Below are 57,671 nucleotides of genomic sequence, written 5' to 3' on the forward strand. Positions count from 1 at the left end.
AGCAAGGCGGCAAGCGAAGGAAAGGAAGGAGCATACAGAAGTATGTGACTGAGTTTACGAGCGCAGGCAACGCCGCTGATGCGATAAAGAATTGCGTACAGAGCATAAAAGAATTTGCCTGGCGGCACTAGCGCGGTGGTCCCACCTGACCCCATGCCGAACTCAGAAGTGAAACGCCGTAGCGCCGATGGTAGTGTGGGGTCTCCCCATGCGAGAGTAGGGAACTGCCAGGCATCAAATTAGAAGTATGGCATTAACTTTCGGGGCAGTTCACTACTCGACAGAGAGTAGGACAAAAGCGAAAGCTTTTGAACGTTGCGAAGCAACGGCCCGAAGGGGGAATCACGAAGTGATTCATAAGCTGCCAGGCATCAAATTGCAGTAAACCGGGATGAAAATCCGGATTGTGACAAAGAAATTCGGTGGAGCGGTAGTTCAGTTGGTTAGAATACCTGCCTGTCACGCAGGGGGTCGCGGGTTCGAGTCCCGTCCGTTCCGCCACTTATTAAGAGCCCTGAGCATTAGCTCAGGGCTTTTTCTTTGCATGTCATTTAATTATTGCTCAATTCGCAAAAATCCTCTGCATTTCTCGCTCTTTTTCTGCAAAGCGCTGAAGGTCATAATCCCCTCAGTTAACGAACATAGTGATTAAAAAGAGGAATTCTATGACTATCCCTGCATTCGGTTTAGGTACTTTTCGCCTGAAAGACGACGTGGTTATCGCTTCTGTTAAAACGGCGCTTGAACTGGGCTACCGTGCTGTCGACACTGCACAGATCTATGATAATGAAGCGGCTGTTGGACAGGCGATTGCTGAAAGCGGCGTACCGCGTAATGAGCTGTACATCACCACCAAGATCTGGATTGAAAACCTTAGCAAAGACAAGCTAATCCCAAGCCTGAAAGAGAGCCTGAAAAAACTGCGTACCGATTATGTCGATCTGACGCTGATCCACTGGCCATCTCCGGGTGATGCTGTGTCTGTCGAAGAATTTATGCAGGCATTGCTGGAAGCTAAAAAACAAGGGCTGACTCGCGAAATTGGCATTTCAAACTTCACCATTCCGTTGATGAAAAAGGCTATTGCCGCGGTGGGCGCAGACCATATCGCCACCAACCAGATTGAGCTATCTCCGTATCTGCAGAATCGTAAGGTGGTTGACTGGGCGAAAGCGCACGGTATCCATATCACCTCTTACATGACGCTGGCATACGGTAAAGCGCTGAAAGATGAAGTGATTGCGCGCATTGCGGCTAAACATAATGCGACCCCGGCGCAGGTTATTCTGGCATGGGCTATGGGTGAAGGTTACTCCGTGATCCCTTCATCCACCAGGCGTGAAAACCTGGCAAGCAACCTGCTAGCACTGGAACTGCATCTGGATGCCGAAGATAGAGCAGCGATCGCGGCACTGGACTGCAACGACCGCCTGGTTAGTCCGGAAGGTTTGGCCCCTGAGTGGGATTAATTGCCTGACCCTTTGTACCCTTTACCCCTCTTTCACAGCTCCTGCGGGGGCTGTTCTTATATATTCGCTCAAAAAGTCGATAAATGCCCGAATGCGTGTGCTGACGGCGCGATCGCTGTAGTAAACGGCGCTGAAAGGCATTTCTACCGGCAGACGTTTATCGGCCAGCAGTTCCACCAGTTCTCCCCGCGCGATCTCTTTATCAATCATATAATCTGAAAGACATGCAATGCCGTTACCGTTCAGGCAAAGTTGTTTTAACGTTTCCCCGCTGTTGGAAGAAATCCCACATTCAACCTCATGGAGCTGCCCATCGCTACAGGCAATCGGCCAGGTATTGAGCGAAACAGGTTCTGAGAACCCCAGGCACAGATGCCGTTTTAACTCTTCAACGGTCTCTGGCTTGCCAAAACGGGCAATATAATCCGGTGAGGCGATAATCTTACGATAACTGGTAAATAACGGACGCGCGCGCAGACTTGAATCTGTCAACGTGCCTGCGCGTATCGCAACATCCACTTTTCGTTCAATAAGATTGATGAACGTTTCTGAGGAGACAAGAGACAACGTTATTTCCGGATACCGTTCACGAAAAGGTTTAATCAGCGGCATCAGGAAATGCAGCATTACCGGCGTTGCCGCATCGATACGCAGTAAGCCGCGCGGGGTATTACGCGACTCCATGATTTCCGTTTCTGCGGCGGCCATTTCTTGCAGTATCTGCTGCACGCGCCTGAAGTATCGCTCTCCTTCTTCAGTCAGGCTCAGCTGTCGGGTCGTACGATTAAGCAGACTGACGCCGAGCTTCATCTCCAGCTTTTTAACTGCCCGGCTGACAGCGGAATTGGCCTGTCCAAGCTGTTCTGCCGCCCGGCTGAAGCTGCCGCTTTCCACGACAGCGACAAAAATTGCGAGTTCTTCGGAGGTGGCTTTCATCTTTGCTCCTGAAGCAAAATTAAATTGATATTTTGGCTATTTTTGTCATTAAAACATCCAGGCATACTGCGTGTCATCTGATTACTGCTGTTATGGAGTTATGTATGCCTCTCGCTTTATTTGCACTGACAATAAGTGCTTTCGCTATCGGTACGACTGAGTTTGTGATTGTCGGCCTGGTGCCGACCATTGCTCAACAACTGGCTATCTCGTTACCTTCCGCCGGAATGCTGGTTTCAATCTATGCGCTGGGTGTGGCTATTGGCGCGCCGGTGCTAACCGCGCTGACCGGACGCCTGCCGCGTAAACAGTTACTGGTCGCGCTGATGGTCTTGTTTACGGCGGGGAATTTGCTGGCATGGCAGGCACCGGGCTATATGACATTAATCGTCGCCCGTCTGCTGACGGGCCTGGCGCACGGCGTGTTCTTCTCGATTGGATCTACCATCGCGACAAGTCTGGTGCCAAAAGAGAAAGCGGCTTCTGCGATCGCTATTATGTTTGGTGGTTTAACGGTAGCTCTGGTCACGGGCGTGCCGCTGGGAACATTTATCGGTCAGCATTTTGGCTGGCGTGAGACCTTCCTTGCGGTATCACTGTTAGGCGTGATTGCGCTGATGAGCAGTCAACTGCTGATCCCGGCCAACATTCCCGGTCGGGCGGCCGCCAGCATTCGTGACCAGGTGAAAGTACTGACTCATCCTCGTCTGTTGCTGATTTACGCCGTTACGGCGCTTGGCTACGGCGGGGTATTCACGGCATTCACCTTCCTGGCGCCGATGATGCAGGATCTGGCGGGATTCTCCCCGGCAGCAGTAAGCTGGATCCTACTGGGTTATGGCGTATCTGTGGCTATCGGCAATATCTGGGGCGGTAAACTGGCGGATAAGCATGGCGCCGTGCCGGCGCTGAAATTCATTTTCGCCGCGCTGTTTGTTCTGCTGATGGTCTTCCAGGTGACGGCCTCCACGCAGTATGCCGCGCTGGCTACCATTCTGGTGATGGGGATCTTTGCCTTCGGTAACGTACCGGGTTTGCAGGTCTACGTGGTACAGAAAGCGGAACAATTCACGCCTAATGCGGTAGATGTGGCGTCAGGTCTGAACATTGCGGCGTTTAACATTGGTATTGCGCTGGGCTCCGTGATTGGCGGGCAAACGGTGGAGCATTACGGTTTGGCGCAGACGCCGTGGATTGGCGCCCTCATTGTTCTGGTGGCTTTCCTGCTGGTGGGCGTCAGCGGACGTCTTGATAAACCTGTACGCATTGCTCTGGAGTAAATTATTGATGTAAGCGCCTACTTACAAAACAAACTGCAATTGTTCGTTGAAAGTGAGTGCTAAAATCCCTATAACAGAAGAACCAGTCCGGTTGAGGACTGGTTGACGTTACAGAGGTTTGAAAGTCAAAAGTGCGAAAAAACACCTATGCGATGCGCTATGTTGCCGGACAGCCCGCCGAGCGGATTTTGCCGCCAGGGTCGTTTGCGAGCATTGGCCAGGCATTGCCCGCCGGGGAACCGCTAAGCAGTGAAGAGCGGATCCGTATCCTCGTGTGGAATATATTCAAGCAGCAGCGAGCCGAATGGTTATCGGTGCTGAAGAACTATGGCAAAGATGCGCATCTGGTCCTGTTGCAGGAGGCCCAGACGACGCCTGAACTGGTACAGTTTGCCACCGCTAACTATCTTGCCGCCGATCAGGTTCCCGCTTTTGTATTACCTCAGCACCCGTCTGGCGTCATGACGCTTTCTGCCGCCCATCCTGTTTACTGCTGCCCTTTACGGGAAAGAGAACCAATTTTACGTTTGGCGAAATCAGCCCTGGTGACGGTATATCCCTTGCCGGATACCCGTTTATTAATGGTAGTAAATGTTCATGCGGTAAATTTTAGTCTGGGCGTGGACGTATACAGTAAGCAGTTACTTCCGATCGGCGACCAGATTGCGCACCATAGCGGCCCTGTCATTATGGCGGGTGATTTTAATGCCTGGAGCCGCCCACGTATGAATGCGTTGTACCGCTTTGCACGTGAGATGTCGCTGCGCCAGGTGCGTTTCACTGACGATCAACGCCGTCGTGCGTTTGGACGACCGCTGGATTTTGTTTTTTATCGTGGTTTAAACGTGAATGAAGCCTCCGTACTGGTGACGCGCGCTTCCGATCACAATCCGCTACTCGTTGAATTCAGTCCCGGCAAACCTGAGCAATAAAGGTGAGTCAGGTCTGCCGTGGGGCAGGCCTCTGCGGGTGCTGCCCTCTATTTTTCTCATAACAGAAGGGCACTACCATGACAACGCATTCCCACCATGACAATGTTGAAAAGCAGTTTGGTTCACAGGCGAACGCCTATTTACATAGCGCCGTTCACGCAGCGGGTCGTGACTTAGCGCGGCTGGCGCAAAGGTTGTCTGATTTTTCCCACGCGAGCGTACTGGATATGGGATGTGGGGCTGGACACGCGAGTTTTGTCGCTGCGCAACATGCCAACTCGGTCGTGGCATACGATTTATCCGCCAGCATGCTTGAGGTTGTCGCTGGAGCGGCGGAAGAAAGACATTTAAGTAATATTACTCTCCGCCAAGGCTATGCCGAAAAACTGCCCTTTGAAGATGCATCGTTTGAGGTGGTGATTAGCCGCTATTCCGCGCATCACTGGCACGACGTTGGTCAGGCATTGCGTGAGGTTTATCGTGTATTAAAACCCGGCGGCGTGCTGATTATCATGGATGTCATGTCGCCTGGACATCCTGTACGCGATATCTGGCTGCAAACGGTGGAGGCGTTACGCGACACGTCGCATGTCCGTAACTATTCCAGTGGCGAATGGCTGGCGATGGTCAATAACGCGATGCTGGTAACGAATACCGTGATAACCGATCGTTTATCGCTGGAGTTTCGCTCATGGGTAACGCGGATGCGTACGCCAGCGCCGTTGGTTGAGGCGATTCGATTATATCAGGCGAGCGCCCCGGTAGAGGTGAAGCGTTATTTTGAGTTGCAGGATGACGGCTCGTTTAGCAGCGATACTATCATGTTGGAAGCGCATAAAGCGGTATAGCAATTTAAAAGGCGCCGGGGGAAGCGGCGCCTTTTGGCTTTTTCGTTGGACAATATCAGGAGTCTGGCGTGCTATTGTCCTTCACAAACAACGTAAGCTGATCGCCCGGTTGTAGATTATCCGTATCATGGTTCCAGCGCATCACATCTTTGATATTCACCCCGTGACGTCTGGCGATACTGGAAAGCGAATCGCCTTTACGGACACGATAGGTAATGCTATCGCTATTGTTTGCCAGTCGTTGCGCGCTGCTGCCAGCGCCTACGGTCAGGCTTTGCCCGATTTTCAGGCGCGAACCACGCAGGTTGTTCCACTGCTGCAAGTCCTTCGTGCTTACGCCAAGCCGCGAAGCAATACCGGAAAGCGTATCGCCAGAGCGCACCTTATAGCTACGGCTATTCAACGGCGTATTGTCGGCGATCAGTTGGGACTGAACGGCGTCAATCTCACCGGAAGCTAGCGACTCACGCAACTGCTCGGCATGCTTTTTGGGCACCATAACATATTGCGGACCGCTTACGCCTAAGGTAGACCCTTTTACACCGGCATTAAACGTCTTCAGCTTGCTGATAGACATGCCCGCCATATCCGCAACCTGCGCCATTTCAACTGGACTGTTTAAACGAACTCGTGCCAGCGCTCGGCTTTCATCTGTTGTTGGCAGACGTACGCCGTAGCGTTTGCTGTTTTTGAGAATTTCACTCAATGCCAGCATCTTAGGTACGTAGAGTTTTGTTTCTCTGGGCAAAGAAAGCGACCAGAAATCCGTCGGTTTTCCACGCGCTTTGTTTGCTTTAATTGCCCGCATAACACGGCCTTCGCCGCTGTTATACGCTGCAACTGTTAACAGCCAGTCGCCGTCAAACATTTTGTTCAGACGCTGCATCATGTCTAACGCGGCGGTCGTAGAGGCTACAACATCGCGACGCGCGTCATAATTACGGGTCTGCTTTAAACCATAATTGCGCCCTGTGCTCGGTATGATCTGCCAGATGCCTGCGGCATTGGCGCCAGACGTTGCGTGAGGATCAAAAGCGCTCTCCACTATGGGTAGTAGTACCAGCTCCATAGGCATGTTACGTTTCTTAACCTGCCCCGCTATCCAGTACATATACGGCTCTGCCCGTAAAGTTACATCGTGGAGATAGCTCTTATTGCGTAAATACTTCTGTTTCTGTTCGCGAATCCGGCTGTTTTCCGGAATTCCCATCTTTAGCTCGTCGCCAATGAAAGCCCACAAGTCCTGATCTGGCGCGATAGACGTTCCGTCGTCCATCCATCGTGCCTGACTCGTAAACTTTCCTGCTTCCCCTTGACCAGCTGCAGAAAGGCTCTGTGCGTGCTGTTGGACGTTGCCAGTGTTCTGAGACGTCTGGCACCCCACAAGCAGGACAGAGGCGAGTAATATCGCTTTTGCCTTCATGTGTGTGTCAATAGTTGCTTAAAAGACGACCGATCATAACGGCGAAGTTAGCGAATGACAAGTAAGAATTATCAGAACGTGTCTTTCTTTGACCTTAACCATGCAAAACGCGCTTCTGGTTGTTGCAATATTGTTTCTTTGTTTATTTCGTTAATTAAATCAATATCTTCAGTTCTTAAAAAAAGATTAATCTTACGCTCATTTTTAAGAATAACGGGTAATGTCATTTGTTTTTTTACACGTAACTCTTTAACTTTACGATAATATTCATTTATGAACGAATCGTGCGGAAGTATGCTCAATGCGAACTTAATGTTAGCTAAAGTGTATTCGTGAGCGCAGCAAATGAGCGTGTCGTCAGGCAGAGAGTTAATTTTCATAAGTGACTGATACATCTGTGATGGCGTGCCTTCAAACAGTCGACCACAGCCGCCAGAAAACAGCGTGTCGCCGCAGAATAAGTAAGGGTGGCTAAAGTAACAGACGTGTCCTAACGTGTGACCCGGCGTGGCAAAAAGAGTAAATTTCTCGCCTAAAACGCGAATAGTATCGCCATCGCCCACAAGATGGGTTGCTCCCTTGTCTTGCGTTTCCGCCGGTCCATAAACCGTCATTTGCGGGAAGTGTTGCAACAGCTCTTTGACTCCGCCAACATGGTCGTGATGGTGATGCGTCAGAAAAATCGCCTCCGGCATCCACTTATGTTCAGCAATGGCCTTTAAGACGGGGGCCGCTTCGCCGGGATCAACAATCACACAGCGGCCTTCATCATTGGTCAGCACCCAGATGTAATTGTCCTGAAACGCGGGAATACTGTTAAGATTCATATATTACCTCTCAAATAATTAGCGGAAGGTTGCGATGAAACCGGCAAGGCTCTCTCAAACTGTCGTTGCGCCCGGATGTTGGGGTGAGTTGCCCTGGGGCAATTACTACCGTGAGGCGCTGGAACAGCAGCTAAATCCGTGGTTTGCAAAAATGTATGGTTTCCATTTGCTTAAAATCGGTAATTTAAGCGCAGAAATCAATTCCGAAGCGTGCGCGGTCTCCCATCAGGTGAATGTTTCGTCGCAGGGGTCGCCGATGCAAGTTCTGGCCGATCCGCTACACCTTCCTTTTGCAGATAAATCCGTCGATGTTTGTCTGCTGGCGCATACTTTGCCGTGGTGTACCGACCCGCACCGTTTATTGCGGGAAGCCGACCGCGTATTGATTGATGACGGTTGGCTGGTCATCAGTGGATTTAACCCGCTGAGTTTGATGGGGTTACGTAAACTGGTACCCGTTTTACGTAAAACACCGCCCTATAATAGTCGGATGTTTACCCTTATGCGGCAACTGGACTGGCTGTCTTTACTCAATTTTGAAGTGCTACATTATAGCCGTTTTCATGTCTTACCCTGGAAAAAGCAGGGGGGGCGGCTTTTAAATACGCATATCCCGGCGCTGGGCTGTTTACAGCTTATTGTGGCCCGTAAGCGGACCATCCCGCTTACGCTTAATCCGCTGCGACATAATAAAAGTAAAACCCCTATCCGCCAGACCGTTGGCGCCACCCGGCAATATCGCAAACCGGATGGCTAAGCCTCCGCCTGGTAGCCACTATCTTCCTGCGTGGGGTTCATTGCCGCGGCGCGCGCCAGTTCATCACAACGCTCGTTTTCGGGATGGCCTGCATGGCCTTTGACCCATACCCATTTGATCTGATGCTGACCTAACGCAGCATCGAGACGTTTCCAGAGATCGACATTTTTTACAGGTTTCTTTTCCGCTGTTTTCCAGCCGCGTTTCTTCCAGTTATGAATCCATTGGGTAATTCCTTGCCGCACATATTGGCTGTCGGTGCTCAATGTTACTTCGCAATGTTCTTTTAACGCTTCAAGCGCGACGATCGCCGCCATCAGTTCCATACGGTTATTGGTAGTGAGCGTGTAACCTTCACTAAACGTTTTTTCATGACCGCGATAGCGTAAGATAGCGCCATAACCACCAGGCCCTGGATTCCCCAGGCAAGAGCCATCGGTGAAAATTTCTACCTGTTTAAGCATCTCTGGTAGACTTCCTGTAATTGAAATCGATAACAAAACGCAAGTCTGACATAAATGACCGATATGAGCACTGCAATTACACGACAGATTGTCCTCGATACCGAAACCACCGGTATGAATCAGATAGGCGCGCACTATGAAGGTCACAAGATTATTGAGATCGGTGCGGTTGAGGTGATAAACCGTCGTCTGACCGGCAACAATTTTCATGTTTACCTGAAGCCCGATCGCCTTGTCGATCCAGAGGCTTTTGGCGTACACGGTATTGCCGATGAGTTTCTGCTGGATAAGCCGGTTTTTGCTGATGTGGTCGATGAGTTTCTTGATTATATCCGCGGCGCGGAGCTGGTCATCCATAACGCATCGTTCGATATCGGCTTTATGGATTATGAGTTTGGTCTGCTTAAACGCGATATTCCTAAAACCAATACTTTCTGCAAAGTTACCGACAGCCTGGCGTTGGCGCGGAAAATGTTCCCCGGCAAGCGTAACAGCCTTGATGCACTGTGTTCGCGTTATGAGATAGATAATAGCAAACGTACTTTGCACGGCGCATTGCTCGATGCCCAGATCCTTGCTGAAGTGTATCTGGCGATGACGGGCGGACAAACGTCCATGACGTTTGCGATGGAAGGAGAGACGCAACGGCAGCAAGGTGAGGCGACCATTCAGCGAATCGTTCGCCAGGCCAGCCGGTTACGGGTCGTTTTTGCCTCTGAGGAAGAGCTGGCTGCGCATGAATCGCGGCTTGATCTGGTGCAGAAAAAGGGCGGAAGTTGCCTTTGGCGGGCGTAATTTATTCCTTTTTAGGCTATAAAAATCATCCTTCGGGCGATTTTTGCAGCAACTGATTCAAAAGGTGAGAAAAAGCGTTGACGGGCGACACCGCAAACCGTAATATTCGCCTCGTTCCCAGCGGGAACATCACGGAGCGGTAGTTCAGTTGGTTAGAATACCTGCCTGTCACGCAGGGGGTCGCGGGTTCGAGTCCCGTCCGTTCCGCCAGATACAAATCTCAGGGTGTTTTTATACATCCTGTGAAGTAAAAAAAACCGTATCACTGTAAAAGGGATACGGTTTTTTTTCGTCTTCAAGAAGTTCCACCGTCTATCGTGGAATCTGGCGCAAATGGGCCTACGCCTGGATGACGAACAGGATATTACCGCCACTTCTTTCACTGTCATGGTTATTTTGTCCCACTGACATTTAAGGCGCGGCCTCATGGCGGTGCTTAACCGGGATCGGGACATGTTCAGCGCAGAAGCAGACTGCGTAATGTTGATGTCACTCAGATAATCACGGAGAACCGCCAGACATGCGCATCATCACTCCAGGGCATCCCACTTCTCCAGCAACTCCACCGGGATCTCATTGATCACCTCCGAGAACCGTTTTCCCACCAGTCTTTCAGCCTGGCGTAACAGTGGGATGGTCGGGCTACTGGGTTCACTGCTCTCAAACCAGCGACGAATGCACCGCAGGCGCTCCAGCGCATCATTACGATCGCGAATTGGCCCCGGTTCAGCATTGTGTGGGAGGGATATACCGGGTGGCGCGTTGACAGGCGGCACATCCTCTGCCCGTGCCGGAACGGCATTATCCATAACCGTGCCTGCGGGGTCTGGCACTGGCGCTGGCGACGGAGGGATTTCCGGTGTGGTTGTCTGTACCACGTCAGGCAGCAGCGCTAACAACTGCCGCAGGCGTGAAAAATCTGGAGCCAGATCGCCTAATGTCTCACGCGCCCACACTTGCAGGCGTTCTGCGCTTTCCTGCGCTTCGCGAAACGCCGCCAGCGGTAATGCCCCACGGGCTTCGAGGTCGGCCAGTTGCTGGCGGACGGATTCGGGGGCCAGCGCATCAGCCGGGCGGGGAGCGGATAACGCGCGCTCCACATCCCGTACCTGTAGGCGCAGGGCGGCACTGTTTGACAGCGTAATACCGCGAATGTCCGCCATCACGCCTTCGTGATCCAGCAGCGCCGCCAGGGCATTACTGCGCGCCAGCGACGCATCTTCAATAGATTCTGCGGATGCGCCTTCGCCGGTAAGCAGCTGTGGATGGAGTGCATCAGACCAGATTACGCTCAGTTCTGCCAGTTGTGTGAGCATTTCCGCCAGTCCCTGTGCGCCAGCCTGCTGGATGCGACTGCGCAGCAGCAGGATCAACACCCGGATATCCTTACTGCGCGTGAGCAGACGGCGCGCATCACGCTCAATTTCCGGCCAGTTCACGGCTTCCGGCGTACTGACAAAATCACCATATTGCGCCTCCGCCTGAGGGGCGGCGCGGCTGAACAGCAGCAGGTATTCCGGGTCGTACTCCGGATCGGGGCCGCAGGGTTGTTCCGCGCTTACCGGTTTAGTCAGGGACATATCCATATCATTACTCTCAGTGGGTTAAGCCGTGTTCAGGTTCAAAAATCATGCCGGTCACCGGACGGTCATGCATGGCTTTACCTGCCCAGGCCGTCCAGCCAAGCCGCTGCGCGCCGCCGATCACCGCAGGCGGTGCGGCATGAGGCTTCAACTGCAGCTCAATTTCCCAGCAATATTCAAAACCAATGAACGTACGCACCAGTTCTGTCAGCACGGGCAGATTGTTGCCGCCGGGCAGAAAACGCAGGTAATCCTCCAGCGTGAGCGGGCCGATAATTAGCCGGAATTTGTACTGCATATCCGGTACGGCCTGGCCGATAAGCGCCCCGTTGCCCAGCACCGAAGACTGCGCGGGCGTGCCCAGACGGGTGATTTCATCGTTCGCCACCGTTATCCAGTGCAGGGCGAACTCTTTCACCGCAAAAGGTACGCTGAAATAGTGCGCCAGCGTGGCGGCCAGCCCGTCAGGATTGCGCGATTCGCGTACCAGATGGGCGGAGGCTGCCAGGCGAACATGATCTGACAGCGGGCTTTCGGCGCTTTCCCGTAGATCCTGCCCGCTGAGACTGGCGATATAAAACGCAAAACGGTCGTGTTCCGGTTTGTCCAGCCCGCCACCGGCGGACTGGGCGCTGCGCCATGCCTGCCAGAACTGCGTCAGCCAGCGGTGGTGAAAAATATTGGAAAAATGAACCAGCGTCGGATCGTGGCGACTCTCTGAGCGGTTCAGTGCCAGCTCGGTATAGTGCAGCGGCAACGGGCCGTTTGGCCCCCATAGTCCGAGGCTGTACAGGCTCAGGTGCAGGCGTCCATCCTGCCAGCTGACCTGGGCGATTTCCCGTGGCGCAAAGGTCATCGTCGGCGTCTGTCCCAGACGGAATTTTTCCATCCGTGGCTGCCAGATACTGCCTGCCGGAGTATCACAGAGCTGGGCATCCACGCGCCGCATCAGGTTCAGGAATCCGTAACGCCAGGGGGTTTTCTGCGCCTGGTCGAGAGCGCCGGTCATACGCTCCCCCGTTGCCCGGTTCTGACCGGCCAGGTCATGACATGCCCGCGTTGCATCGAGTGCAGCGTCATCTGCGAGAAGGTATTAATGGAAACATGGCGGGCAATATAGTGTTCCAGCACCAGACCGAACAGGTAAGGACTGATACCGGAAAATCCTTCTTCGTCCACGGTCAGTTCGCAACTGGCGCCCCGGCCATAGACCAACAGGCCGGAGCCGGGCAGTCGGCGGGTCACCGGGGTGGTTTTGCAGCCAATCAGGCTGCGCACCTGGCGCGACTGCGGGCTGTCGTGAGCCGGGATAAACAGATTCAGCAGATCGCGCAGCGCCTGGCCGCCGGTGCGGTGATCCAGATCGGCCAGCGGCAGATAATTAAACGACAACTGCCGGATCAGCCGCCAGGCCATTTCGCGTTCAGCCAGCGGCGGCTGCGGCGGGCGCGGCGGTCTGATAAGACCCACGCCCGCCACCGGAATCGCCGCATCTACGGTCAGATCATCCCGGCCATTACGTGGAATAAGGCAGGGCAGATCGCGGTTAGTCACCATTGCCGTGACGGTGATATGGCGCAGATTTTCCGGGTAGGGCGCTTCATGCTGATCAACCAGCGAGAGGAAGACTTCCGAGCCGGTATAGGGGGTTCGGGTGCCATAGCGGCGGGCGCTTTCTGACGATCGGCGCGGCTCACGACGCAGTGAAAAATAACGCCCGTGGTTGCCTTCGTCATTATTACGGGTGTGATACAGCGGACGAAAAATCATCTTCCGTGTGGTTTCCGCTTCCAGGCCTTCGACTTCCTGGACAGAAAACACCTCGTAATCCAGCGGACGGGTACGATCCACCACCAGATGCTGTTCCGTCACGCTGTGTGTGACTTCAATCCGGGTGGTGGTGCGGGGAAACAGGTTGATCACCGGCGTACAGAACAGGCTGAACTGTGCGGCGTCCGTCTGATGAATCAGCCAGTCCGGCGGCAGGCGGTTAAGCAGTATAACAATTTCCGCCACATTGCCCTGCACCTTTTGTAACCCGGCAGACAATCCGGTCGGGGTGAAGAAGTAAAACCGTTCCGGACAGGCGAAAAATTCATGCAGCAGATTATGGCCGTGAAACACGTTCCAGGCGAGCGGCAGCAGCCCCTGCCCTGGCTCCAGCCCTTCGTGCGCCACCGGGTGTTGAAGATTCACATTCAGTTCGCCGTCAAAGTGACCGGGTTCACCGGCCAGTGTGGCGACGGCGCTGGTATGTAGCAGCTCAAACAGGTGTGACGCAATGCGTTCTTCGCCGCAGAGGTAAAAGGGCAGCCGTGCCGGACCGGCCAGCTCGCTGAAAGTCAGTTCCCCGAAGGTTCGCAGGGTGATGCGCAATGCCCCGGCGACATGAATATTAGGCGGCAGATAGCGGTGCAGGGCGGGCATATCCGGCGGCGCGGCGGTCAGGCGTACCTCCTCGATGGACAGCGGCCACAGCGTGACGTCCTGGCTGCTGCGAAACTGGCAGGCGGTATTTTCGCCTTCCGGGATGGGGGAAACGAACGCGGTATCGCGCGGCACGGTGACCCCTTTCGCCAGGTCGCCTTCCTGCGTATCGGGATACAGCTTTACCACTGCTATCGATGGCGTGGGGGTGACGTAATTGGGGCTGACGACTTCCAGTAACCGCTGTGTGAAGCGGGGAAATTCGGCGTCAATTTTTAGCTGAGTGCGGGCGCTCAGAAAGCTGAACGCCTCGATCATGCGTTCCACATACGGGTCGGCAATATCGGTTCCCTGCATCCCCAGTCGGGCGGCAATTTTGGGATGGAGGGTGGCGAACTCAGCACCGGTCTCCCGCAGGTAGCTCAGTTCGCGGTTGTAATACTCCAGTAGCCGTGGATCCATGAATAATGCCCTGTATTAAAAGAACGTAATGCGGCTCAGCTCCATATCCAGCGCGCTGCGTACCAGAAACTCCGTGGGATACGGCTGCGTCAGAATTTGTCCGCGAATTTCAAACTGTAGCGTGTTATAGCTACCCTGCCGGGTTTTATCGAGCAATGGCGTGACCCTGAGTGTGGCGGCGTTCAGCCGGGGTTCGAAACGGATAATGGCGCGCCGGATCGCCTCGCTGATATCGTCCCACTTATGCTCATACATAAAGCTGCCCGCCAGCGGCGGCAGGCCATAGTTGAGCACTGACGCCGCTGCCTGCGGATAGCGCCGGGCGTCGATGTCACCCTCGTGGCTAATGGTATTGAGCAAAAAGGAGAGATCCCGACGAATGATCTCCTTCAGTTGTACCGGCGTGACGCTGATATCCCGGTCAATTTTCTGATACGGAGCATTGTCACACAGCCGATCAAATAGGGTGGGCAGCAGGTGGTTAGCGGGTGTAAAACGAGACGTGCTCATGCGCCATCGTTTTCCTGAGCATGAAAGGTACAATGGGCCATGTCCAGCAGGCTGATATCGCCGTGGCTGGTCAGCCACACTTTCTGCCCCAGCGCCCGCACGGTGGTTTCGCCGGGGCCGTCCTGCCAGGCGGTTTCCCGGCACAGACGCAGGGCGTCAGATGCACTTTCCGAACCGCTGTAACGGGTAAAGAGCCAGGCACCGTGCGTATCGCCATTCATCAGGGTGATATTAATGGGTTTCCACAGCAGATCGGTCAGGCGCGTCGGTTGCGGCGATTCCAGCGAGCGTATTTGCGAAAACGGTAGCCAGATATACACGCCGCCGGTGACCAGCTCAAGTACCGGGCCAAGGCGGGAATCGCTGTCGCTCGCCCAGTCAAATGCGCCGCCGTTCCACTGCCCGCCCGTGTCTGTTATGGCTTCCAGTGCGGTATTACGGTGTTTATCAACCTCACCGGTATCGTCATGACAGGCGAGTGCCGCCAGCAGTGACTCCACCCAAACGGGCTGCGGCAGAAGAAAACCGGGTCGTTGTTCACCCTGAAAAACGGTGTGGCGGAACATTTCGCAGCGAACCAGCTCCCGGTACAGCCGGGCCTCCTGGGTATAATTGGCCTCTATCCTGGCGCATAGCTGAAGCTGGTGTAGCGCCCGCGACCAGTCTCCGGCCACACACAGCAACTGAAACAGGCTGTGGCGGCAGAGCGCTTTCGCCGGATTTTCCCGAACCTGCTGCTCCGCCATCTGAATCCCCTCCGCAATAGAGTATTCCTGTATCAGCGCGGACAGGGTAGCAGGAAGCGTGTCAGTTTTTTTCATGGGCGGTATTTCCATTTTTCTGTGTCGGAGTGATTCGGTAGTGGCTGTCGATGCCAATAATACGATGCTCGCGGCGGGTCAGATCGGGCAGTATCTCGCTATGTGCGGTTTTCCCCCCCAGTTCCGGCGAGAGCAGTTGTAGGATATCGGGCATTGATTCCATCGCCAGCCAGTGCATTTCACCCTCACCGGTCGTGTCCAGCGTATCCAGAATGGCATCAATACCGGGCGCGCCTGCCACCATATCCTGTAACGTGTCGGTGTCGCCCTTTTTATCGTATAACGACGTCAAATCCTGGGTGACAGCGTCTTCATTTCGGGGAAACGGTTTAGGACGGAGGGGCTTTTCCTGCCCGGAGGGCCGCAATGCCTGCTGATATTCCTGGTAAAGCTGGTGTAGCGTGCTATCCGCTTCATGGCCGGTGTAAGAGGACGCGGTTTCCCGGACGGGAATAATATCGAACGGGTTCTGCGGATTGAGCTGTTGTTGTTTAAACCAGTCCAGATCCAGGTACTCAGCAACGGATTCAGATGACTGAACCAACTGAGGAAACGAAACATCGGGACGGGACTCATCATTGGTGCGGGCAAGGCACCAGGATGACAGACCCCATTCAATCGTATCTCCATCATTCAGCCGCATACGGTGATGAGGTTCCATCACCTGCTCATTGACGGCACAGCACAGTTCATCAGAGTGATTAACAATCCACCACGCCTCTTCGTGGCGAACAAGACTGAGCGCGATATCGTCTTTCCCATGTTGCTCAAAAAGCGGAATGTAGGGGGAGGCGGCAGTAAATACGATGTATGTCCCTGCGGGATACTGTGCGTTATCCGTTATACCCTGCGACTGTATTTTCCGTAATTCCCACATGTCTTGTTTCATTATGTCCCTTAAATGTATTTATTTTTCTGGAGGAAACGTTTAGGGAGTTTTAATTCATAAATAATTTTAACTAAATTCATAGGGAGTCATTATTGATGACACCCTTTTTATTATTTTCGTCGTGAATGCATTGTTGTATGCATAGATGTCTTTTTTGAAATATTATTTCTTTTAATTCTGCAATTGCGATTTTTATCTTGCTGTTCATTGATTATTTAATATTAACGGCTTAGTTGCTAATTAGTCCCTGATCTGTATCATTGTTTTGTTTCGATATTTTTTCGAGGCTATCAATAAAGAATTGTTTATATATTTATGTGCATTGATGCATTATTTTTATGAATTTTTATGTCACAAGGCATAACACATGGAAACTCCTGTTTCACGCAGTGCGTTGTATGGAAAACTGGCCGGCCCACTATTCCGGTCGCTGGAATCGGCAACGGCATTTTGCAAACTACGCTCTAATCCCTGGGTTGAGCTGACTCACTGGCTGCACCAGTTAACACAGCAGCCCGATAACGATATTCTCCACGTTCTTCGGCATTACCAGATCCCTCTTTCTGATGTGGAGAAAGCGTTACTCCGGCAACTGGATATGCTGCCCGCCGGGGCCAGCGCCATTAGTGATTTTTCTCACCATATCGATCTCAGCGTTGAAAAGGCCTGGATGCTGGCGAGCGTCCGTTACGGCGATAACAAAATTCGCAGCGGCTGGTTGCTGCTGGCCTTGTTGACCACGCCAGAACTGCGTCGGGTACTGAGCAGTATCTGTGCGCCGCTGGCCACGCTTCCGGTTGATGAACTGACGGAAATACTGCCCTCGTTGATCGAAACATCGCCGGAAGCGCAGGAGCGCCCTTACGACGGCTCCGGCCTGGCATCAGCCATTCCCGGTGAAAGCAGTCAGGCGATTCCCAACGGCGGGCAGGACGGTAAATCCGCGCTGGCAAAATACTGTCAGGACATGACGGCACAGGCGCGCGACGGCAAAATCGACCCGGTGACGGGGCGTGAGCATGAAATCCGCACCATGACGGATATTCTGCTGCGCCGTCGCCAGAATAATCCACTACTGACTGGTGAGGCGGGCGTCGGAAAGACGGCGGTCGTCGAAGGTTTTGCCCTCGCGATTGCGCAGGGGGAAGTGCCGCCCGCGCTGCGGGAAGTACGGCTACTGGCGCTGGACGTTGGCGCTCTGTTGGCCGGAGCCAGCATGAAAGGCGAGTTTGAATCGCGTCTGAAAGGGTTACTGGAAGAGGCCGGGCGCTCGCCGCAGCCGGTTATTCTGTTTGTCGATGAAGTTCACACTCTGGTGGGCGCGGGCGGCGCATCCGGCACGGGCGATGCCGCTAACCTGCTGAAACCGGCGCTGGCGCGCGGCACCCTGCGGACTATCGGCGCCACCACCTGGAGCGAATACAAGCGCCATATTGAGAAAGATCCGGCGCTGACCCGGCGTTTTCAGGTGTTGCAGATTGCCGAGCCGGAAGAGATCCCCGCAATGGAAATGGTGCGTGGTCTGGTGGATACGCTGGAAAAACACCATAACGTACTGATTCTGGATGAGGCGGTACGTGCGGCGGTACAGCTTTCTCACCGCTACATTCCCGCCCGGCAGTTGCCGGATAAGGCCATCAGCCTGCTGGATACCGCCGCGGCCCGCGTGGCGCTGACGCTGCACACGCCGCCTGCCAGCGTACAGTTCCTGCGCCAGCAGCTAAAAGCGGCGGAAATGGAACGGTCGCTGTTGCAGAAGCAGGAAAAAATGGGGATTCAGTCAGATGAGCGGCGCGATGCGCTGACGGCGCGAATTTTCTCGCTCAACAATGAACTGACTGCATCCGAATCTCGCTGGCAGCGGGAGCTGGAACTGGTACATACGTTGCAGGAACTGCGTGTCGCAGAGTCTGATGCTGATGACAAAACCACGCTGCAACAGGCCGAAACGGCGCTAAGGGAGTGGCAGGGCGACGCGCCGGTGGTGTTCCCGGAAGTCAGCGCGGCGGTTGTCGCGGCGATTGTCGCCGACTGGACCGGTATTCCTGCCGGGCGCATGGTGAAAGATGAGGCCAGCCAGGTGCTGGAACTGCCTGCCCGACTGGCGCAACGCGTTACCGGGCAAGACGGCGCGCTGGCGCAGATTGGTGAACGTATTCAGACCGCCAGGGCGGGACTGGGCGATCCACGCAAACCGGTGGGCGTGTTTATGCTGGCCGGGCCGTCCGGTGTCGGTAAAACCGAAACCGCGCTGGCGCTGGCGGAGGCTATCTACGGCGGTGAGCAGAACCTGGTAACCATCAATATGAGCGAGTTCCAGGAGGCTCACACCGTTTCCACGCTGAAAGGCGCGCCCCCCGGCTATGTGGGCTATGGCGAGGGTGGTGTGCTGACGGAAGCAGTGCGTCGCCACCCCTGGAGCGTAGTGCTGCTCGACGAGATCGAAAAAGCGCACCATGACGTCCATGAACTCTTCTATCAGGTGTTTGACAAGGGCGGGATGGAGGACGGTGAGGGAACACATGTCGATTTCAAAAACACCACGCTATTACTCACCACCAACGTGGGTTCCGACCTCATCAGCCAGATGTGTGAAGATCCGGCTTTAATGCCCGACGCTACGGGGCTTAAAGAGGCGCTAATGCCGGAATTACGCAAGCATTTCCCGGCGGCATTTCTGGGCCGCGTGACGGTGATCCCTTACCTGCCGCTGGACGAAACGTCGCGTGGCGTGATTGCCCATCTGCACCTTGACCGGCTGGTGGCGCGGATGAGTGAACAGCACGGCGTGACGCTGACGTATAGCGAGGAACTGGTCGCACATATTGTGGCGTGCTGTCCAATGCATGAAACGGGCGCGCGGTTGCTGATTGGCTACATCGAACAGCACATCCTGCCGCAACTGTCGCGCTACTGGTTGCAGGCCATGACGGAAAAAGCCGCTATCAGGCAAATTGATATCGGCGTTAATGGTGATGAGCAGATTGTTTTTGAGATCGTTTGCTGAAACCGGCCGTTCGAAGTGTCCGTAGTGCGATTTTAAAAACTGTACCGGTATACCGCTCCCCTTGCGGCAACCAGTTGACTAAAAAGGAAATGAAGGATTATGGCTATCAACAATAGCGCGCAGAAATTCATCGCGCGCAACCGCGCGCCGCGCGTGCAGATTGAATATGACGTAGAGATTTACGGCTCTGAGAAAAAAATCGAGCTGCCGTTCGTGATGGCGGTGCTGGCCGATCTGGCCGGGAAACCGCGTGAAGAACTGCCGCCGGTGACGGATCGCAAATTCCTCGATATTGATATTGATAACTTCAATGAGCGCATGAAAGCCATTGCGCCGCGCGTGGCGTTCGCTGTGCCGAATACGCTGACGGGTGAAGGTCAGTTGATGGTCGATATCACGCTGGAAAATATGGACGACTTTTCGCCGGCACAGATTGCCCGCAAGGTGGACGCCCTGAACCAGTTACTGGAAGCCCGCACTCAACTGGCGAACCTCCAGACCTACATGGATGGCAAGGCCGGGGCGGAAAATCTGGTCAATAAACTGTTGCAGGACCCGACTCTGCTGAAAACGCTGGCGAATGCACCTAAATCGGCCGCTACCCAGCAAGGTGTGTCAGCGGTTAATGAATCAGCGGAATAATGTCGAATTTTTAAGGAATTTTCATGGCAAACAGTAATATGCAGGCAACCGACGCAGTTGCTCAGGATACCGTCTCCGCATCCGGTGAATTTGATGCGTTGCTGAATCAGGCCTTCCGACCCAAGACTACCCAGGCGGCAAAAGCCGTGGAAGCCGCGGTGCAGACGCTGGCGCAACAGGCGCTGGCGAACACGATCACCGTCAGCGATGACGCCTATAAAAGCATCAGCGCTATTATTGCGCAGATCGACTTTAAACTGACCGAACAGATCAAACTGATCCTGCAACATCCCGACTGGCAGAAGCTGGAATCCTCGTGGCGCGGTATGGAGCATCTGGTTTACAACACCGAGACCGACGAAAAGCTGAAAATCCGCTTCATGAATCTGTCAAAAGATGAATTGCGGCGCAACATGAAGCGTTACAAGGGCATCGCCTGGGATCAAAGCCCGATGTTCAAGAAACTGTATGAAGCCGAATACGGCCAGTTAGGCGGCGAACCTTATGGCTGTATCATTGCGGATTACTACTTCGACCATACACCGCCCGATGTGGATCTGCTTGGCTCTATCGCCAAAGTCGCCGCGTCGGCCCATGCGCCGTTTATTGCCGGGGCTTCCCCCTCGGTACTGCAAATGGACTCCTGGCAGGAGCTGGCGAATCCTCGCGACCTGACTAAAATCGTCACTCAGAACCTGGAATATGCGCCGTGGAACTCCCTGCGGGCCAGCGAAGACTCCCGTTATATTGGCCTGACGATGCCGCGTTTTCTTGCCCGCCTGCCGTATGGCGCAAAAACCAACCCGGTGGACGAGTTTGATTTTGAAGAAGATGCGGATGGTTCTGACCATACCAAATACGTCTGGAGCAACGCGGCCTACGCGATGGGCGTAAACATCAACCGTTCCTTCAAACACTACGGCTGGTGTACGTTGATTCGCGGTGTGGAATCAGGCGGTGCGGTGGAAAATCTTCCCTGCCATACCTTCCCGACTGACGATGGCGGCGTGGACATGAAATGCCCGACCGAAATCGCCATCTCTGACCGCCGCGAGGCTGAACTGGCGAAAAACGGTTTTATCCCGTTAATCCACCGTAAAAACTCAGACTATGCCGCCTTTATCGGTGCACAGTCGCTGCAAAAACCACAGGAATACTACGATCCGGACGCGACGGCCAACGCTAACCTGTCTGCCCGTCTACCGTACCTGTTCGCCTGCTCGCGCTTCGCTCACTTCCTCAAATGTATCGTCCGCGACAAAATCGGTTCCTTTAAAGAGCGTGAGGATATGCAGCGCTGGCTAAATGAATGGATTATGAATTATGTCGACGCCGATCCGGTGAACTCCTCGCAAGAAACTAAAGCCCGTCGTCCGCTGGCTGCCGCTGAAGTAGTGGTGGAAGAGGTCGAAGGCAATCCAGGTTATTACGACGCGAAATTCTTCCTGCGTCCGCATTTCCAGCTTGAAGGGCTGACGGGATCGCTGCGCCTGGTGACAAAACTGCCGTCAGTGAAGCAGGGCAATGCCTGATGCATTTATTTTGTGAATATATAAATAATATCAGAGGATATTAAGAGAATATATGCCATATGTTTATGCTAATGCAAAGGCTTTACAGGATACAGAAAAGGTAGGAAACCACCATCAGTGTGTTGAACTTATTCAACACTATATACGAGTAGGACAAACGAGTACATGGCAGCAAGGGGCCGCAGTATTTGGAAACAAAAACATTGAAGTCGGGACAGTTATCGCTACTTTTGTGAATGGGCGATATCCGAACCACAATAGTGGCAACCATGCTGCATTTTTTCTGGGGCAAGATGCTGGCGGGATATGGGTGATGGATCAATGGAAAGATGATATCGCAAAACCCCGTGTGTCCAAACGTTATATAAGAAAGTTGCATAATGGAAGTGTTCGTAGTGACGGGACTTATATAAGGATGAGTAATAATGCAGAAGCCTATTTTATCGTTGAATAGCACCTGTATTGTCGGGGGCATTCTGTGGTTACTTCCGGTAATAGTTGTTCATGCCGATGAGATTGTCTGCCCTGCGGTTATTCATTTTTCTCAGGCTCCAATAATTTCCTCAGCGGAAGGATGGAATGTCTCATCCCGTGCAGCGCGTATGTTGAATGATGGTGGTTTTCTTTCGTCTGGCGATCCCAAAGAGCAAGCAGATCTGAAAGGTGAAGATGCAGTCGTTGATGGGAAAAAGGGGCGTCTGTGGGAGATAGACCCGGAGGATAATCGCCGGGGGATCTGGTTCTCATGTAGTTATGGACAGTGGGCTGTTCTGCTTGCCAGAAAAGTTCAGGGAACGGTCGCGACATGCTGGAGCCCGGATGTCTTACCGGCAAAATTGATTTGTAAATAAAATATATAATCTTTATATGAATACTCTGATGCCAGAATACGCATAAAAGATGCCTGTTAATGTTTAAGATTTATTCGTGAAGTAAATACTTCAATAATATTGGCAGCGGAAAAAGACAGCCTTCTGTTCTCCTGAAATTACGGGGAAGGGGATTCTGTACGGCAACGGTTTATTTCTGCGCAAATTATCAGGATAAACCAGGTTTATTTTAAGTAAAACTTAATAAGGATATAAAAATGGCTTATGACATTTTTTTGAAAATTGACGGCATTGATGGCGAGTCAATGGATGACAAACACAAAAATGAAATTGAAGTACTGAGCTGGCGCTGGAATATCCATCAGGAATCCACCATGCACGCCGGTAGCGGCCTCGGCTCCGGTAAGGTCTCCGTCACCAACCTGGATTTTGATCACTATATCGACCGCGCCAGCCCGAACCTGTTCAAATACTGCGCCTCCGGCAAGCACATTCCGCAGGCCATTCTGGTTATGCGTAAGGCTGGCGGCAATCCGCTGGAGTACCTCAAGTATACCTTCACCGACCTGATTGTCGCCGTGGTTTCTCCGAGCGGCAGCCACGATGGTGAAATCGCCTCCCGTGAAACGGTCGAGCTTTCTTTCAGCACTGTGAAACAGGAATACGTGGTGCAGAACCAGCAGGGCGGCAGCGGCGGCACCATCACCGCAGGCTACGACTTCAAGGCCAACAAAGAAATTTAACGGCTGTTTTTCCGGCCAGATTTATATCTGGCCGGATTTATTGTTTTGATTTTAAAGGAATTTACAGTGAATAAATGGCGTAACCCCACTCGGCGGTTATGTGCGGTAGCTATGCCTTTTGTACTGCTCCTGCTTTCCGGATGCGGCAGTAGCGATTCGCTACCTGACCCCTAATCGCAGCGGCCTGACTTGAGCGTGAAAGCGTTTTACAAGGTGAATTCTGACAATCAGAAGAAAGCGGCGTCCATGAAGATACGTGTTGAGAATTAATGACCTACACAGAATTTTTAGAGGGTAAGCAAAATGAACAGACCTTCATTCAATGAAGCGTGGTTAGCTTTTAGGAAGGTGAATCATTCCGTCGCTGATGTGGGTAGCATTATTGGTGGAAACGTTGGGAAAAATATAACTGGTGGTTATTTTCAAAATGCCTGCCCTATTCGAATGAGCTATGTTTTGAATGCGACAGGATTCCCAATAGCCCGTAACTCTCCGTATGCAAAGGTTAGTGGTGCCGATAATAAATTCTATATTTATCGCGTGAATGATATGATTGATTATCTTACTCATACTATGGGCAAGCCTGATCTTATTGTTAATAATCCGAAACAGAGTGACTTTATAGGGAAGAAAGGAATTATCGTAGTAAAAGGGCATGGCTGGAGCAATGCCAGAGGACACGTTACATTATGGAATGGCAGTATCTGTTCAGATCAGTGCCACTTATTAAATGATCCAGATAATGGACCATTTGTTCCTGAAGTTGGGACTCTGTGGATACTGCCGTGAAATGGTTAATATTAGTTACTTTCAGCATAAGTGGAATGCTGGTATGGCAGCCATCCTTTGCACAAGAAGCATTGACCACACAATATTCACAGTCGGAACTCTTAAAAAACTGGGCGCTGAGTCATTGTCTGGCATTAGTATACAAAGATGATGTCGTTAAAAACGATGCCAGAGCTACGGCCAGTGCTTACCTTGAATATGGTAAACAATCTGTGGAGATTTACCATGAAATTGATGAGATTGCGAAAAAATATTCAGGGTTGAAATATAACGGTTCGATATCATCAGATTTTAATACCATGAAGTGCATAGATTTTATCCATGACAGGGAATTAAATGAATTAATTAAAAGGCGTGTCGAGAAGTAAAACTCAAAGATATTAAAAGCATACGTTCTCTTGCTCTGATGAATTTATGGGTAAGAAAGAGCTGTACAGGAATAGTTAATCTGTTCACCTAATAAAGCAGATAAATCAGGGCTTAATTTAGGTAGTTAAAAGGATAGTAGATATGTCTTATGACATTTTTCTGAAAATTGACGGCATTGACGGCGAGTCAATGGATGACAAACACAAAAATGAAATTGAAGTACTGAGCTGGCGCTGGAATATTCATCAGGAATCCACCATGCACGCCGGTAGCGGTCTCGGTTCCGGTAAGGTCTCCGTCACTAATCTTTCATTTGAACATTACATCGATCGCGCCAGCCCGAACCTGTTCAAATACTGCTCTTCCGGTAAGCACATTCCGCAGGCCATTCTGGTTATGCGTAAGGCTGGCGGCAATCCGCTGGAGTACCTCAAGTACACTTTCACAGATCTGATTATTGCAATGGTATCGCCCAGCGGAAGCCAGGGAGGGGAAATTGCGTCTCGCGAATCAATTGAACTCTCCTTCAGCACCGTGAAGCAGGAATACGTGGTGCAGAACCAGCAGGGCGGCAGCGGCGGCACCATCACCGCAGGCTACGACTTCAAGGCCAACAAAGAAATTTAACGGCTGTTTTTCCGGCCAGATTTATATCTGGCCGGATTTATTGTTTTGATTTTAAAGGAATTTACAGTGAATAAATGGCGTAACCCCACTCGGCGGTTATGTGCGGTAGCTATGCCTTTTGTACTGCTCCTGCTTTCCGGATGCGGCAGTAGCGATGCGTTACCTGACCTCGAATCACAGCGACTCGACCTGAGCGTGAAAGCCTCCGATAAGGTGAATCCTGACAATCAGAAGAAGGCCGCGCCCATTGAGATTCGTGTTTATGAACTAAAAAATGACGCCGCTTTCACGACAGCTGATTACTGGTCGCTCCATGACAACGACAAATCCGTCCTTACCGACGATTTAGTGCGTCGCGACAGCTTTATTTTGCGTCCCGGCGAAGAGAAAAAACTGCGTCGCCCGCTGAATGCGCAGACCACGGCAATCGGCGTACTGGCCGGATACCGTAACCTGGCCAAATCGGTCTGGCGGGTAACCTACAAAATCCCGGAAGCCCCGGAAAAAGCCTGGTACAGCAGCTTCATACCGGGGAAAGGAAAAGTGCAGTTGGAGGCGGAACTGGAACAAAGCGCCATTGTAATTACGGAACGGGATAAATGAATTATGAGCTGGAATGACCGCGTAGTCTGGAGTGAAGGACAATTTTTACTGCCGCAGATGTTTCAGCAGCAAGAGCGTTATCTGGAACACGTCATGCATTACCGCAGCCTGCCGCTGACCCCCTTTTTCTGGGGATTCAGCCACTACAATATTGATGGCGAAGCGCTGAACATCGGTAAACTGATACTGAAAGAGGCATCAGGGATTTTTCCTGACGGCACGCCGTTTAACGCACCGGACCACACCCCGCTGCCGCCGCCGCTGACCATCCTGCCGGAGCACCTGAACCAGCAGATTTGTCTGGCGGTACCGGTACGCGCGCCGAACAGCGAAGAAACTACGTTTGACAATAACCCGGAATCACTGGCGCGTTTCTCGGTACATGAACACGACATCCGCGACGCCAACTCGCTGGGACGTGGCGCGCAGTTATTACAGCTCAGTCACCTGCGCCTGCGGCTGCTGCCGGAAAAAGCGGTGACGGGCGCCTGGATTGGCCTGCCGTTGACCCGCATCACCGGGTTGAACCCTGACGGGCGGATAGATATCGACCACGACCTGATCCCGCCCATCATTAATTATCAGGCCAGTTCACTGATGTGTACCTGGCTGTCGTGGATCAACGATCTCATCCGGATGCGGGCCGATTCGCTGGCGGAACGGCTGACCGGCAGCGACAACCACGGCCATGAAGCAGCGGAGGTCTCCGATTACCTGCTGCTGCAAATTCTCAATCGCTTTGAGCCGCTGCTGACTCACCTGGCGAAAACCCCGCTGGCCCCGGAAGTGTTGTATCGCTACCTGTCCGAACTGGCCGGGGAACTCTCCACCTATGTGCGTCCACAAACGCGACGGCCCGCTGAATACAAAGAGTACAAACACCTGACGCCCTATGCCGGGTTGAAATCGCTGGTTGATGAGGTGCAGTTCCTGCTGAATGCGGTACTGATCCGGGGCGCGCAGCGCATCGAGCTGAAAGAGGGGACTTACGGCATCCTGAATGCGGTGGTGGCTCCTTCCGATCTTGCCGATTTCAGCACGCTGGTGCTGGCGATAAAGGCTTCAATGCCGACCGATGTGCTACTGCAACATTTTGCCGCCCAGACCAAAATCGGGCCATCCGATCGCCTGCCGGAACTGATCCGCTCGCATCTGCCGGGGCTGGCTTTGCAGGTTCTGCCTGTACCACCGCGCCAAATCCCGTTTCAGGCCGGATACATCTATTACGACATCCGCCGCGAGGGAGCATTGTGGGAACACATTGCCCGTTACGGCGGGATGGCCATGCATACCGCCGGGGAATTTCCGGGGCTGGAGACAGAACTGTGGGGAGTGCGCGATAAATGACAGACAGTACCCTGACGCCGCCAGCGGCGGACATGATGTCCTTTTTGTCCACCACGCCGGAGCATAAGGACAGTGAATATGAAACGCCGGTACACACCAGCCAGCGCACGGAACTCAATGTCATCGTTGAAGACGGTCCGGACAGCAAACTCCGGCTGGCTGAAATCAGCGCGGCGGCTAACCCGTTGCTCGCCGCTGCCCGGCCTTTATTGTGCGCTCTCGCAGCCATGCCCGCTAAACTGGATGCGGCCCTGGTAGAGCCTTACCGTAATCTGTTGGTACGCGAGATGCATCTGTACCAGACATTATGCGATCAGGCGAACCTGCGGCGCGAGCACGTACTGGCGGTACGTTACTGCCTGTGTACGGCGCTTGATGAAGCCGCCAATAACACAACCTGGGGACGGCGCGGCGTCTGGGCCGGAAAAAGCCTGCTGGTAACATTTCATGGTGAAAGCGAAGGCGGGATAAAACTTTTCCAGATCATCGGGCGTCTGGCGGCCAGCTTCCAGGAACATGGCAACGTACTGGAGGTTATCTACCACCTGCTGGGGCTGGGATTTGAAGGCCGCTACAGCGTGCAGCCAGACGGGCGTAAGCAACTGGACAATATTCGTCAGCAACTGCTGACACAGCTTTCACAGCGTCGCGATCCGGTCATGCCCGCGCTCTCGCCTGACTTTCAGGGGGCGATAAGCGGACGACTGCGGCGGATGCGCCGGGTGCCGGTCTGGCTGAGCGCCGGGATAGCCCTGTTGGCGATGCTGACGCTGTTTGGCCTTTACAGCCACCGGATGGATGTGCAGACCGTCACCGTACAACAGCATATTGATGCGATTGGTATAAAACTGCCGCCGCCGCCCGTGCCGGTTCATAAGCTGCGGCTGAAAATCCTGCTGGCAAACGAAATCGCCCGTGGCCTGCTGACCGTGGACGAAGATGACCAGCACAGTAGGGTGGTCTTCCGTGGCGACGCCATGTTTGTGCCGGGACAGAAAACGGTGAGTGACGCAATCCGGCCAGTGATTAACAAAGCGGCGCGGGAAATCGCCCGCGTGGGCGGCGCAGTCACTGTAACGGGTCACACTGACAGCCAGCCCATTCATTCGGCTGAATTCCCATCCAACCTGGTGCTGTCGGAAAAACGGGCGGCGGAAGTTGCGGCGTTGCTGACCTCCGGCGGCGTACCTGCCGGACGGGTACATATCGTCGGCAAGGGCGATACGGTGCCGGTGGCGGATAACGGCAGTAAAGCCGGGCGGGCGAAAAACCGTCGGGTGGAAATTCTGGTAGTGGAGTGAATGAATGATGAAAAAATCAACCTATGATGTGTCTCATCATTCGGCAGTATGTGGCGTGACGGGGGATTATTATCGGATCTCAGCGACATATCACATAAAACGATCTATCCGTGTTTTTTTGATCATTTTATGTTGTTTATTACCCGGTGGCGTTTTTGCCGGGTCCCTGATTAACGCAGGATTCATTTCCCCCGATAATGTCAACCTCAGTATACGGGATTTTCTGGGATTTTATGCCAGTGATAACTTACAGGAAAAAGATAATACACTGATGTATGTGTTGGGGGTAGCGGATGCCACAGAAGGTAAGACGTGGTGTGGATATGGTCAGGTTGACAGTATAACAATAAACCATACTGTGCTGGCCTGGCTTGATCGGTACTCTGTGAAAAAGCCTGATGCAAGAGCTTCGGTGCTGATAGAGGAAGCATTAGTTAAAAATTTCCCCTGTCAGGGGACTGAACCCTCCGTAAAAATTGCTTCCCGGTCATCTCCCATTTTATCCCTGACTCCGGATGCGCTTAATCTTTCAGGTAATGACTTTTTTAAATTTTGGGTGTCTGGTAATCAACGGGATAAACTCAGGGCGGGTGTCTATCTGCTCGGCGTGGAGGATGCGACAGAGAACAAACTGTGGTGTGGATACGCTTTATTTAAGACGCTAACATTAAATGAATTAGTCTATGTTTCTCTTAAAAATAAAACCAATGAGGAACTGAATTCTCGCGCGGCTGAACTTATCATAAATAAATTAATAGAGTATACCTGTAAGATATAAAATCATTCAAGTTGCATCAAGGCGGCAAGGGAGTGAATCCCCAGGAACGTACATTAGTTCGTGACTGGGGTGAGCGAAGAAAGCCAACGCACATGCAGCCTGAAGTATGACAGGTATACCCTGTGATAATGTTATCGCTGCCAGTTCAGATAAGTATTGGTGGTAAAGTCTTGGTAGTAAGGGATTGATATGTTTAAGATAATGGTCTGTTTGTTGGTGGGTATTCCTGCCATTTCTTATGCGCACGATTATGGGTGTGCTACGGTTGGAGCATCAATGGAGTCATCATTATTTGATGCCATAAAAAATGACCTGAATATAGATGTCGCTACTATTATAAAGGATAAAACAAAGGTAGAGATTCTTGATATCTCACCTGTATCTAAGGTCTATGCAGAATCTCTGGCCAGGATGGATTATGAAAAAGATAAGGCCAAAAATAAAGTGGCAATATTAGATAAAAAATCCTATTTCGATAGTTATTATGAAAATCAGGTTAAATCTATCGTGGCAAAATATACCTATATTAACAAAGATAAAGAAAAAGATATTTTCATTGCATCCAGCTTCATGAATGCTGATGAGTGTTCTGTAAGATTTAATGGTTATATTACTTTATCCAGGGAATTTTAAAATATTGATTATTGGGTGGCGAGTCGAAATATAATGCAAAAATTTCTTAGTCTGCTTTTTTCCCGGCGCGCGCTGGCGATTGTGGGCGTTCTGGTTCTGGCGCTGCTGGTCTGGTTTGTCGGGCCGCTGGTGTCATTTGATACCCTGCGCCCGCTGGCCTCCGTGGGCAGCCGGGTGGTGACCATTGCCCTGTTGCTGATGTTGCTGGTACTGTGGCTGGTCAACTGGTCGATGAGTATCATCGGCATCAGTGTCCTGTGCCTGGCGATTGGCTTCGTCACACCGCTGCTGGCCCTGGGCGATGTCCATCCGTTTGCGCCGCTGTGGGTCCGCCTGACCCTGATTGGTTTCATCCTGCTGATGTACGCGCTGTACGGCCTGTACCGGCTGTGGCGTGCGCTGCGTATGGATGAACAACTGCTGCGTCGCTTCCTGCATCCGCGCGGGGAAGAGGTACCGGTGGCAGGCGAGATCAAAGCCGACCTGCGCACCGTCAACCATATTGTCACGCAGGCCATCCGGCAGCTGCGGCAGTTGCGGGTGGATATGCCTGGCTGGCGTAAAATCTTCGAGGGAAAACGCTTTCTGTATGAGCTGCCGTGGTTCATGGTGGTCGGCAGTCCCGGCGATGGCAAAACCACGGCCCTGCTGAACACCGGATTGCAGTTCCCGCTGGCGGAGCAAATGGAGCAGACCTCGCGTATCCTGACAGTGCCGGGTGGCGGCACGCTACACTGCGACTGGTGGTTTACCAACGAAGCGGTGTTGATTGATACCGCCGGACGCTACGCCCGCCACGATGACGGTGGTGAAGCGAGCGCCGCGCAGCGTAACGCCGGAGAGTGGCAGGGCTTTCTCGGTCTGCTGCGTAAACATCGCCCCGGCGCGCCGCTTAACGGCGTGATCCTGACGCTAAACGTGGCGGATTTAACCGCACAGTCACCGGCGGAACGCCTGGCGGCCTGCGCCGCTCTGCGGGCGCGACTGGCAGAACTGCGCGAGACCCTGGGGATTCGCTTTCCGGTCTATCTGGTGGTCACCAAAATGGATTTGTTGCCGGGGTTCAGCGAGTATTTTCGCACGCTGACCAGCCATCTTCGCGCACAAATCTGGGGCTTCACGTTGCCGTACAGCCGCAGGCGAAAAGCGGGCGACCCGCAGGCGCTGCACGCCGCCTGCGCGCAGGAGCTGGCGCGCCTGACGCTGCGGTTGGATCAGGGACTGGATACCCGGTTACAGGAAGAGTACGACCTTAAAAGCCGCCAGCGGCTGTATACCTTCCCGCGTGAGTTCGCCGCCCTCGGCGAGCCGTTGCTGGAGGCTATTGAACAGATCTTCCTCGATTCAAAATTCGATGCCACGCAACTGAATAACACGCTGCGCGGGGTGTTTTTCACCAGCGCCGCGCAGGCGCAGGCCGACGCCGTGGCCGACCAGTTGAGTATCTGGCAGCGCTTTGTCCGGGCGATAAAAACCGCCCGTGGCGAATCCTCCGCCTCTCTCCCACACGCTCTGCCGGACGGCAACCGCAGCTACTTTCTGCATGACCTGCTGACACAGTTTATTTTCCGTGAAGCGCACCTGGTGGAGCCAAACCTCCAGTGGGCCTGGCGTTACCGCCTGCTGCGCCTCGGCGGGCACCTGCTGGTACTGGTGCTGGCATTCCTGTTGTGGCAGGGGATGCAGACCAGCCAGCAGACCAACGGCGACTATCTGAATGAAATCAGCGCCCGCGCGACCCGGCTGGACGGTGAAGTGAAAGCCTACACCGGTAAACCGGCGATGGCTCCCGTCCCGGCACTGCTGGATAGCGCAAGGGAACTGTCCGCCTGGCCGGAACTGGACCCGGACGCGCCGCCGCTGACCTGGCGCTACGGCCTGTACAGCGTACCGCCGGTAACCGACAGCGTGGCGTCGCTGTACAACCGTCTGCTGGATCAACTGCTGCTGCCGCCGCTGGTGAAACGGATGGAGTATGTGCTGGCGGACGCCATTGCCCGTCAGGATAGTAAAGCGGCCTACGATGCCCTGCGCATCTATCTGCTACTGAATCTGGATAAAGATCACGAAGATAAATACAACGCGGCGGAGATCCAGTCGTGGGTGATTAACGATCTGGGGAACAGCGACAGCGTGGCCGGGTTCTGCGGGCGCGCCGCCGTGCTGACGCATATCGAAGCGCTGTTTGACGGCAGCCGGGTGGTGCATTCACCGTATGAGAAAGATGAGGCGCTGATCCGCCAGGCGCGGGCATTCCTCGACGGTCACACCAGTACCGAGCGTATCTACGCGCGGGCGCTGGCGGCAATGGAGAGCGAAGCGCCGCAGGAGTTCACGCTGGTACGCGCCGTCGGCGCGGATGCGGGAACGGTGTTTGTGCGTAGCAACGGCGCGCCGCTGGATCGGGGCGTGCCGGGTATTTTTACCCGTGAAGGATACCGGGAGCTGTTCGACAAACGATTACCGGAATTTGTGGCGGCGGCGACGGCGAACGATGGCTGGGTGATGGGCCGGGAGAGTACGCCAAAAAAGCTGACTGACAGCCTGCGCAGCCAGATACCGGGGCAGGAGCAGTCTGTCGCCCGCGAAGTCCGCCGTTTGTACCTGACGGAATATGCCCGCCGCTGGCAGGATTTTCTGGACAGTATCCATAGTATCAACAGTGCCGGGGAAGAGGGCAGTTCCGGCCTGGCCTATGATTTACAGGTGCTGCGCACCCTGGCGTCGCCGGACTCACCGCTGATGCGGCTGGGAAAAGCGGTGGTGGAGCAGACCACGCTGGTGCCGCCGCCGGACCCGCAGGCCAGACAGAAACAACTGGCGCAGCGCGCATCCGGTAACGCGGGGAAAGTGGTACAGACGGCAAAACTGTTCCAGGATATTCACCCGGAAGAACGGCTGGAAAAAACGCTGGTGGATGATCGTTTCGCCGCGCTGCGCGAGGTCATTGCCGGGCGGACGGACGGCGGACAGAGCGGCGGTGGGACGATGCAGATCGCTTCGCTGCTGACCATGCTCAACGAGTATTACACCCAACTGACCATTGCTGATAGCGCGCTGGCGGCGGGGACGTTGCCAGCGCGCATTACTGCCGCAGACAAGTTGCAACTGGAGGCGGCGAAACTGCCTGCGCCGCTGAAAAACATCCTGCTGGATCTGACGAAGCAGGGAACGCGCAAAATCAACGCCGGGACCGGCGACGTGCTGAACACCCAGATGGAGGCGATGATGGGCGACGACTGCCGTGACGCCATCGACGGGCGCTATCCGTTCGCCGACAGTCCGCAGGAGGTCAGCGCCGAGGACTTTAACCGCATCTTCGCCAGCGGCGGCGTACTGGATGCTTTCTGGAGCAAACAACTGGCTCCGCTGGCGGACACCGCCAGCGACCCGTGGCGCTACAAACCGACCGAAGGCAACATGACATTGCAGGGGCCGGATCTGACGCCGTTTCAGCAGGCGAAGCAGATCCGCAGCGTATTTTTTAACAGCGAGGGCGGGAAAAAATTTTCCTGGTCGATGCAGATTAGCGTGGTGGATATGGACCCGGCCATCACGGAACTGGTGATTGATATCGATGGTCAGGTGCTGCGCTACGCCCATGGTCCGGACCGTCCCCTGAAAGTAACGTGGCCGGGACCGCGCAACGGCTCGATGGCGGAAATCACCGCCAGCCCGCGTATTCGCCAGGACACCTCAACGCTACTGACCGGCGGGCCGTGGGCGCTGTTTCATCTGCTGGACGCCGGAATGGTACAGGAAACGGCGGTGCGGGGGCGTCAACTGGTGGAATATGATTTTGACGGTCGCCGGGTGGTGCTGGAAATCACCGCCGGGCGGGATTTTAACCCGGTCAGCCGGGAGCTGTTGCAGAACTTCAGTTGCCCGGCGAGGGCGCTGTAATGCGCCGGCCAGCAGTGGTATCAGCCCCGGCGATGTTCGGCAGGCTGCCGGACCAGCGCGACTATGTGCGCTGGCGAGTGGGCGCTGAAGAGGGACGAATATGGCAGGACTGGCTGAACCGCCAGACGTGGGTGGGCAGCGGGCGGCATATCGTGTTGCCGGGAGGCCAGACGACCGATGAAGAGCGTGACGGCTGGATGCACCTGTCGCCGCGTGGCGAACATGATATGCCCGCGCCGGAACACCATCCGCTGCCGTGGAGCTTTGTGATGTCGCCGGGATTTTTGCCGATGGGTGGGACGACGGACTGGCTGACCGGAGTGCTGATGGCGTCACGGGATAGCGTGGGACGCCCGTGGCCGCTGGTGATTTACCAGCGCTGCGGTCGGGAGTGGCTGGACGAGAGTTTGCAGGAGACGCAGGGCTGGCTGTACTGGCTGGCGAGGCTGGCGGCGCAGCATATCACGCCGGACACGATGCGGCGCGGGCGGCTGACGGAGCAGGTGGACCAGCTATGGGTGATATGGCAGCCGGGGCCGTGGTGGGCGCAGTGGCTGCGCGGGTTACGACGAACATCGCAGCTCAGCCGGGAACTGACTGGGCTGCCGGATGAAGCACCGGTAGTAGAACTGCCGGGCGTGCGTTATCTGCCGTGGCCGGGCTGGCCGGGTAAGACGTTGGGGCAGGCAACACCGGGGCAAGGCTGGTTCTGGCAGCAGAACAGTGAAGGGCGGTATGTGGATGCGCTGCGACTGGCGGAGAAATAATGAACATGGTGGTTTTAAAAACACCTGCTAAGGAATGAAGAAATGGGTAATTATGATAAAGCGTGTAATAACGTGGGTGCGGTAAGATTTGTCCAGGAGCACATGAAGGTTTGTGAGATAATTGCAAAAGAGCTTGACGTACCGGTAGAGAATATACTGGGTCTTGCTGCTGCCGAAAGTCAATATGGTACAGGTCGTATTGCCAGGGAATATAATAATTACTTTTCTCTCCAGGCTCCTGCATCATTTCAGTCAGGTCGGGTTCATCCAAAGGATAGTAACAAAACTTGGGTGGCTATTTTTTCTTCGTTTTCAGTTTGTGCGCGATCTTTTGCTGTCAAGTATGGTGACGCTGTTCGGGGGAAAAAAGATGCTCTGGCCTTCTCTGAAGCTCTGGTAGCTGCTGGGTTTAATTCAGGATCTCATATTACTGGTGGTACGGATAATTACGCCAGGATAACTGCTGGAATAATTATTATGGTGGGTCGGAGAATAGCATGCCCCGTAAAATAATGCTTGTTTTTTTTCTCTTTATATCTGAGGTCTGTTATGCCCAAGTGGTTGTATCTGAATTTAATTTGTCAGATATAAATCGCGGTGGAATGACGAAAGTACAGGCAGAAAAACTACTCATTATTGCACTTAAATATCAAAAATATGATTTATCGCTGGATGGCGTTTTTGTTGACGGTGATTTGCAGGATAAACACGGAAATCCTCCCCATCCGGGATATTATGATTTTAGCCTTGGTTATGATACACCGACTGCCGGAGCAATCGATTATTGGGGACTGTTTTCAGTAAGTTCTCAAACTGGTGATATATGGGAAATAAATAAATGTGAGAGAATTATATTTCCGCAGTTGCAAAAAATACAACAAGAAATAATGAAAAAAACTGGCGCGACATTTGCCAGTGAAGTGGTACAGCGCCGGGGGCTGGGCTGTACAGATGAATAGCGGGATAGTTGGATCTACCGGGCATACGTTACCTGCCAGGACAAGGCTGGTTCTGGCAGCAGAACAGTGAAGGGCGGTATGTGGATGCGCTGCGGCTGGTGGATGAAGAAAATAGAGGTCAGATGCTGTGAAAAAGTACGCTGTAGAGGTTCTGTTTATGTCTGCCTGTGCAGGAATGTTCCTGCCCGTATTTGCCTGGGGCGAAACAGATGTAAACATTGATAACCCGCTGGCGGAGTGTGTGGATATCCATCCCGTTCATCGTCAGGAAATGGATAACCTTACCATTCTGAAAACAACGGTCACACTGAAAAAAAGTACCGGTGAATGTGGCTGTTTCTCAACATTAATCAACTATACCAGCTTACTGGCGCAGGATGTTGAGGGTTACGGACGCGGAAGTGCATATTCCCTTCAGGAGGGGAATATCTCACTGGCGAAGATGCAGGGACGTTATCCTTTCAGCTTTGTATTATCGGTGGATAACCAGTCTGTACGGGATCAGAAGCTGGCGCTAATGATACGTTGTACACCACCGCTGTAATACACAGAATAGTCAGGGAGAAGATGATGGCAGTAAGACTGACTTTTGACGGGCAAAAGCTGACATGGCCTGGTATCGGGATATTTAAGGCGACCACGGGGTTACCGGATTTACAGTGGCCAGATAAACAGTGTGTGCCGGATGCGGCGATACCGGAAGGGAATTATAAATTGTTTATTCAGTTTCAGGGGGAGGCACCGATAAGAAATGCTGCGGATTGTGATCTGGGACCATCATGGGGCTGGAGTACCATTCCGCGAGGCCAGGCTGCCGGAACATGTGAGATGTACTGGGCTAACTGGGGATATAACCGTATCCGGCTGGAATCAGCGGATGAGAAGACCCGAAAAGCCTGTGGGGGCAAGCGGGGTGGTTTTTATATCCATGATTCCACCAAAGGTTACAGCCATGGTTGTATTGAAGTGGAACCGGTTTTTTTCCGTATTCTGAAACAGGAGACGGAAAAAGAAAATGGTGAAAAGACATTTACGGTTAATGTTAAGTATGTTTCTGGTCAGCAAACGAATGGTGGAACAAAACAATAATACCGTTAAAACCGGCTGAAATTATCGTGTCTGAACGTGCTGTGGTTGACAATGATTACAATGGTGGCCAGATAAGTAATGAGCACCAATGATAAAGTATATGACTGGCGGTGTACTGGTTATTAATCAAATTTCTATAAAATGCAATGCGAATCTGGTAAGCGTAATAAAAATAAAATCATAATATTGTTATGTTCATTTCCTTATTTATGTAATTCAGTATTTATGTTATGTGCTAATTTTTGTGTTTTTATTTTCATGGCTCTTGTCAGCAATATACCCTGTTCTTCTGGTAAATATTTAAATATAACAGGCTGGTTGCATTATAAAGTGCGGGGCACTGTTTCCTGACGGTGAGTCTATTTATTTTAATCCGGTATTAAAGGAGTCACTACCATGAGTTTTGTATCCACAAATAATAAATCCGGTATGGGAGGGCTGACGACAACCACGCCGCCGATAACCGGAGAAAGTGGCGGTGTCACCGCAGATTCAGTCGCCGGAAGCGTGGCAGATGCGGCAGAAGCCGCCGTGGAACAGGCTGCGGGATCGCTGTTTGGCGCATTGCCGGAGCCATCAGGACTGGTGAAAGCCGCGGTGGCAGCGGCGCAGGCCGCCGCCGCAGGTATGGCGCAGGATGCGGTATCGGCCATCGTCTCCGCTGTTGCAGGCGGGCCGGGGGCGCATAATGTGACGGTCAGCGGCAGCGCCGTACCGCCGGGCGCATTACTGTTCGCCAGCCTGGACGGCGGCGAAACATTAAGTGAACTGTTCAGCTATGTGGTACAGCTAAAAACGCCCGACACCCTGAATCTGGGCTATGTCTCCCCGGCGGCCAACCTGCCGCTCAAACCGATGGTGGGCAAAGATCTGTGCGTCAACATCGAACTGGATGGTGGCGGTAAACGACATATCAGCGGGCTGGTCACGGCGGCGCGGGTGGTGGGCCATGAAGGGCGTTCGGTTACCTATGAGCTGCGTATGGAGCCGTGGGTAAAACTGCTGACCCATACCAGCGACTACAAAGCATTCCAGAATAAAACCGTGGTGGATATTCTGGATGAAGTGCTGGCGGAATACCCCTACCCGGTGGAAAAGCGGCTGGTGGAAAGCTACCCAGTACGCACCTGGCAGGTGCAGTACGGTGAAACTGATTTTGATTTTCTTCAGCGACTGATGCAGGAGTGGGGCATCTACTGGTGGTTTGAGCACAGCGAGGACAGCCACACGCTGGTGCTGGCGGATGCCATCAGCGCCCACAAAGCATGTCCGGACTCGCCGCTGGTCGAGTGGCACCAGGAAGGGCTGAAGCTGGACAAGGAGTTTATCCACACTATCACGGCAAACGAGAGTCTGCGGACTGGCCAGTGGGTGCTGGATGATTTCGATTTTACGAAGCCACGTTCATTGCTGGCAAACACGGTGGCAAACCCGCGTGAAACCGGTCATGCCACCTACGAGCATTATGAGTGGCCGGGAGACTACTTCGACAAGGGTGAAGGCGAGATGCTGACGCGCATTCGTATGGAAGCGCAGCGCAGCCCCGGTAGTCGGGTGCTGGGGGGAGGGAATATCCGCACACTCATGACCGGTTATACCTTCACGCTGGAAAACTATCCCACTGCCGAAGTCAATCAGGAATACCTGCTGATGCAGACCTTGCTGTTTGTGCAGGACAACGCGCAGCACAGCGGGCAGGACCAGCACTTTACCTTTTCCACCCGTTTTGAACTGCACCCGACCCGTGAGGTGTTCCGCCCGCAGCGGACGGTGAGCAAACCCCACACCAAAGGGCCGCAGAGCGCCATCGTCACCGGCCCGGCGGGCCAGGAAATCTGGACGGATCAGTACGGGCGGGTAAAGGTACAGTTTGGTTGGGATCGCTACGGCAAAATGGATGAAAACAGCTCCTGCTGGATACGCGTCAGCTACCCGTGGGCGGGCAAAGGCTTCGGGATGATCCAGATCCCGCGTATCGGCCAGGAAGTGCTGGTGGATTTCAAAAACGGCGATCCGGATCTGCCGATCATCGTGGGGCGTACCTACAACCAGGACACCATGCCGCCGTGGGGACTGCCGGGCGCGGCAACACAGAGCGGGATATACAGCCACACTATCGGCGGCGGACCGACCAATGCCAACGCTCTGCGTTTTGAAGATAAACCCGGTAGTGAAGAGGTCTGGCTACATGCTGAAAAAGATCAGCGTATTGAAGTTAATAATAATGAAAGTCACTGGGTGGGGAATAATCGGGTTAAGGTCATTGATCAGTCAGAAATAGCCACTATTGGCGCTGTCCGCGACCATAAAGTTCAGTATGACGATACCTCTCTGGCCGGAGGAAATAAAACCATTCAGACGGTAAAAGAGTTATATCTGGCAGCGGGTGATTCTATTACTCTGAGTTGTGGTGACACCGTTCTGTACATGAGCAGTAAGGGGGAATTTTACGTAACCTGTAAAACGTTCAATATTACTGCAACAGATGCCGATGGTCAGATTAATACTATAAAAGGGCAGCTGGATTTAAATATGGATAAAAGAGAACCCAAAGTAGGAACATTTGGTGAGTCAGAAAAAACAGCAATGGCAGCAGTAATTAAGGAAACTTTCCCACCCAAAGAATAGTTTTTATTTTAGTGCCGGACTTATCAACACTTTCAGACCAAAAAGGATTTTATATAATCATGACGAACTATTATATCAACGAAGCCATCTTGAGTTTCTCCGGTAATATATCCCAGGACAGCACCCTCAATATGATCCGCCTGAGCGATCCGGATGCGGCGCTGATTATCAGCCGCGGCAAAATGCAGGACGGTGATGAGCTGGCGTCCCAGGTTGAACAACAGATGAAAAAACTGGAAAAGCAGGTTAAGGAACTGCGTTATACGCCAGCACAGGTTGTCCGGCTGGGTATTGACGGGAAAATGGAAGGGCTGGAAATACAGAGTCAGTTCATCCGGGGTAATGAGCATGTATATCAGTACCAGGCGGTATTTGTGCTACAGAGCAGCCGGGTAATGATGGCCCTGACCTATGCCCGCTCAACAGCGTTAACCGAAGCGGATAGGGTGCGCTGGGCGGATATCAAAAAGAATCTGCGTTTCAGGTTGGACCCGGAAAACACGGCAACCGGACAATAACACAGGGAGTGTGGTATGGGAGAAGCATTCTGGGCGGCAAGGGAAGGCGACGCGCTGCTGCATACGTCCTTTCTGGCAGATCTGGTGGGCAGTGCGCTGGAATTCGCCATCAATGCGGTTATTGATTTTGCGGCACTGGCTGTTGTGGCGCTGGCGACGGGGGCTACGGTGGCAACGCTGGGATGCAGCGCTGTATTACTTGTGGGGACCGTGGTCGGCGCGACGATGTTGCTGAGTGGCGCCGGGGAGAAAATCAGTAAAGCCTGTGAAGACATAGCCAACAGCCTTTTTCCGCCGAAAATTGAGGGATATATCCTGACCGGCTCAGGCGACACCCGGATTAACAGCAAACGGGCGGCGCGGGCGGCGGCAACGGCATTATCACGCCATGATGTGGAAACCCTGGACGCGCAGGCGCAGGCAGAGGCAGAAGAAGAAAAACGCAGGCAGGACGCCAAATCAATGTGGGATGTGGCCGGGGAATATCTGGATGCAGTAAAAGGCCGGGCAGAGAATATGGCTAAGGGCGTCGTTTCCGTGGTGAGCCGGATGGGATCAGCGGAAGGATGGGCCTCGCTGGGAAATGATGCTCTGACGGAGGCGGGCGATATGCTTTCCGACACGGGCCACTTTATTTCAGAGATGTGGCAGCCCACGGTGGCAACGGCATATCCGGGGTCTGACCCGAAACAGGATGATAAAATCGACTGCCACAAACATCCCTCTTCATTCACCCAGTTTATGGCGCAGAAACTGCAGGCGCTGACGGATGACCCGGTGGGGACGGTACTGGGGGCGATGAACACTTTCGATGTGCTGGAAACCGGTTTTCAGGCGGCAAGCGCGCTTATCGGCAGCGTTTCGAACCTGTTCAAAGGCGACGATGAGCCGCCCGCAGCAGAATATATCGCCGAAGGGACGCGGGATGTGCGTATCAACAGCCAGCCTGCGGCGCGCAGCGGGGTACGCTGTACCTGCGAGGCAAAAGTGGTGGATGAGCCTGAGAACGGCGTACATGTATCCGGTGATGTACGTATCGGCGGGCCGCTTCTGGTGGTACGGGATATCAAAAGCGGTAAGTCACAAATAACCCTGGTGACCACCATTGCGCTGACGTTCATGCAGCCCGGACGGGCGTTAGCTAAAAGTGCCTGCTTTATGATGGGATTGGGCATTAACATGATGGTTCAGAAGGCGGGGAGTGCGCTGAACCGCCCGGTAAACGCCGCCACCGGAGCCAAGTACCTGGCAGGCGATGATGACGTTGATTTCAGTCTGCCCGGCCACTTCCCGCTGGAGTGGCAGCGGACCTACAGCAGCCGTGATGAACGGACGGAGGGGATGTTCGGGCGGGGCTGGAGCGTGCTGTATGAAGTGTGCCTGGAGCGTACGCCGGACAACCCGGATGAAAACTGCATGACGTATGTATCCCCAATGGGACGGCGAATTGACCTGCAGGCGGTGGAGCCGGGGAGCGGTTTTTACAGCCCCGGCGAGGGGCTGGCAGTGCGGCGCAGCGAACAGGGCCACTGGCTTATCAGCAGTGATGACGGCGTGTACAGGCTGTTTGAAGCGGACCCGTTCAGCCCACAGCGTCGGCGGCTGAAAATGCTGGGCGACCGCAACAGTAACTGCCAGCACCTGACCTACGACAACCACGGGCGTCTGCTGGAAATCAGCGGCGACCGGCAGCGCCCCTGCATCCGGCTGCACTATGAGCTGGCAGCGCACCCGCAGCGCGTGACGCGCATCTTCCGCCATTACCCGGAAGGGGAGCCGGAGCTGCTGCGGCGTTACCGCTACGATGAGGCGGGGCGGCTGAACGGGGTGGTGGACAACGCAGGTCAGTATCAGCGCGAGTTTGCGTACGACGACAACGACTGCATGACGATGCACCGGGAGCCGGGCGGCGAACGGTATTACTACACCTGGGCGTGGTTTGAAGGCCCGGACGATGCGGCGTGGAGGGTGACGGGCCATCATACGGACAGCGGCGAGCAGTACCGTCTGGACTGGAATCTGGCAGAACGTTCGCTGTGCGTGACGGATAGTCTGGGGCGTACGCGCTGCCACTGGTGGGATGCGCAGGGCCTGGTGACGGCGTACCGGGACGAGGCCGGGCAGATGACCACTTTCCGCTGGAGCGATGAAGAGCGGTTACTGCTGGGGATGACGGACGCGCAGGGCGGCAAATGGCGTTATGTCTATGACCGTCTCGGCCACCTGACGGAGACGCATGACCCGCTGGGCCGGGTTGAGCAGACGCAGTGGCATCCGGTGTGGCACCAGCCGGAAACGGAGGTGGATGCCGCGGGGGCGGCGTGGCGTTATGAGTATGATGAGCGGGGCAACCTGCAGGCGGTCAGCGACCCGCTGCACCAGCGCACGGTATACGGGTACGACCGGCACGGTCAGGTGGTGCGGATAACCGACGCGCGGGGCGGAGATAAATACCTGCAGTGGAACGAAGACGGGCAGCTTATGCGCCACACGGACTGTTCTGGCTCGCAGACGGCATGGTTTTATGATGAACGCACGCGGCTGGAAAGGGTGACGGACGCGGAGAGTAACAGTACGCGTTACAGCTATGACGGCAACGGACATCTGACGGAGGTCATGTTCGCGGACGGGCGTACGGAGCGTTACCAGCCGGATGCGGCGGGACGGCTGGTGAAATACACCAGCCCGGCGGGGCAGATAACACGCTGGCAGCGGGACGGCCAGGGGCGGGTGCGCAGGCAGACGGATGCGACGGGTCGCAGGACGGCGTATGAGTACGACGCTTACGGGCGGCTGACCACGCTCACGAACGAGAACGGGGAAAACTACCGGTTCCGGTACGATGTTCTGGACCGGGTGACGGAACAGACGGACCCCGGCGGCAGCCGCCGGGCATACGGGTATAACGCGCTGAATGCGGTGACGGCGGTGATATACGGCGGGGAGCGCGGGGGAGAAATCCGTCACGGTCTGGAGCGTGATGCGGCGGGGAGGCTGACGGCGAAAATCACGCCGGAGACGCGCACGGAATACCGGTACGACGCGGCGGACCGTCTGCTGGAAATCCGCCGCAGGCGGCATGATGCGGCGGAAGGCGGAGAGCCGGAAGTTATCCGGTTCAGCTACGACAGTGCGGGTAACCTGCTGAGCGAGGAGACGGCGCAGGGCGTGCTGCAGCACCGGTACGATGTTCAGGGCAACCGCACAGAAACGCAGATGCCGGACGGGCGGACGCTGCGGTACCTGTACTACGGGAGCGGCCATCTCCAGCAAATCAACCTGGGGCGTGATGTCATCAGCGAGTTCACGCGCGACCACCTGCACCGTGAGGTGCAGCGGAGCCAGGGGCGGCTGGACACGCGGCGGATGTACGACCGGACGGGCCGGTTAACGCGGAAACTGACCTGTAAAGGAATGCGCGGTGTGGTGCCGGAGACGTTTATTGACCGGGAATATGCGTACAGCGGCCAGGATGAGCTGCTGAAAAAGCGGCACAGCCGGCAGGGGGTGACGGATTATTTTTACGACACGACGGGGCGTATCACGGCGTGCCGGAATGAGGCATACCTGGACAGCTGGCAGTACGACGCGGCGGCGAACCTGCTGGACAGGCGGCAGGGAGAGACCGCGCAGGCGGGTGCAGGCAGCGTGGTGCCGTTCAACCGGATAACGTCATACCGTGGGCTGCATTACCGTTACGATGAATATGGCCGGGTGGTGGAAAAGCGGGGCCGCAACGGTACGCAGCACTATCGCTGGGACGCGGAGCACCGGCTGACGGAAGTGGCGGTCATCCGGGGGAGCACCGTACGGCGTTACGGGTACGTGTACGACGCGCCGGGCAGGCGGGTGGAGAAGCACGAGCTGGACGCGGAAGGAAAGCCGTATAACCGGACGACGTTTTTATGGGACGGAATGCGGCTGGCGCAGGAGTGCAGGCTGGGAAGAAGCAGCAGCCTGTATATCTACAGCGACCAGGGGAGCCACGAGCCGCTGGCGCGGGTGGACAGGGCGGCGCCGGGCGAAGCGGATGAGGTGCTGTATTACCATACGGACGTAAACGGCGCGCCGGAGGAGATGACGGACGGCGGGGGCAATATTGTCTGGGAAGCGGGCTATCAGGTATGGGGGAACCTGACGCATGAAAAAGAAACCCGGCCCGTACAGCAGAACCTGCGTTTCCAGGGGCAATATCTGGACAGGGAAACGGGGCTGCATTACAATTTATACAGATTTTATGATCCGGATATCGGGAAGTTTATATCGGGCGATCCAATCTCGCTGAGGGGCGGAATAAACTTATATGCGTATGCACCGAATCCGTTAAGTTGGATCGATCCGCTGGGGTTAGCAAATAGACCAAATAACGGGAAGTATAATATATTTCATGATTACTCTCTTGACCCTAAATATAAATATTCGAGTGATGGTGTTCAATTTAATAGAGCAAACACTGATTTTATTAATAGAATGAACAGTGATCCTTCATTTAGAAGAGATATGCTGGGACGTCATCCCGCATTAGGCGATTGGTTGAAAAACCCGAATAAAGCATCAAGCCCTCCAGGTTTAACATGGCATCATCATGAAGATGTTAATAGACTGGTATTAGTTGACCGCATAGACCATGCCGATAATCAGGGTCTGTATCACCCTACCGGGAAAGGTGGACGTGATATGTGGGGCGGAGGAGAACTTGGTCGTAGAGGTAAACTGGATGGGGTAACAGGTAAACCTAGAGGGAGGAGATGTGGATGAATCAGTTAGAATATAGAAAGGCTTATAATTTAGATGAGTTAATATCTAAAATTATGAGTGGATATAAGAAAGATAATTTCTGTTTGTATACAAAGGAATACGAATCATCTGCTAGAGCGGATCTTATTTGTTATTTAGAAATGTATCCTGTTATTAGCGATGATGATGATGAAGTATATCCAGAGTTTGTTATTAATAACTCATTAGAACTTTTTTTCTATGGAGATCAATTTTTAGATGTACTAAGAAATATATCTACCCAGAAAGAAAACCCATCAATGGAAGATTTTATCGCAGGATTAAATTTTTATTTAGAGAACGATAATTTCATAGATCTTTGATTTAGAAATCGGGAAGGATTATTAATTCTTCCCGGCTTTTTGTTTATTTAATCCACGTTCAGTCCACTAAACAATCACGTCCCGCATCCCCTTAACCACCTGTTCAGCCTTGTAAAGCTGTTCGCGCAGCTTCTGCTCCTCGTTACTGTCCGCCATCAGCACAATACACCCCTGTGAAATCTTCACGGTCACGCTGCGCCCGGTCTCAAATCCCGCTTCTTCCTGCCAGTCACCCTTAAGGTGCTGGCTGGGGATATGTGAGTAACTGGTGGTCATGCAGGTTTCGCTGTTGATGTGGCGGACGCTGACGCCGGAGGCATTCATATTTGCTGACTAAATAAATTCTTAATTCTCCGCCGGATGCTGGCTGATTGTGGAGCTCAGGGTGAGCGAGTATGGGCGCGACATCCTGGCACCGCGCCTCCCTCTCCTCGGCCAGCACCGGGCGGTGATGAGCAACCGGCTACCGGGGCCGTATTTTGACGATGAAACGGGCCTGCATTAAAATCTGTTCAGATATTATGCACCGGAGTGTGGCAGGTTCGTCAGTCAGGCCCGACAGGGCTGAAAGGGGGATTAAATCCTTACCACTATCCGTTGAATCCCGTCACAGATACAGATCCGCTGGGATTGTTTACATGTGAATTATGTAGTCGCATGATAGATGAGACTAATAATAGTCTGGATAGTCTTCCATTTAATCCGGCAAAAATGTTAACGGCTAGTTTAAATATGGCTAATTCTGCAAGATTGCACGCAAGTGGGGTAGCCAAACTCGGGATAGGTATTGCTGCTGATGGATTTATTATATTGTCTCCAGTGGGCAATGTTTCTCTGGCAGGGGGGCGTGGAATATCAAATTGGCAACTGCTTCATATAACAGGGCAAATTTATGATTATCAGAATCACTTAATGAAACCGACAAGGATAGGTGCTGCAAAAATTTATTAGGTGTATTGCCTTATAGTGAACAGTTTGACGATCCAGATGAGCCATCAATTAGCGATTTGTATAAAGAGAAATTCCATAACATGATGGATTCTCCAATGAATTTCATCAAAAAGATAGGGACATTGATGTTTGATGAATATGATTAATAAAATATCCATGTTGATCTTTATTATTGGTAGTATAAGCGCGATAATATGGGTATTATATGCCACTTTATCGAAAAGAGGGATGTTTAGAGATAATCTTAAAAAAATAATCAAGATAATATGTGATTTATTTTGGGGGATAGGCTGATAACTCTGAGTAAAGAATATCAGAGACTGTACATGAAATTTATTAATCATTCGTTGAATAAAAGCCGGGAAATCATTATGGGCGGATAACCGCATCACGGAAGATATGTAGTAACTGTACCGGTATGACTGTTACGGGAGGCTGACGCCGGAGCAGATGGCGGGACAACTGGAGCCGGAGTACACACCCCAAAGGAAAGAGAGGTTTGTGCGTATTATTCATTGTGTGATCATAGCGGTACAGGTACTTCTGCTGGTTTGTTATTCACACTATCAGCCCCTGATGCTGATTTATCACCAGGAATATCAGAGTCTGGAGGGGATTCTTATGGGGCACTTCTTGCGGGAGTGGCTTATACAGATGCTCGTAATAAAAATGATAGTTATAAATATACAAAAGGTGTGAGTATGGGACCCGGATTTGGAGACTGGGGGGAACTCACATGCTCCCGGCATTCGAGGTGTCTATCGGAGATTTTCGATCTGATAGATAAGGAATATGATTGGTTATCAGGTGAATTCAAGTGAAAAGAAATAGATTTTTTCTATCGTTACTATTTATGGTGTTGATTGTGTTGTTCGTTATTCTATTTTTTACATGGTTAGGTAGAGAGAATATTAAAAATGATAGCGCTATTCGAGAAGTTGCGAAAGAAGAAGTTGATAAGCTTTTTTCTCTTTATAATGAAGGGGAGTATGCTGAGATATATGATTTGTCATGTGACTCTTTCAAAAATGCCACTGCGAGAAAAGATTTTTTAACAGTTATGGGAACTAAAATGAAAATACTCGGTGAATTTAAAGGGCGAAAACTTCAATATAGCAATGTCATTAATTCAAAATCCGTGGAGTTATATTATAGAGTGGACTATATTAACTATTCTTTAATTGAAGAATTTAATTATATTAAAAATGATGGACAAAAAATATGCTTGCAAGCAATGTATACGGATGATGCGGGGAAACATGGGGAGGTAATTAAATTACATTAATGTGTGATAACTCCAGTTAGAACCTATCCCAATGCGATGAAGAATCGGGGCTGTATTATAACTAGCGCCGTTTCTATAATCCGGGACTGGGAAGGTATATTACGTAGATCCAATAGGGCTGAAAGGGGGATGGACCGATATTATTATCCTCTGAATCCTATTACAGATAGTGATCTTCTTGGTCTTATTACTTGTGGTACTGATAGAGATGATCCTGGCAAGTTATTAAGATGAAAAATGGTTGAAAATAATTGCGTTAGTGAATGCTCATTTATGTCTTTACCTACAAAAAGTAACGGATTTGCTTGCTGGAATTGTGTTAACGAATGCAAATAAAATCAAGGCTGTTGATGTTTTTACTACAGGAATAAGTATGGTTAACGATAAGGATACAGCTATATTAATTAGTGATTTAATGTTGATATTCGGTAAGGAACTTGATGAATCTGTTGCTGTTGTTCAGTCCCGTTGTGATGAGGATGAATTTAAGGTATATCGAGAAGCGGTTGGTTTGATCATGGGTGAAATGCTTATTAAAATAATGAATCCATTATATGAAAAACATCCCGAAATAAAACCAAAAGGATTGAAATAAAACATCTGGAACCGGAGGAATAATGTGTAAAAGCCGGAGGGGTTATCTTTTCCCGGCTTTTTATTATCAATTACTCATTAACTCCTGTTCCGTTCTTTTGCGTTTAATCACCGGAATATCTCCGGTATTGTTCAGCGCCCCCAGAAATTTTTTTAACCACTGTTCTGCACTCCGTTTATTAATGCGGGTTACGCCCATCCCTTCAATACAGACAAAGAGTCCGTGGGTATGCTGCGGCGTGATCACGATGCAATCCCTCATTACCCGCACCTTGACGGGCATCCCGTTAATAAACCCCGCCTGCGGCATCCATTCACCGTACAAACGAACTGAAAGTCTCTCAATGCGTGAGTATGTAAGTATCCCGCATAATCGAGCCATTCACATTTAGAGATCATCCGACATAATCAATCTGCCAACGCAGGAGATCGCTATGCGTAAAGCCCGTTTTACTGCGCACCAGATCATCGCTGTGATTAGATCAGTCGAATCCGGACGGACTGTTAAAGATGTCTACCGGGAGGCCGGTATTTCTGAAGCCACCAGGGACAACTGGAAGTCTGGATACGGCGGCAGGGATACGCGTGGAATCACAAAAGGCTCCACCGTATTTACTGTCTGCTCAAGCTGAATTTTCGCCGTAAGGGTAAACAACGGCTGCCGGTACGCAATCCCTCGCCACTGGTCACGCCGGAAGCGCTGAACCAGAGCTGGTCTGTGGGCGTCGTTTTCGCACGTTCAATGTTGTTGATGACTGTAATCGTGAAGCGTTGTCGATTGAAATCGATCTGAATCTGCCAGCTCTGCGAGTGGTCCGTGTACTCGACAGGATTACAGCAACCGCGGTTATCTGGCCATGCTGCGTATGGATAAGGAACCGGAATTTATCTCGCTGGCACTGGCTGAATGGGCAAAGAAACATGCAGTAAAGCTGGCGTTTATCCAGCCGGGTAAGCCGAAGAAAAACGTTTTCATCACGCGCTTTAACCGGACATACCGTACAGAAATACTCAATTCTTATCTGTTCAGAACGCTGAATGAGGTGCGGGAAATTGCGGATAAAGGGTTATCAGAATATAACTGCGAACGTCCATATGAATCGCGGAACAATATGATACCGAAGGAATACCGCTAACAACATTATCTGGCCGGAATCTTAAAAATGCATGGAACTAAAACGGGTCTATTTACAGGGGCACCTGCGATGAATTTCGCTGCACTGAAAAACGATACCGGATGAGAGCTGCTTCAAATTAATGTGCCATGTTCACGGGGAGGTGGTGCGACGTTTGCATAATCCAGCAAGAACTGAAAGGAAGGGGAGAGCTTTTTCATGCCTGTATAATCAGTCTGGCCTGTGTCAGTCAGCTCTTAGTGTTGAGACTCTCGTTGGAGCGTTATAATTGCTTTTCCGTTTCGGAAAACAAGATTTTCCATTAAAGATCTTCCCTGCGAGGAAAAGTTAACTAATAATCTTACCGTCGAGTTAGGAGATGTATGTTTAAATATAAACAATGTTGCAACGATGCCTGATAATTATCCTCTCTTCGAAGATAGGTTTCCCACACTCAGTGTGCTGGGTGTCATTGTAATGTTATCACTTGAATGTAAATGGAAGGTATAATTGCTTTTTGACTAGTATTCTATTCCACCCTGACAACACGATGTTAACATCAACACTGTTTATATTGGCAATAACGCAATTTTTTTCAGATTAAGAGGTGCTCTGATATATAGATTTTTATGACATTACTTATTTGAATTGGTAACAAATACCAATAAGTACAAGCTGTTATTACCAGCCACGGATTTTTCCATACGGTAAGATTTGGTATGGTGTTATGTATTCTGGATGTGCTGGATTATTTTAATTTGGTTAAAAAAAAGGTGGTTATTCAAATGAAAAGCATAAAAAAATTGATTATCGCAAGTGCGTTGAGCATGATGGCTGCTAGTTGTTATGCCGGCTCGCTCGTGCCGAATACAAGCACTGGCGTGTCGGCGGATGTAAACTTCAGCAATCCTGGACAACTACAAGCACAGCTTACTCCAGTGTCTGGCTTGGTGGCAGGGCCTCATAAGGGTGATGAGGCTATTGCTACGCTTTCGGTAAGCGGTTCGAGCAAACAATACGTGGTAACGGGAGATTATTCTAAACCTGAAACAGTGGGCAACAACAGCGATGTGTGGACGGTAACTGGTAAAAGTGGTAATACCATTAAAGTTACCTTTGGGGGGGTAGCCTGTGCCAATAAAGGTTCATTAGTGGATGGTGCTTCGCATAAGTGGTGGGTATATAACATGACAGATAAAATCGCTGTGAAATTGTCTGGATCACAAACGGTAAAGGCTGATACTTATCCAGTGACGCTACACATAGCGGAGTATCAAGCTTAATAGTAAACAACTTTTATTGCGCCTTATTAAGGCGCAATAAATATCAAGTCATACATTTTTTTATAACTTGTAATATGAAAATTATTAGTTTTGGTGTAATGGCGGCTGTTTTATTCGTCTCTAATTCTATAACTCCTCCAGTGTATGCCACTGAGCAGAAATTAAATTTAAACACTAAATCATTCAGCGTGAAGCTGGGGGCTACACGGGTGATTTATCACGCTGGTACAGCTGGAGCCACGCTCTCGGTGAGCAACCCGCAGAATTACCCTATTTTGGTTCAGTCTTCAGTCAAAGCAGCAGACAAAAGTTCGCCTGCTCCCTTTTTGGTGATGCCGCCTCTATTTCGTTTAGAAGCGAACCAGCAGAGTCAACTGCGTATTGTCCGTACTGGTGGTGACATGCCAACGGATCGTGAGACTTTACAGTGGGTCTGTGTAAAGGCGGTACCACCCGAAAATGAACCGTCGGATACACAGGCTAAGGGCGCGACCCTTGACCTCAATTTGTCCATTAACGTCTGTGATAAGCTGATTTTCCGCCCGGATGCCGTGAAGGGGACGCCGGAAGATGTTGCAGGAAATTTAAGATGGGTGGAGACGGGCAACAAACTTAAGGTGGAGAACCCCACCCCGTTTTACATGAATTTAGCCTCCGTCACAGTAGGGGGAAAGCCCATTACAGGGCTTGAGTATATCCCCCCTTTTGCTGACAAAACACTAAATATGCCAGGTAGTGCCCATGGTGATATCGAGTGGAGAGTTATTACAGACTTTGGTGGTGAAAGTCATCCGTTCCACTACGTCCTTAAATAAATCCAGGGGCTTAGCGGCAGAATATGAAGTTCAAACAACCTGCCTTGCTACTGTTTATCGCGGGAGTGGTTCACTGCGCAAATGCGCACACTTACACATTCGATGCATCAATGTTGGGCGATGCAGCGAAAGGGGTTGATATGTCGCTCTTTAACCAGGGGGTACAACAGCCAGGGACTTATCGAGTGGACGTAATGGTGAATGGTAAACGTGTCGACACCCGTGATGTGGTGTTCAAATTAGAAAAGGATGGGCAAGGAACGCCTTTTCTGGCTTCTTGTTTGACGGTCAGTCAGCTTTCACGCTACGGCGTAAAAACGGAAGATTACCCTCAGTTGTGGAAAGCAGCAAAGACCCCAGATGAGTGTGCGGATCTGACCGCCATTCCACAGGCTAAAGCGGTACTGGATATCAATAATCAGCAACTGCAACTGAGTATTCCGCAGTTGGCGTTGCGTCCGGAATTTAAGGGGATCGCTCCAGAAGATCTCTGGGATGATGGTATTCCGGCGTTTCTGATGAACTACAGTGCGAGGACAACGCAGACGGATTACAAAATGGATATGGAGAGGCGTGACAACTCTTCCTGGGTACAACTGCAACCGGGAATCAATATAGGTGCGTGGCGTGTCCGCAATGCGACCAGCTGGCAGCGGAGTAGTCAACTGTCGGGGAAGTGGCAGGCAGCATATACCTATGCTGAGCGTGGACTGTACCCACTAAAAAGTCGTCTGACTCTGGGGCAAAAGACTTCGCAGGGGGAGATATTTGATAGTGTGCCATTTACCGGTGTGATGTTGGCATCGGATGACAACATGGTGCCCTACAGTGAGCGGCAGTTTGCTCCGGTAGTGCGTGGGATTGCCCGCACGCAGGCTCGGGTGGAGGTCAAACAGAATGGTTACACCATTTACAACACCACTGTGGCGCCCGGACCGTTTGCACTGCGGGATCTGTCGGTAACAGACAGTAGTGGTGATCTGCATGTCACCGTGTGGGAGGCCGATGGCAGTACACAAATGTTTGTGGTGCCGTATCAGACCCCGGCGATAGCACTGCACCAGGGATATTTGAAGTACAGCCTGTTGGCGGGCCGATACCGATCATCAGACTCTGCAACGGATAAGGCGCAGATCGCGCAGGCTACGTTGATGTATGGTCTGCCGTGGAATCTCACTGCATACGGCGGTATACAGAGTGCAACGCACTATCAAGCTGCATTGCTTGGTTTGGGGGGATCTCTCGGGCGGTGGGGGAGTTTATCTGTCGATGGAAGCGACACACACAGTCAGCGTCAGGGGGAGGCGGTACAGCAAGGAGCCTCCTGGCGACTGCGTTACAGCAACCAGCTGACTGCGACGGGGACAAATTTTTTTCTGACGAGATGGCAGTATGCCTCGCAGGGCTATAACACCCTATCCGATGTGCTCGACAGTTATCGACATGATGGCAACCGTCTATGGTCGTGGCGGGAAAATTTGCAGCCGAGCTCGCGTACTACCCTGATGTTGAGTCAGTCATGGGGGAGGCATTTGGGCAATCTGAGTTTAACCGGTTCCCGTACCGACTGGCGTAATCGCCCCGGTCATGATGACAGCTACGGACTGAGTTGGGGAACCTCTATCGGAGGGGGCTCGCTGTCATTGAACTGGAATCAAAACAGAACGCTGTGGCGCAATGGCGCGCACCGTAAAGAGAACATAACCAGCCTGTGGTTCAGTATGCCATTAAGCCGCTGGACGGGGAATAATGTAAGTGCTAGTTGGCAGATGACTTCACCATCACACGGTGGTCAGACGCAACAAGTGGGGGTCAACGGAGAGGCATTCAGTCAGCAACTGGATTGGGAGGTGCGTCAGAGTTACCGTGCCGATGCCCCGCCAGGTGGTGGTAATAACAGCGCATTGCACTTGGCATGGAATGGGGCTTACGGCCTGTTAGGTGGTGACTATAGCTACAGCCGGGTGATGCGCCAGATGGGAGTCAATATCGCGGGAGGTATAGTTATCCACCATCATGGTGTGACGCTGGGGCAACCTTTGCAAGGCTCAGTGGCGCTGGTTGAAGCGCCAGGGGCCTCGGGGGTGCCAGTTGGCGGCTGGCCTGGCGTTAAGACGGATTTTCGTGGCGACACCACAGTGGGCAACCTGAGCGTCTATCAGGAGAATACAGTCAGCCTCGATCCGTCGCAACTACCGGATGACGCAGAGGTCACACAAACCGATGTGCGCGTGGTGCCAACCGAAGGGGCGGTGGTGGAAGCGAAGTTTCACACTCGCATCGGGGCCAGGGCACTGATGACGCTGAAACGGGAAGATGGTAGCGCCATTCCTTTCGGGGCGCAGGTTACAGTCAATGGGCAGGATGGCAGCGCTGATCTGGTGGATACTGATAGCCAGGTTTATCTCACTGGTCTGGCGGATAAGGGCGAACTGACGGTGAAATGGGGAGCACAGCAATGTCGGGTTAACTACCACCTACCTGCCCACAAGGGAATCGCGGGCTTGTATCAAATGAGCGGTCTCTGCAGATAGCCGATTCTGAAGGAGAGAATAATGTGGATGAAAATACAGCGAGTGAAAACGGTTATCTATAGCGTAAGCTTACTGGTCGCTGCCAGTAGCTTGGTGCCGATAGCGAACGCCGCAGAAAAACTTCAGACAACGCTACGTGTAGGGACTTACTTTCGGGCCGGGCATGTGCCAGATGGGATGGTGCTTGCGCAAGGCTGGGTGACTTATCACGGCAGTCACAGCGGGTTTCGGGTATGGAGCGATGAGCAAAAGGCGGGTAACACGCCTACCGTATTGCTGCTGAGCGGGCAACAGGATCCTCGCCATCACATTCAGGTTCGCCTGGAGGGCGAGGGGTGGCAACCAGATACGGTGAGTGGTCGTGGCGCCATTTTAAGAACCGCTGCAGATAACGCCAGTTTCAGTGTGGTCGTTGATGGCAATCAGGAAGTGCCTGCGGACACCTGGACGCTAGATTTTAAGGCCTGTGCATTGGCGCAGGAGGATACGTAGCCGTCTGTTCCACTCATACTACCTGTATCAGTGAATAAGGCGAATACTGTATATCAGGTTCGAGGATGTATTGAAAATTTACTCAAGGCAAATATGGTTAGCAATCTTCATTGCAGAAAAATCAATTGCTGATTGATTTTAAAATCTGAAATTCATCTTTTTTTGTAGGGAGAGGAATATTATGTTTCGTAAAATAATTTAACGGACACTGATGCCTTTATTATTTTCTGTTTTATGGGTTTGTTTGATTCACTCTTTTGTGAGCGGGGCTTTATAAGCCCCTGGTATAAGGTTTGTTTATCTGTCAGGTATTCATATGTGATATTTAAGATTTTATGTTTAGAGGGCTTTTTCTTGTCCCCTCAGGCGTAAAAATAATTTATTTTTTATATAAAGGAATAAAGCATATGTCTTATGCACGACATTTACCGGTATTAATGTATCACCATGTCAGTGATAAACCCGGACAGATAACCTTATCTCCCCGTACGTTCCGGGCGCAGATGAAATGGCTGGCTGAATCTGGCTGGAAAGCCGTTACCGCTGCAGAGGTGGAAGCTTTTTATCATGGTGCAAGATTGCCTCGTAAAAGCGTCATGCTGACCTTTGATGGCGGCTGGCTGGATAACTGGTTGCAGGTTTTTCCGGTGCTGCAGGAGTTTAATCTGCATGCGCATCTCTTTCTTGTGACCAGTTTGATCAGTGACGGACCGGTCCGTATTCCTGCAGGCGAACCGGTGTACTCTCATGCTGAGTGTCAGATGCTGGTTAAACAAGGCCGGGCTGATGAGGTCATGCTGCGCTGGTCAGAGGTCCGGGAGATGCACCTCAGTGGCCTTGTTGAGTTTCACTCGCACACGCACACCCACCGACGCTGGGACCAGAAGCCTGTGTCCCGTAATCCGTCGGATTTGCTTCGTGTCGACATTCTTCTTAGTCGTAAGCGGATGAGGGAGATGCTGGGTTACTGCAGTCAGCATCTGTGCTGGCCTGAGGGCTGGTATTGTTCTGACTATATTCATGTGGCTGAAGAGCTGGGGTTCACATACCTGTATACCACAGAAAGGCGTATGAACAATCCAGTCATCGGTTCACAGCGTATTGGTCGTATCAACACAAAGGAGCGAAAGAATGTGGGCTGGCTGAAACGTCGTCTGTTTTATCACACCACGCCCGGATTTTCTTCGCTGCTGGCCCGGCATAAGGGGGCACGTCGGATAGCTGACTGAGCCGGAGATCAGGATGAAAGTGCTGCATACCGAATCCTCCCCCATCATCGGCGGGCAGGGGTTGTAGGCTATATCCCAAATGATGGTGCTGATTTTGAGCAGAAATAAGATAACACCGGAGGCCGTGATAGACCCGGTTGCGCAGAATCTGGAGGCAGCAGGTCACTGGCGCAGGGCTTCTACCCGTTGGCTTTTGGTCATGGGCGATTTTGAATGTACAGAGGCCCAGCGGGAGTGGTTGTTGTTGCGCCGGAATTATTGCCTTGCGCAGATATCTTCCCCTGGCGCCAGTAAAGCTGGATATCAGCGACGTGACGAAATGAGAGGAGCCTGCACATAGGTTTGTGTTTTGAGTAAGTGTCTTATTTAAACCGTCTGTTCTGTTTCCTCCGCTTTCACAAATAATATCGAGCCGGGTGGGGGGTATGCAAGTAAGAATAATCTGGCGATGTTTTGCTTGTTTCCACGGGATACTTTGTTAGGTGAACGATGCAATTAATGTGCTCCAGACTGCGTCACAGAAAAGGAGAATGCCTTTGCAGAACGGGCGCATGACAATGAACCACTTTATTATTGGTATCTGGTTCGGCGACAACCTTGACGATCACGTCTGAGATAGGGTATTTACACTGAGTGGTAAACAGGTTCAATTAGTAACCGGAGATGGATGCAAAATCATGATCGATTCAGATGCTATTTTGCAGCCAATAGATTTTTTATTATGATGATATCAAGGACATTGAGGCACACAATGACGTATCAGTAAGTCGTTGATAGCTCCTTTAATATAAGAATTTCTTTTATCAACGGAAGATAATGATGGAACTGATCAATAATCGTGGTATGCGAGACTGGATGATATTTATTAAAGTGGCGGAAGTAGGGAATCTTTCCCGGGCTGCGCGGGAATTAGATATTAGCATTTCTGCTGTCAGTAAATCGCTTAGCCGCCTTGAGAATTCTATTGAGGTTACTTTACTTCGGCGCGATGCACATCACTTAGAACTGACTGGAGCTGGTCAGACAGCCTATGCAAGCATGAAAAGGATAACATCTTCCTTTCAGTCCTTGCTGGATGAATTGCGAAATCCGGATAAAATTATCAGAGGGAGTATAAAATTTTCGGCTCCGGCTATTGTCTGTGAGTTTCTTGCCAATAAGTGGATATGGGAATTTACAGCTAGCTATCCGGATACAAAAATCTACCTGGATTCACGAGAGCGTAGCGATTTTTTTAGTAAATCCCTGGAGTTTGATGAGCTGGTTTTTAAAAGTGGCATAATCGAAAGTGAGGATCTCGTGTATCGAAAGATAAGCCCTTTAAAGTTGGTTCTTTGTGCGAGTCCGAAATATATCAGAAAATATGGCAGGATCTCACATCCTGGCGATTTGGAAAATCACATGATTGTGGGTCTTCACAACCATGGTCTTTCCGGACCTCTTACTCTTTTCCGTCAAGATGAATCATACACTATTAGTGGCGCTGTTAATGTTCATTTATCTTCCAATAATCTTTTGAGTGTTCTTAATTTGGTTTTAGAAGGAAAGGGTATCAACCTCATGACTCCGGCCTGGCTTGCCACCAAATACTTAAAAAATAATGAACTTGAAATTATACTTCCTGAATGGAGGGTCCCAGATCTCCCCATTTATCTTGTATGGCGTCATCGTCAGTATTATTCTCCTTTATTTCAACGCTTTCTGTCTTTTATTGAAGATAAATGGAATAATCGCCCACAAATTGATTTTCTGAATGATGATTAACCCGTTTGGAATGGTTTTGACACGTTCCTGACTTAAACCCACATGATGATGACTGAATTGAGGCATCGAGATATGCGACTGGTCAGCCAGTCGTCTTTTGACGATGCCCAATACAAAACATGATGCCGACTGACGGAAATGATAATACCCGGAAACAGGACGGGACTGTTTTTGGGCAGCCGGAAGTTAAGCCCATACCAGAAACGTTGCAGTGTACTGAAAAATGGCGCCAGGTTGCACTGTAAGTATCCCGCATAATCGAGCCATTCACATTTAGAGATCATCCGGCATAATCAATCTGCCAACGCAGGAGATCGCTGTGCGTAAAGCCCGTATTACTGCGCACCAGATCATCGCTGTGATTAGATCAGTTGAATCCGGACGGACTGTTAAAGATGTCTACCGGGAGGCCGGTATTTCTGAAGCCACCAGGGACAACTGGAAGTCTGGATACGGCGGCATGGAAGCTTCTGATATTAAATCTTGAGGATGTCAACGCCAGGATTTATGGTCGTTTTTCGCTATTTTTAATATCCGCTGTTTGATCACTTCTGCTGTCCGCTTTCCGCCATTTCATCTTCACTGATTGGCGTTGCGCTTTTGGTCAGCGCCCCGACTTTGCGTTTTTCCTTCAGTTGGTAACTTTCTCCTTTGATATTCAGTGTGGTTGAGTGATGCAGTAGCCGATCCAGGATCGCTGTTGCCAGCACGTTATCACCGAACATCTCTCCCCAGTCTGCGAAGCCTTTGTTTGACGTCAGGATAATGCTCGCTTTTTCATACCGTCGGTTCAGCAGTCGGAAGAACAGACTGGCTTCCTCACTGGTCATTGGCAGGTAACCTATTTCGTCCAGGATCAGCCCCCGCGCATAGCTCAGTTGTTGTAGCTGGCGCTCCAGGCGGTTTTCCAGCTTCGCTTTCATCAGCGTCTACCAACCTGTCCTGCGGCATGAACAACACCCGATGGCCCACATCTGCCGCTTTCACACCGGGGGCAGCGGCCAGGTGGGTTTTCTCCACTC

The 57,671-nt window shown here is 52.1% G+C and carries 53 protein-coding genes, 2 tRNA genes, 1 rRNA gene and 6 pseudogenes (1 of these 62 running past the window's edge); 49 read left to right on the forward strand and 13 right to left on the reverse strand.

Going from position 1 to position 57,671, the window contains the following annotated elements:
- The first annotated feature begins 117 nt into the window (after positions 1–117).
- From rrf to dkgB, 3 genes are all read left to right on the forward strand, one after another.
- Positions 118–233 (forward strand): 5S ribosomal RNA (gene rrf, locus J4650_RS16740).
- 191 nt (positions 234–424) lie between these two features.
- Positions 425–501 (forward strand) — tRNA-Asp (locus J4650_RS16745).
- A gap of 164 nt (positions 502–665) precedes the next feature.
- A complete protein-coding gene (gene dkgB, locus J4650_RS16750; protein ID WP_000154876.1) occupies positions 666–1,469 on the forward strand; it encodes a 2,5-didehydrogluconate reductase DkgB in 804 nt (267 codons plus the stop codon).
- A 21-nt stretch (positions 1,470–1,490) separates the two neighbouring features.
- Here dkgB and yafC read toward each other — a convergent pair whose 3' ends face one another.
- The gene (yafC, locus tag J4650_RS16755; RefSeq protein WP_000648536.1) at positions 1,491–2,405 is read right to left on the reverse strand and encodes a DNA-binding transcriptional regulator YafC; all 915 of its coding nucleotides are present in this window, start codon (positions 2,403–2,405) and stop codon (positions 1,491–1,493) included.
- 104 nt (positions 2,406–2,509) lie between these two features.
- On the opposite strand from yafC, the gene J4650_RS16760 reads away from it, so the two are divergent.
- The 3 genes from J4650_RS16760 (at position 2,510) to J4650_RS16770 (ending at position 5,465) form a co-directional block, all read left to right on the forward strand.
- On the forward strand, positions 2,510–3,685 hold the full coding sequence (locus tag J4650_RS16760; protein ID WP_001127537.1) for an MFS transporter: 1,176 nt from the start codon (positions 2,510–2,512) through the stop codon (positions 3,683–3,685).
- A 131-nt stretch (positions 3,686–3,816) separates the two neighbouring features.
- On the forward strand, positions 3,817–4,617 hold the full coding sequence (locus tag J4650_RS16765) for an endonuclease/exonuclease/phosphatase family protein (protein ID WP_001230970.1): 801 nt from the start codon (positions 3,817–3,819) through the stop codon (positions 4,615–4,617).
- A 77-nt stretch (positions 4,618–4,694) separates the two neighbouring features.
- Entirely contained in the window at positions 4,695–5,465 is a 771-nt protein-coding gene (locus tag J4650_RS16770; protein ID WP_000207225.1) for a class I SAM-dependent methyltransferase, read from the forward strand.
- 55 nt (positions 5,466–5,520) lie between these two features.
- On the opposite strand, the gene mltD is transcribed toward J4650_RS16770, so the two are convergent.
- Together mltD and gloB are read right to left on the reverse strand one after the other, a co-directional pair.
- On the reverse strand, positions 5,521–6,888 hold the full coding sequence (gene mltD / locus J4650_RS16775) for a murein transglycosylase D (RefSeq protein ID WP_000644706.1): 1,368 nt from the start codon (positions 6,886–6,888) through the stop codon (positions 5,521–5,523).
- 71 nt (positions 6,889–6,959) lie between these two features.
- Positions 6,960–7,715 (reverse strand): hydroxyacylglutathione hydrolase, encoded by a 756-nt coding sequence (gloB, locus tag J4650_RS16780; protein ID WP_001052773.1) that lies wholly within the window; start codon positions 7,713–7,715, stop codon positions 6,960–6,962.
- A gap of 34 nt (positions 7,716–7,749) precedes the next feature.
- Between gloB and J4650_RS16785 the strand changes: the two genes are divergently transcribed.
- Positions 7,750–8,472, forward strand: coding sequence for a class I SAM-dependent methyltransferase (locus J4650_RS16785; protein ID WP_000801238.1), 723 nt, complete (start codon positions 7,750–7,752; stop codon positions 8,470–8,472).
- Here the strand turns inward: J4650_RS16785 and rnhA are convergent.
- Positions 8,469–8,936, reverse strand: a complete 468-nt coding sequence (gene rnhA / locus J4650_RS16790; protein WP_000917872.1) for a ribonuclease HI — start codon at positions 8,934–8,936, stop codon at positions 8,469–8,471. The two genes, J4650_RS16785 and rnhA, sit on opposite strands and share 4 nt — an antisense overlap.
- 63 nt (positions 8,937–8,999) lie before the next feature.
- On the opposite strand from rnhA, the gene dnaQ reads away from it, so the two are divergent.
- Together dnaQ and J4650_RS16800 are read left to right on the forward strand one after the other, a co-directional pair.
- Positions 9,000–9,731: a DNA polymerase III subunit epsilon gene (dnaQ, locus tag J4650_RS16795; protein ID WP_001670675.1), complete on the forward strand. Its 732-nt coding sequence runs from the start codon at positions 9,000–9,002 to the stop codon at positions 9,729–9,731.
- 133 nt (positions 9,732–9,864) lie between these two features.
- A tRNA-Asp gene (locus J4650_RS16800) sits at positions 9,865–9,941 on the forward strand.
- A 320-nt stretch (positions 9,942–10,261) separates the two neighbouring features.
- Here J4650_RS16800 and J4650_RS16805 read toward each other — a convergent pair.
- From J4650_RS16805 to tagK, 6 genes are read right to left on the reverse strand one after another with little or no spacing between them, the layout of a single operon-like run.
- Positions 10,262–11,317: an ImpA family type VI secretion system protein gene (locus J4650_RS16805; protein WP_000367626.1), complete on the reverse strand. Its 1,056-nt coding sequence runs from the start codon at positions 11,315–11,317 to the stop codon at positions 10,262–10,264.
- 10 nt (positions 11,318–11,327) lie between these two features.
- Positions 11,328–12,323: a type VI secretion system baseplate subunit TssG gene (gene tssG / locus J4650_RS16810; protein WP_000145239.1), complete on the reverse strand. Its 996-nt coding sequence runs from the start codon at positions 12,321–12,323 to the stop codon at positions 11,328–11,330.
- Positions 12,320–14,203 carry a type VI secretion system baseplate subunit TssF gene (gene tssF / locus J4650_RS16815; protein ID WP_023994006.1) on the reverse strand — a complete coding sequence of 628 codons (1,884 nt, stop codon included), beginning with the start codon at positions 14,201–14,203 and terminating at the stop codon, positions 12,320–12,322. Before tssF ends, tssG begins: the two co-directional genes overlap by 4 nt.
- Before the next feature lie 15 nt (positions 14,204–14,218).
- A complete protein-coding gene (gene tssE / locus J4650_RS16820; protein WP_000108007.1) occupies positions 14,219–14,713 on the reverse strand; it encodes a type VI secretion system baseplate subunit TssE in 495 nt (164 codons plus the stop codon).
- Entirely contained in the window at positions 14,710–15,534 is an 825-nt protein-coding gene (locus J4650_RS16825; protein ID WP_023994005.1) for a type VI secretion system accessory protein TagJ, read from the reverse strand. The genes tssE and J4650_RS16825 overlap by 4 nt, the downstream gene beginning before the upstream one ends.
- The gene (tagK, locus tag J4650_RS16830; protein WP_023994004.1) at positions 15,521–16,423 is read right to left on the reverse strand and encodes a type VI secretion system-associated protein TagK; all 903 of its coding nucleotides are present in this window, start codon (positions 16,421–16,423) and stop codon (positions 15,521–15,523) included. Before tagK ends, J4650_RS16825 begins: the two co-directional genes overlap by 14 nt.
- 367 nt (positions 16,424–16,790) lie before the next feature.
- Here tagK and tssH point away from each other — a divergent pair, with 367 nt between their 5' ends.
- From tssH to J4650_RS16950, 26 genes and pseudogenes are all read left to right on the forward strand, one after another.
- Positions 16,791–19,430, forward strand: coding sequence for a type VI secretion system ATPase TssH (tssH, locus tag J4650_RS16835; protein ID WP_023994003.1), 2,640 nt, complete (start codon positions 16,791–16,793; stop codon positions 19,428–19,430).
- Positions 19,431–19,529: 99 nt separating this feature from the next.
- The gene (tssB, locus tag J4650_RS16840; protein WP_023994002.1) at positions 19,530–20,072 is read left to right on the forward strand and encodes a type VI secretion system contractile sheath small subunit; all 543 of its coding nucleotides are present in this window, start codon (positions 19,530–19,532) and stop codon (positions 20,070–20,072) included.
- Positions 20,073–20,095: 23 nt separating this feature from the next.
- Entirely contained in the window at positions 20,096–21,604 is a 1,509-nt protein-coding gene (tssC, locus tag J4650_RS16845; protein WP_000013884.1) for a type VI secretion system contractile sheath large subunit, read from the forward strand.
- A gap of 52 nt (positions 21,605–21,656) precedes the next feature.
- Entirely contained in the window at positions 21,657–22,058 is a 402-nt protein-coding gene (locus J4650_RS16850) for a BPSL0067 family protein (RefSeq protein WP_001147175.1), read from the forward strand.
- Complete coding sequence (locus J4650_RS16855; protein WP_001171576.1) at positions 22,030–22,455, forward strand: STY0301 family protein; 426 nt, start codon at positions 22,030–22,032, stop codon at positions 22,453–22,455. Before J4650_RS16850 ends, J4650_RS16855 begins: the two co-directional genes overlap by 29 nt.
- 236 nt (positions 22,456–22,691) lie before the next feature.
- Positions 22,692–23,177 (forward strand): Hcp family type VI secretion system effector, encoded by a 486-nt coding sequence (locus J4650_RS16860; RefSeq protein WP_000312802.1) that lies wholly within the window; start codon positions 22,692–22,694, stop codon positions 23,175–23,177.
- Positions 23,178–23,243: 66 nt separating this feature from the next.
- Positions 23,244–23,438, forward strand: a pseudogene (locus J4650_RS22865) (type VI secretion system lipoprotein TssJ); the annotation flags it as partial.
- Between the two features lie 42 nt (positions 23,439–23,480).
- The gene (locus tag J4650_RS16865; RefSeq protein WP_001081550.1) at positions 23,481–23,966 is read left to right on the forward strand and encodes a T6SS effector amidase Tae4 family protein; all 486 of its coding nucleotides are present in this window, start codon (positions 23,481–23,483) and stop codon (positions 23,964–23,966) included.
- Positions 23,951–24,334 (forward strand): type VI secretion system amidase immunity protein Tai4, encoded by a 384-nt coding sequence (locus J4650_RS16870; RefSeq protein WP_000379146.1) that lies wholly within the window; start codon positions 23,951–23,953, stop codon positions 24,332–24,334. The genes J4650_RS16865 and J4650_RS16870 overlap by 16 nt, the downstream gene beginning before the upstream one ends.
- A 142-nt stretch (positions 24,335–24,476) precedes the next feature.
- Positions 24,477–24,962 carry an Hcp family type VI secretion system effector gene (locus tag J4650_RS16875; RefSeq protein WP_000119443.1) on the forward strand — a complete coding sequence of 162 codons (486 nt, stop codon included), beginning with the start codon at positions 24,477–24,479 and terminating at the stop codon, positions 24,960–24,962.
- A 66-nt stretch (positions 24,963–25,028) separates the two neighbouring features.
- Positions 25,029–25,565 (forward strand): type VI secretion system lipoprotein TssJ, encoded by a 537-nt coding sequence (gene tssJ, locus J4650_RS16880; protein WP_020898423.1) that lies wholly within the window; start codon positions 25,029–25,031, stop codon positions 25,563–25,565.
- A gap of 3 nt (positions 25,566–25,568) precedes the next feature.
- On the forward strand, positions 25,569–26,912 hold the full coding sequence (gene tssK / locus J4650_RS16885; RefSeq protein WP_000118732.1) for a type VI secretion system baseplate subunit TssK: 1,344 nt from the start codon (positions 25,569–25,571) through the stop codon (positions 26,910–26,912).
- Entirely contained in the window at positions 26,909–28,213 is a 1,305-nt protein-coding gene (gene tssL / locus J4650_RS16890; RefSeq protein WP_000132483.1) for a type VI secretion system protein TssL, long form, read from the forward strand. Before tssK ends, tssL begins: the two co-directional genes overlap by 4 nt.
- A 4-nt stretch (positions 28,214–28,217) precedes the next feature.
- Complete coding sequence (locus tag J4650_RS16895; protein WP_023993999.1) at positions 28,218–28,991, forward strand: Rap1a/Tai family immunity protein; 774 nt, start codon at positions 28,218–28,220, stop codon at positions 28,989–28,991.
- Positions 28,992–29,192: 201 nt separating this feature from the next.
- Complete coding sequence (locus J4650_RS16900; RefSeq protein WP_023166851.1) at positions 29,193–29,624, forward strand: putative Shiga-like toxin A subunit; 432 nt, start codon at positions 29,193–29,195, stop codon at positions 29,622–29,624.
- Positions 29,625–29,657: 33 nt separating this feature from the next.
- Positions 29,658–33,527 carry a type VI secretion system membrane subunit TssM gene (gene tssM, locus J4650_RS16905; RefSeq protein ID WP_208231561.1) on the forward strand — a complete coding sequence of 1,290 codons (3,870 nt, stop codon included), beginning with the start codon at positions 29,658–29,660 and terminating at the stop codon, positions 33,525–33,527.
- Positions 33,527–34,294, forward strand: a complete 768-nt coding sequence (locus J4650_RS16910; protein WP_023993997.1) for a TagF domain-containing protein — start codon at positions 33,527–33,529, stop codon at positions 34,292–34,294. The genes tssM and J4650_RS16910 overlap by 1 nt, the downstream gene beginning before the upstream one ends.
- Before the next feature lie 42 nt (positions 34,295–34,336).
- Positions 34,337–34,807, forward strand: coding sequence for a glucosaminidase domain-containing protein (locus J4650_RS16915; RefSeq protein WP_000528843.1), 471 nt, complete (start codon positions 34,337–34,339; stop codon positions 34,805–34,807).
- Positions 34,792–35,253: a hypothetical protein gene (locus J4650_RS16920; RefSeq protein ID WP_001684272.1), complete on the forward strand. Its 462-nt coding sequence runs from the start codon at positions 34,792–34,794 to the stop codon at positions 35,251–35,253. The genes J4650_RS16915 and J4650_RS16920 overlap by 16 nt, the downstream gene beginning before the upstream one ends.
- A 35-nt stretch (positions 35,254–35,288) precedes the next feature.
- A pseudogene (locus J4650_RS22870) lies at positions 35,289–35,384 on the forward strand (hypothetical protein); the annotation flags it as partial.
- Entirely contained in the window at positions 35,381–35,797 is a 417-nt protein-coding gene (locus J4650_RS16925) for a DUF2195 family protein (RefSeq protein WP_000759642.1), read from the forward strand. The pseudogene J4650_RS22870 and the gene J4650_RS16925, both read left to right, overlap by 4 nt.
- A gap of 23 nt (positions 35,798–35,820) precedes the next feature.
- Entirely contained in the window at positions 35,821–36,342 is a 522-nt protein-coding gene (locus J4650_RS16930) for a DUF2778 domain-containing protein (RefSeq protein ID WP_023994364.1), read from the forward strand.
- Positions 36,343–36,738: 396 nt separating this feature from the next.
- On the forward strand, positions 36,739–38,970 hold the full coding sequence (locus J4650_RS16935) for a type VI secretion system Vgr family protein (protein ID WP_023993996.1): 2,232 nt from the start codon (positions 36,739–36,741) through the stop codon (positions 38,968–38,970).
- A gap of 59 nt (positions 38,971–39,029) precedes the next feature.
- The gene (locus J4650_RS16940) at positions 39,030–39,488 is read left to right on the forward strand and encodes a DcrB-related protein (RefSeq protein WP_023993995.1); all 459 of its coding nucleotides are present in this window, start codon (positions 39,030–39,032) and stop codon (positions 39,486–39,488) included.
- Positions 39,489–39,503: 15 nt separating this feature from the next.
- A complete protein-coding gene (locus tag J4650_RS16945) occupies positions 39,504–44,246 on the forward strand; it encodes an RHS repeat-associated core domain-containing protein (RefSeq protein WP_023993994.1) in 4,743 nt (1,580 codons plus the stop codon).
- The gene (locus tag J4650_RS16950) at positions 44,243–44,587 is read left to right on the forward strand and encodes a hypothetical protein (RefSeq protein ID WP_023218822.1); all 345 of its coding nucleotides are present in this window, start codon (positions 44,243–44,245) and stop codon (positions 44,585–44,587) included. The genes J4650_RS16945 and J4650_RS16950 overlap by 4 nt, the downstream gene beginning before the upstream one ends.
- Before the next feature lie 66 nt (positions 44,588–44,653).
- Here the strand turns inward: J4650_RS16950 and J4650_RS16955 are convergent, their stop codons facing one another.
- Positions 44,654–44,911, reverse strand: a complete 258-nt coding sequence (locus J4650_RS16955; RefSeq protein WP_023243487.1) for a SymE family type I addiction module toxin — start codon at positions 44,909–44,911, stop codon at positions 44,654–44,656.
- Between the two features lie 333 nt (positions 44,912–45,244).
- Here J4650_RS16955 and J4650_RS16960 point away from each other — a divergent pair, with 333 nt between their 5' ends.
- The 3 genes from J4650_RS16960 (at position 45,245) to J4650_RS16970 (ending at position 47,418) form a co-directional block, all read left to right on the forward strand.
- Positions 45,245–45,538, forward strand: a complete 294-nt coding sequence (locus tag J4650_RS16960; protein ID WP_039515457.1) for a hypothetical protein — start codon at positions 45,245–45,247, stop codon at positions 45,536–45,538.
- Positions 45,539–46,355: 817 nt separating this feature from the next.
- Entirely contained in the window at positions 46,356–46,823 is a 468-nt protein-coding gene (locus J4650_RS16965) for a sugar tyrosine-protein kinase (RefSeq protein ID WP_000828178.1), read from the forward strand.
- A gap of 316 nt (positions 46,824–47,139) precedes the next feature.
- A complete protein-coding gene (locus tag J4650_RS16970) occupies positions 47,140–47,418 on the forward strand; it encodes a hypothetical protein (RefSeq protein WP_124234992.1) in 279 nt (92 codons plus the stop codon).
- A 66-nt stretch (positions 47,419–47,484) separates the two neighbouring features.
- Here the strand turns inward: J4650_RS16970 and J4650_RS16975 are convergent, their stop codons facing one another.
- A complete protein-coding gene (locus J4650_RS16975) occupies positions 47,485–47,799 on the reverse strand; it encodes a SymE family type I addiction module toxin (protein ID WP_023892102.1) in 315 nt (104 codons plus the stop codon).
- Positions 47,800–47,851: 52 nt separating this feature from the next.
- Between J4650_RS16975 and J4650_RS22980 the strand changes: the two genes are divergently transcribed.
- The 11 genes and pseudogenes from J4650_RS22980 to J4650_RS17025 form a co-directional block, all read left to right on the forward strand.
- Positions 47,852–48,049, forward strand: a complete 198-nt coding sequence (locus J4650_RS22980) for a transposase (protein ID WP_001224041.1) — start codon at positions 47,852–47,854, stop codon at positions 48,047–48,049.
- Between the two features lie 234 nt (positions 48,050–48,283).
- Entirely contained in the window at positions 48,284–48,553 is a 270-nt protein-coding gene (locus tag J4650_RS22985; RefSeq protein ID WP_327312387.1) for an integrase core domain-containing protein, read from the forward strand.
- Positions 48,554–49,317: 764 nt separating this feature from the next.
- A complete protein-coding gene (locus J4650_RS16985) occupies positions 49,318–49,815 on the forward strand; it encodes a hypothetical protein (protein ID WP_031234622.1) in 498 nt (165 codons plus the stop codon).
- Positions 49,816–49,889: 74 nt separating this feature from the next.
- Positions 49,890–50,630: a pili assembly chaperone SafB gene (gene safB / locus J4650_RS16990; protein ID WP_023204745.1), complete on the forward strand. Its 741-nt coding sequence runs from the start codon at positions 49,890–49,892 to the stop codon at positions 50,628–50,630.
- A gap of 23 nt (positions 50,631–50,653) precedes the next feature.
- Positions 50,654–53,164, forward strand: coding sequence for a fimbrial biogenesis outer membrane usher protein (locus J4650_RS16995; RefSeq protein WP_023993991.1), 2,511 nt, complete (start codon positions 50,654–50,656; stop codon positions 53,162–53,164).
- A gap of 21 nt (positions 53,165–53,185) precedes the next feature.
- The gene (gene afaD, locus J4650_RS17000) at positions 53,186–53,656 is read left to right on the forward strand and encodes an AfaD family invasin (protein ID WP_000266939.1); all 471 of its coding nucleotides are present in this window, start codon (positions 53,186–53,188) and stop codon (positions 53,654–53,656) included.
- Between the two features lie 407 nt (positions 53,657–54,063).
- Complete coding sequence (locus J4650_RS17005) at positions 54,064–54,885, forward strand: polysaccharide deacetylase family protein (protein ID WP_023994368.1); 822 nt, start codon at positions 54,064–54,066, stop codon at positions 54,883–54,885.
- Positions 54,886–54,967: 82 nt separating this feature from the next.
- A pseudogene (locus tag J4650_RS17010) lies at positions 54,968–55,208 on the forward strand (PerC family transcriptional regulator).
- A 493-nt stretch (positions 55,209–55,701) separates the two neighbouring features.
- Positions 55,702–56,649 carry a LysR family transcriptional regulator gene (locus tag J4650_RS17015; RefSeq protein WP_023993811.1) on the forward strand — a complete coding sequence of 316 codons (948 nt, stop codon included), beginning with the start codon at positions 55,702–55,704 and terminating at the stop codon, positions 56,647–56,649.
- Positions 56,650–56,768: 119 nt separating this feature from the next.
- A pseudogene (locus J4650_RS17020) lies at positions 56,769–56,888 on the forward strand (hypothetical protein); the annotation flags it as partial.
- Between the two features lie 80 nt (positions 56,889–56,968).
- Positions 56,969–57,155: pseudogene (locus tag J4650_RS17025) on the forward strand (transposase); the annotation flags it as partial.
- 39 nt (positions 57,156–57,194) lie between these two features.
- Here J4650_RS17025 and J4650_RS17030 read toward each other — a convergent pair.
- A pseudogene (locus tag J4650_RS17030) lies at positions 57,195–57,671 on the reverse strand (ATP-binding protein); it runs 114 nt beyond the window's last position.

The organism is Salmonella sp. 32120201201600049SM, assembly GCF_017572835.1.
GTDB lineage: Bacteria > Pseudomonadota > Gammaproteobacteria > Enterobacterales > Enterobacteriaceae > Salmonella > Salmonella enterica.

Bases quoted from the DNA above. Each gene is read 5' to 3' on its own strand.
- J4650_RS17015 (WP_023993811.1), top strand. From the start codon at position 55,702: ATGATGGAACTGATCAATAATCGTGGTATGCGAGACTGGATGATATTT.
- J4650_RS16760 (WP_001127537.1), top strand. From the start codon at position 2,510: ATGCCTCTCGCTTTATTTGCACTGACAATAAGTGCTTTCGCTATCGGT.
- J4650_RS16930 (WP_023994364.1), top strand. From the start codon at position 35,821: ATGATGGCAGTAAGACTGACTTTTGACGGGCAAAAGCTGACATGGCCT.
- tssG (WP_000145239.1), bottom strand. From the start codon at position 12,323: ATGACCGGCGCTCTCGACCAGGCGCAGAAAACCCCCTGGCGTTACGGA.
- tssL (WP_000132483.1), top strand. From the start codon at position 26,909: ATGACAGACAGTACCCTGACGCCGCCAGCGGCGGACATGATGTCCTTT.
- mltD (WP_000644706.1), bottom strand. From the start codon at position 6,888: ATGAAGGCAAAAGCGATATTACTCGCCTCTGTCCTGCTTGTGGGGTGC.
- J4650_RS16770 (WP_000207225.1), top strand. From the start codon at position 4,695: ATGACAACGCATTCCCACCATGACAATGTTGAAAAGCAGTTTGGTTCA.
- J4650_RS16955 (WP_023243487.1), bottom strand. From the start codon at position 44,911: ATGAATGCCTCCGGCGTCAGCGTCCGCCACATCAACAGCGAAACCTGC.
- J4650_RS16935 (WP_023993996.1), top strand. From the start codon at position 36,739: ATGAGTTTTGTATCCACAAATAATAAATCCGGTATGGGAGGGCTGACG.
- J4650_RS16960 (WP_039515457.1), top strand. From the start codon at position 45,245: ATGATAGATGAGACTAATAATAGTCTGGATAGTCTTCCATTTAATCCG.
- J4650_RS16860 (WP_000312802.1), top strand. From the start codon at position 22,692: ATGGCTTATGACATTTTTTTGAAAATTGACGGCATTGATGGCGAGTCA.
- tssE (WP_000108007.1), bottom strand. From the start codon at position 14,713: ATGAGCACGTCTCGTTTTACACCCGCTAACCACCTGCTGCCCACCCTA.
- tssK (WP_000118732.1), top strand. From the start codon at position 25,569: ATGAGCTGGAATGACCGCGTAGTCTGGAGTGAAGGACAATTTTTACTG.
- J4650_RS16995 (WP_023993991.1), top strand. From the start codon at position 50,654: ATGAAGTTCAAACAACCTGCCTTGCTACTGTTTATCGCGGGAGTGGTT.
- J4650_RS16940 (WP_023993995.1), top strand. From the start codon at position 39,030: ATGACGAACTATTATATCAACGAAGCCATCTTGAGTTTCTCCGGTAAT.
- J4650_RS16910 (WP_023993997.1), top strand. From the start codon at position 33,527: ATGCGCCGGCCAGCAGTGGTATCAGCCCCGGCGATGTTCGGCAGGCTG.
- tagK (WP_023994004.1), bottom strand. From the start codon at position 16,423: ATGAAACAAGACATGTGGGAATTACGGAAAATACAGTCGCAGGGTATA.
- J4650_RS22985 (WP_327312387.1), top strand. From the start codon at position 48,284: ATGGATAAGGAACCGGAATTTATCTCGCTGGCACTGGCTGAATGGGCA.
- J4650_RS16985 (WP_031234622.1), top strand. From the start codon at position 49,318: ATGAAAAGCATAAAAAAATTGATTATCGCAAGTGCGTTGAGCATGATG.
- J4650_RS16855 (WP_001171576.1), top strand. From the start codon at position 22,030: ATGCAGAAGCCTATTTTATCGTTGAATAGCACCTGTATTGTCGGGGGC.
- gloB (WP_001052773.1), bottom strand. From the start codon at position 7,715: ATGAATCTTAACAGTATTCCCGCGTTTCAGGACAATTACATCTGGGTG.
- tssH (WP_023994003.1), top strand. From the start codon at position 16,791: ATGGAAACTCCTGTTTCACGCAGTGCGTTGTATGGAAAACTGGCCGGC.
- rnhA (WP_000917872.1), bottom strand. From the start codon at position 8,936: ATGCTTAAACAGGTAGAAATTTTCACCGATGGCTCTTGCCTGGGGAAT.
- afaD (WP_000266939.1), top strand. From the start codon at position 53,186: ATGTGGATGAAAATACAGCGAGTGAAAACGGTTATCTATAGCGTAAGC.
- J4650_RS16945 (WP_023993994.1), top strand. From the start codon at position 39,504: ATGGGAGAAGCATTCTGGGCGGCAAGGGAAGGCGACGCGCTGCTGCAT.
- tssB (WP_023994002.1), top strand. From the start codon at position 19,530: ATGGCTATCAACAATAGCGCGCAGAAATTCATCGCGCGCAACCGCGCG.
- J4650_RS16805 (WP_000367626.1), bottom strand. From the start codon at position 11,317: ATGGATATGTCCCTGACTAAACCGGTAAGCGCGGAACAACCCTGCGGC.
- J4650_RS16875 (WP_000119443.1), top strand. From the start codon at position 24,477: ATGTCTTATGACATTTTTCTGAAAATTGACGGCATTGACGGCGAGTCA.
- dnaQ (WP_001670675.1), top strand. From the start codon at position 9,000: ATGAGCACTGCAATTACACGACAGATTGTCCTCGATACCGAAACCACC.
- J4650_RS16920 (WP_001684272.1), top strand. From the start codon at position 34,792: ATGCCCCGTAAAATAATGCTTGTTTTTTTTCTCTTTATATCTGAGGTC.
- J4650_RS16895 (WP_023993999.1), top strand. From the start codon at position 28,218: ATGATGAAAAAATCAACCTATGATGTGTCTCATCATTCGGCAGTATGT.
- J4650_RS16975 (WP_023892102.1), bottom strand. From the start codon at position 47,799: ATGGCTCGATTATGCGGGATACTTACATACTCACGCATTGAGAGACTT.
- dkgB (WP_000154876.1), top strand. From the start codon at position 666: ATGACTATCCCTGCATTCGGTTTAGGTACTTTTCGCCTGAAAGACGAC.
- J4650_RS16915 (WP_000528843.1), top strand. From the start codon at position 34,337: ATGGGTAATTATGATAAAGCGTGTAATAACGTGGGTGCGGTAAGATTT.
- J4650_RS17005 (WP_023994368.1), top strand. From the start codon at position 54,064: ATGTCTTATGCACGACATTTACCGGTATTAATGTATCACCATGTCAGT.
- tssF (WP_023994006.1), bottom strand. From the start codon at position 14,203: ATGGATCCACGGCTACTGGAGTATTACAACCGCGAACTGAGCTACCTG.
- J4650_RS16865 (WP_001081550.1), top strand. From the start codon at position 23,481: ATGAACAGACCTTCATTCAATGAAGCGTGGTTAGCTTTTAGGAAGGTG.
- J4650_RS16900 (WP_023166851.1), top strand. From the start codon at position 29,193: ATGGTCTGTTTGTTGGTGGGTATTCCTGCCATTTCTTATGCGCACGAT.
- J4650_RS16850 (WP_001147175.1), top strand. From the start codon at position 21,657: ATGCCATATGTTTATGCTAATGCAAAGGCTTTACAGGATACAGAAAAG.
- J4650_RS16825 (WP_023994005.1), bottom strand. From the start codon at position 15,534: ATGAAAAAAACTGACACGCTTCCTGCTACCCTGTCCGCGCTGATACAG.
- yafC (WP_000648536.1), bottom strand. From the start codon at position 2,405: ATGAAAGCCACCTCCGAAGAACTCGCAATTTTTGTCGCTGTCGTGGAA.
- safB (WP_023204745.1), top strand. From the start codon at position 49,890: ATGAAAATTATTAGTTTTGGTGTAATGGCGGCTGTTTTATTCGTCTCT.
- J4650_RS22980 (WP_001224041.1), top strand. From the start codon at position 47,852: ATGCGTAAAGCCCGTTTTACTGCGCACCAGATCATCGCTGTGATTAGA.
- tssM (WP_208231561.1), top strand. From the start codon at position 29,658: ATGCAAAAATTTCTTAGTCTGCTTTTTTCCCGGCGCGCGCTGGCGATT.
- J4650_RS16785 (WP_000801238.1), top strand. From the start codon at position 7,750: ATGAAACCGGCAAGGCTCTCTCAAACTGTCGTTGCGCCCGGATGTTGG.
- tssC (WP_000013884.1), top strand. From the start codon at position 20,096: ATGGCAAACAGTAATATGCAGGCAACCGACGCAGTTGCTCAGGATACC.
- J4650_RS16950 (WP_023218822.1), top strand. From the start codon at position 44,243: ATGAATCAGTTAGAATATAGAAAGGCTTATAATTTAGATGAGTTAATA.